This window comes from Tabrizicola sp. TH137 (assembly GCF_002855575.1).
Lineage (GTDB): Bacteria > Pseudomonadota > Alphaproteobacteria > Rhodobacterales > Rhodobacteraceae > Paragemmobacter.
Genome location: NZ_PKRQ01000005.1, coordinates 1 through 56,239, shown reverse-complemented (window position 1 = coordinate 56,239; position 56,239 = coordinate 1). Strand labels below are relative to the sequence as shown.

Below are 56,239 nucleotides of genomic sequence, written 5' to 3'. Positions count from 1 at the left end.
GAGGGCGAACCCGTCGGCCATGTGATGACCGGGGAATATGGCTCGGCCATGCTGTCGCTCGGCGGCGTGCTGCACCTGACCGGCGGCAGCAAGAAGGAAGGCCGCGTCACCTGCGATGCCCTGATGCGCCTGTGCAACCGCGAGGCGGTGGAGGTGACCATCGACGACGGCGCGACGGTGGTGATCCAGGCGGGCAAGGCCCCCGTCATCAACGGCGTGGCGGAAAAGCTGATGCGGGTAGGCTGCGGCTCGGCCACCATCGGCATGTTCGCCAAGCAATGGCTGGGTCAGGTGGATGAGGTGGTGGTGGTCGATGACCACATCACCGGCGTCCTGTCGGAACATCAGGCGGGCAAGCTCCTCGACATCCCCGCCACCGGCATCCGGCTGAATGGCCGCCGCTCCACGCCGGGCCGCTATTTCCAGGTCGCCCATCCCGGCCGCGGCTGGGGCGGGACGGATGTCGAAGACCCGCTCACCATCCTGAAACCCTTCGACCCCAAGGTCGCCTGGCCCGGCCTGCGGCTTCTGATGATCTCCACCACGGGCGAACAATGGGGCTATTACGAACTTGACGCGGACCTCGTCCCGCGCCCGGCCGAGGCCTTGCCCGGCCTCGCCGAAAGCGCCCGCCTGATCGGCGAGAATTGCGAACCCTCGGTCTGCTCGGTGGTCTTCATGGCCGGGGCGGGCGGCTCGCTCCGGGCGGGGGTCACCTCCAATCCCGTCCGGCTCACGCAATCGGTGAAGGCGGCGCTGACCCGCGTCACCTGCGGCGGGGCGCAGGCCTATGTCTGGCCCGGCGGCGGCATCACCGTCATGGCGGATGTGCTGGACATGCCCGTCAATTCCTTCGGCTATGTCCCGACCCCGGCCCTCGTCGCCCCCATCGAATTCACCCTGCGCCTGTCCGACTATGCCGCGCTGGGCGGCCATGTGGATCACGTCCGCCCGGTCAGCAGCGTGCTCAAGCCCGATATCCGGCTGGTCAGTTCCGAAGAGGAACCGCTCGCCCCCATCCATTTCCCCTGGGGCCGCTGATGGAGGCCCCCGTCGCGCAGCGCCTTGATGACCGGTTGCATCTGCGCCACGGGCCGATCGACCTGATCATCGGCGCGGAAGGCGACCGCGAGGCCGCCTTCCGCGCCGCCTGGGACCGGTTCCGCACCCTCCTGCCCGAACTCGTGGCGGAACTGCCCCTCCTGCGCCGCCCCGTCGGCGACCCCGCCACCGGCACCACGGCCCGCCGCATGGTCGCCGCCTGCCTGCCGCACCGGCCCGTCTTCGTCACGCCCATGGCGGCAGTGGCAGGGGCCGTGGCCGAAGAGGTTCTGGCCGCCATGACCGTCTGCCGCCTGACGCGGGCCTATGTGAACAATGGCGGCGATATCGCCCTGCACCTTGCCGAAGGCCACGGCTTCCGCCTCGCCATCGCCGCCCCGGACGGGCGCGATCTGGGCCGGGTGGACCTGTCCCATGACAGCCCCATCCGCGGCTGCGCGACCTCGGGCCTCGGCGGGCGCAGCCACTCGCTCGGCATCGCGGATGCCGTCACCGTGCTGGCCCCCTCTGCGGCCATGGCCGATGTCGCCGCCACGCTCATCGCCAATGATGTCGATCTTCCCGGCCATCCCGCCATCCGCCGCAGCCGGGCCGATGCGCTCCAGCCCGACAGCGATCTCGGCCCGCGCATGGTCACCACCGGGCGCGGCCCGCTTGCCATGGCCGAAGTGGCCCAAGCCCTGGACCGGGCCGCAGAAACGGCGCGGGCGATCTGTGCGCGCGGCCTTGCAACCTCGGTCGCCCTCTTCCTCGACGGCCAGACCCGGCTGGTCGGCGAGACACATCCCCTTCTCCTGCGGAGCCCCTGCCATGCCTGACGTCATCCTGCGCAAACTCGCCACGGCGGTGGAAGAGATCTTCCACGAAGGCGGCCCGGTCGCCGCCACCCCGCTGCGCCGCGGGGCGATCATGGCCGTCATCCGCAACCCCTTCGCCGGGGCCTATGTCGAAGAGATCCAGCCCTTCATGGAGGATCTGAAACCCCTCGGCCTCCAGATGGCGCAGCGCCTTCTGGCCGAACTCGGCGGCAATCCCGACGCCATCGAAGGCTATGGCAAGGGCGCGCTGATCGGCAGCGCGGGCGAGCTGGAACATGGCGCGCTCTGGCACGCCCCCGGCGGCTATGCCATGCGCGAGGTGCTGGGCGGTGCCAAGGCCATCGTCCCCTCGTCGAAAAAGGTCGGCGGGGTCGGCGCAAGGCTCGACGTGCCGATCACCCATGTCGATGCCTCCTATGTCCGCAGCCATTTCGATTCGATGGAGGTCGGCCTGAATGACAGCCCCCGCGCCGACGAGATGATGGTCGTCCTCGTGATGACCACCGGCGCGCGGGTCCATGCCCGTTCAGGCGGGCTCGCCGCCACCGACATCAAGGGAGAGGATGGTCTGAGATGAGTGCCGATATCCGCAAGCTCGCCGTCTGGGTCGAGGAAACGCATCACGAGGCCGGGCGCCCCATCGCGCCCCCCACCCGCAAGGCCGTCGCCGTGGCGGTGATCGCCAATCCCTTCGCCGGCCGCTATGTCGAGGATCTTACCCCGCTGACCGAGATCGGCGCCGAACTCGGCGCGCTTCTGGGGCGGCGCTGCGTGGCGGCGCTGGGCATCGCCCCCGAACAGGCCCAGAGCTATGGCAAGGCCGCCATGGTGGGCGAGGCGGGCGAGTTGGAACATGCCGCCGCGATCCTCCACCCCAAACTCGGCGCCCCCCTGCGCGAAGCCGTCGGCGGCGGCGCGGCACTGGTGCCCTCGTCCAAGAAGATGGGCGGTCCGGGGCAGGTGCTGGACGTGCCGCTCGGCCACAAGGATGCCGCCTATGTCCGCAGCCATTTCGACGGGATCGAGGTCCGCCTGAACGACAGCCCCCGCGCCGCCGAGATCATGGTCGCCGTCGCCGTCACCGATGGCGGCCGCCCGCTGCCCCGCGTCGGCGGCCTGACGCATGAGGCGGCCATCGGCAAGGACGGGCTGCGCTGACGCCGCTCGGGCGATGCTTGCTGTTTGCGATGATGGGAAGGGTGGCAGCCCGTAGGGGAGTCGAACCCCTCTTCCCAGGTTGAAAACCTGGTGTCCTAACCGATAGACGAACGGGCCACGCTGGCAGGTGGGGCGGATTTAACGAAGGCCAAATCCCGGCGCAAGGGGGATAATCGCCGGTTTCTCCTTTTGCCCCCTGCGCGCCTGCCGCAACGGGTTTCGCTTCCCGCAGGGGGCGGGCAGGATCGGCACCCGCAAGCCGGGCGAATCAGAAGGAGGGGCAATGCGCGAGATCGACCTGAATGCCGATCTGGGCGAAGGGTTCGGCCCCTGGACGATGGGCGACGATGCCGCCCTTCTGGACCTGGTCACCAGCGCCAACCTCGCCTGCGGCGGCCATGCCGGCGATGCCGAGGTGATGTTCGCCACCCTCCGCGCCGCCGCCGCGCGCGGCGTGGTCGTCGGCGCCCATCCCGGCTTTGCCGACCGCGAGGGGTTCGGCCGCCGCATCATCCCCATGACCCCCGCCGAGATCGGCCGCATGGTCGCGGCCCAGATCGGGGCGCTTCTGGGCGTGGCGGCGCTGGCCGGGGTGCCGGTCCGCTATGTCAAGGCGCATGGCGCTTTGGCCAATCTCGCCGCCGACCGGGCCGAAGTCGCCGCCGCCATCGCGGGCGCCGTCGCGGCGCAGCCGGGGCGGCTGGCCCTTCTCGCCATCTCCGGCACCGAACTGGAACGCGAAGGCCGCAAGGCCGGCCTGCCCGTGGTGGCCGAGGTTTTCGCCGACCGCGCCTATACCGCGCAAGGCCGCCTCGTTCCGCGCGGCCAGCCGGGGGCCGTGCTGCACGACGCAACCGAGGCCGCCGCGCGGATGCGGCACTTCGTGGAAACCGGCCGGATGCCGGTTCTGGGCGGGGGCGAGATCGCCCTTGATGCGGGCTCCATCTGCGTGCACGGCGACAGCCCCGATTCCGTCGCCATGGCGCGGGCCGTGCGGGCAGCGCTGGAAGGCGCGGGCCTCGCCCTGCGGCCCTTCGCGGGGCCATGACCATGCCGCCCCGCGCCGTGCCGGTGGCGGATCGCGCCCTCCTCGTGGAACTGGGCGATGCCGTCGCGCCCGAGGTGCAGGCGCAGGTCTGGGCGCTCGACCGCGCGCTGCGCGGCGATCCCGTGCCGGGGCAGGTGGAACTGGTGCCCGCCATGGTCAACCTGCTGGTGATCTTCGACCCGCTTGTGACCGATCATGCCGCCGTCGCGGCGGCGGTGCTGGCACGGCTGGCCAGCCTGCCCGAGGTGCCGCAGGACGCCACCCCGCGCGAGGTGCTGGTCTGCTACGATCCGCCCCATGCCCCCGATCTGGCGGCCGTCGCCGCGCAGACCGGGCTTACGGAAGAGGCCGTCATCGCCGCCCATCTGGCGGGCGAGTTCCGCGTCGCCATGTATGGCTTCGCGCCGGGCTATGCCTATCTGACCGGCCTCCCCGAGCCGATCCGCCTGCCGCGCAAGACCGCCCCCCTCCGCGCCGTTCCCGCCGGCAGCGTCATCATCGCGGGCGGGCAATGCCTCGTGACGACGCTCACCATGCCGACAGGATGGTGGATCATCGGCCGCTCCCCCACCCGTATCCTCACCGGGGCCGAGGCGCATCCCTTCCTCTTCGACGTGGGCGACAGGGTCCGCTTCCGCCGTATCCCGGCCTCGGAACTGGAGCAGGGGGCATGACCCGCGCGGTGCTGCGCGTGACGGCGGCGGGGCCGCTCTGTTCCGTCCAGGATGGCGGGCGCGCGGGCTTCCTGCGCTTCGGCGTTCCCGCTTCGGGCGCGATGGACCGGGCGGCGCTGGCTCTCGCCAACCACGGCCTCGGCAATCCGCCCGGCGCGGCAGCGGTGGAAGTGTCGCTCGGCGGCCTGACGCTGGAGGTGGAGGAAGGCGCGCTCTCCATCGCCATCGCGGGCGGTGGCTTTCTTCTGGACCGCGGGTCAACGCGCCTCGGCTCATGGCAGGTCGTCACCCTGCGCGAAGGCGACCGGCTGGCGGTGCGGCGCGGTCCCTGGGGGGCGTGGAGCGTGATGGCCTTCGCCGGGCGCCTGATCGCGCCCGATTGGCTGGGCAGCCGCGCCACCCATGCCCTGTCCGGTCTGGGCGGCGGCGCGGTGACCAAAGGACAGCGGCTTGTCGTCGAAGACTCGCGCCTCCTGCCCGAACGCCCGATCGCCTGCCCGGTCTGGGCCCGCCCGCGCGGCGAGGTGGCGGTGGTCATCGGCCCGCAGGACCGCTTCTTCGGTTCCGACCGGATCGACCTTCTGCTCGGCACGACCTTCCACCTGACCGATGCCTATGACCGGATGGGGGTGCGCCTGCGCGGCCCCTCGCTCGCCCCGCAATCGGCGCTGGCCATCCCCTCCGAACCCGTGCTGCGCGGGTCGATCCAGGTGGCGGGCGACGGCGTGCCCGTGGTCCTGCTGGCCGATCACCAGACCACGGGCGGATATCCCAAGATCGCCACGCTGGTCGGTTCTGAACTGGACGGCTTCGCCCAACTCAGGCCACATGCGGCGGTGGCCTTCCGGGCCGTCAGCCCGGAACAGGCGGTGGGGATGGCCCGGCTGCGCGCCGCCGCCTTGGCGCGGCTGCTGGAACGATAAAATACGTAAATTACGTAAACCGGGGGTGGGCATGGCTATCGACGAAACGGGCGCGGCAGGCTTTCTGCGCGGGCTTTTCGACCGGGCGGTCGAAGTGGCCGATCCGATGCGGATGATGCCCGCCCATCTGCCGCCGAAACCGCCCGGCCGCGTCCCCGGTCGCGTCCTCGTCATCGGCGCAGGCAAGGCCAGCGCCCGCATGGCCGAGGCGGTGGAAAGCGTCTGGGGCCCCTGCGAAGGGTTGGTCATCACCCGCTACGGCTATGCCCGCCCCTGCAAGGGGATCGAGATCGTGGAGGCCGCCCATCCCGTCCCCGATGCCGCAGGTGCGGCGGCAACGGCGCGGATGCTTGACCTCCTCTCGGGTCTGGGGGAAGAGGATTTCGTCCTCGCCCTGATCTCCGGCGGGGCCTCGGCCCTGCTGGTTTCCCCGGTCACGGGCGTGACGCTGGAGGAAAAGCGCGCCGTCAACGCGGCCCTCCTCGCCTCCGGCGCGCCGATCGACCGGATGAACACGGTCCGCAAGCATCTCAGCCGCGTGAAGGGCGGCCAGCTTGCCGCCGCCGCCCACCCCGCGCGGATGCTCGCGCTCATGATCTCCGACGTGCCGGGGGATGACCCCGCCTTCATCGGATCGGGGCCGACGGTGGGCGATCCTTCCACCCTTGCCGATGCCCGCGCCGTGCTTGACCGCTGGTCGATCCCGGTGCCTGCTTCCGTCACAGCGGCGCTGGCGCAAGGCTCGGGCGTGGTGCCCCCCGGCGATCCGCGTCTCACGCGCGTTGAAAACCGCGTCATCGCCGCCCCCGCCCAGTCGCTGGAGGCCGCCGCCACTCTGGCCCGCGCCGCAGGGATCGACGTCCGCCTTCTCGGCGACGCGCTGGAAGGCGAGGCGCGCGAGGTCGCCGCAGCCCAGGCCGCGCAGGCGCAGGCGATCCGCGCCGCACTGCGCCCGACCGACCCGCCCGTCCTCCTCCTCTCGGGCGGCGAATTGACCGTCACCCGCCGCGGCGACGGGATCGGCGGCCCCAATGCCGAATTCTGCCTCGCCCTTGCCCTCGCCCTGAACGGCACCCCGGGCATCCATGCGCTGGCCTGCGACACCGACGGTGTCGATGGCGCGGCCGAGGTGGCGGGCGCAGTCATCGCCCCCGATACACTCCCCCGCGCCACATCCGCCGGGATCGACGCCGCGCAATCCCTGGCCCGCAACGACGCCCATTCCTTCTTCGCCGCCCTGAAGGATCAGGTCATCACCGGCCCCACCCTGACCAATGTGAACGACTTCCGCGCCATTCTGATCCTGCCCCCGTCCGGCTGACGCGGCCCGCCACTCTGGCAGCCCACCGCCAGCCCGGCTATGGTCGCGGCCCGCTGACTCGGCCCCCCAGAAGACCCCCGCCACAGGACGAACATGACCCTCGACACCGCCCGCCGCATCCCCCAGATCATTGCCGCCGAAATCGGCGCGCAGCCCGCGCAGGTGGCCGCCGCCATCGGCCTTCTGGACGAAGGCGCGACCGTGCCCTTCGTCGCGCGCTATCGGAAAGAGGTTACGGGCGGGCTGGATGACACGCAGCTGCGCACCCTCTCCGACCGCCTCGCCTATCTGCGCGAGATGGAGGCGAGGCGCGCCGCGATCCTGTCCTCGATCACCGAACAGGGCAAGATGACCGACAGCCTGCAAGGCGCCATCCTCAAGGCCACGACCAAGGCCGAACTCGAAGACATCTACCTTCCCTACAAACCCAAACGCCGCACCCGCGCGATGATCGCCCGCGAGAACGGCCTCGGCCCGCTCCTCGACGCCATCCTCGCCGACCGCGCGGCAGACCCGGCCAAACTGGCCGAAACCTATATCACCGAAGCCGTCCCCGACACCAAATCCGCCCTCGAAGGCGCGCGCGACATCCTCGCCGAAAGCCTTGCCGAAAACGCCGATCTGCTGGGCCGCCTGCGCGGCCACATGAAACAGGTGGCGAAACTCACCGCCAAGGTGGTGGAAGGGAAGGAAACCGAAGGGGCCAAATTCTCCGACTATTTCGCCCATTCCGAAGTCTGGGCCACCGCCCCCTCGCACCGCGTCCTCGCCATGCTGCGCGGCCGCAACGAAGGCATCCTCGCCATCGACCTCGACATCGACGCCGACGCGCCCAAGGGCGAAAGCCCGGCCGAACGCGCCTGTGCCGCCGTCCTTCAGGCCGGCACGCGCGGGGCAGGCGACATCTGGCTGCGCGAAGCCGCCGCCTGGGCCTGGCGGGTGAAGATCCGCACTTCCCTCACCCTCGACCTGATGGCCGAGATGCGGGATCGGGCCGAGGAAGAGGCGATCCGCGTCTTCGCCCGCAACCTCAAGGACCTGCTCCTTGCCGCCCCCGCCGGGGGCAAGGCCACGATGGGCCTCGATCCCGGCATCCGTACCGGCGTCAAGGTCGCGGTGGTGGATGCCACCGGAAAACTCCTTGCCACCGACACCGTCTATCCCTTCCAGCCCAAGAACGACCTGCGCGGCGCGCAAGTGGCGCTGGCGCAACTGATCCAGAAGCACAAGGTCCAGCTCATCGCCATCGGCAACGGCACCGCCAGCCGCGAGACGGAAAAGATGGTGGCCGACCTCCTCGCCGTCCTGCCCGGCAGCGAAAAACTCGTGAAGGTGATTGTCAGCGAGGCCGGCGCCTCGGTCTATTCCGCTTCCGAACTCGCCGCCAAGGAATTCCCCGGTCTTGACGTCAGCCTGCGCGGCGCTGTCTCCATCGCGCGCCGCCTGCAAGACCCGCTGGCCGAACTGGTGAAGATCGAACCCAAATCCATCGGCGTCGGCCAGTATCAGCATGACGTCGATCAGCACCGCCTTGGCAAATCGCTGGAGGCGGTGGTGGAAGATGCCGTGAACGCGGTGGGCGTGGACCTCAACACCGCCTCTGCGCCGCTTCTCGCCCGCGTTTCGGGCGTGGGCCCGTCATTGGCCGAGGCCATCGTCACCCACCGCGACCAGAACGGCCCCTTCCGCACCCGCCGCGACCTTCTGAAGGTCGCGCGCCTCGGCCCCAAGGCCTTTGAACAGGCGGCGGGCTTCCTGCGCATCCCTGATGGGGCCGAACCGCTCGACGCCTCCTCCGTCCACCCCGAAGCCTATGATGTCGCCCGCCGCATCGTCGCGGCCTGCGGACGCGACATCCGCGCACTGATGGGCGATGCGGCGGCGCTGAAATCCGTTGACCCGAAGCGTTTCGTCGATGACCGCTTCGGTCTGCCCACGGTGAAGGACATTCTGGCCGAACTCGAAAAACCCGGCCGCGACCCGCGCCCGTCCTTCAAGACCGCCACCTTCACCGAAGGCGTCAACGAAATCTCCGACCTGAAACCGGGGATGCTCCTGGAAGGCACCGTCACCAATGTCGCCGCCTTCGGTGCCTTCGTCGATATCGGCGTGCATCAGGACGGGCTGGTCCATGTCAGCCAGCTTGCCGACCGTTTCGTGAAAGACCCGCATGAGGTGGTGAAGGCCGGCGATGTGGTGAAGGTCCGCGTGGTCGAGGTGGACGCGGCAAGGAAGCGCATCGGCCTGACGATGAAATCCCAGTCGGGCGAGGCGCGCGAGGCCGCACAGGACCGCCGCGCCGCCCCGCCCAAGGGTCAGCCCCCGCGCGGCCCCATGTCCTCTGCGCCGAAGGCAGGCAGTGGCGGCAATGCCTTCGCCGATGCGCTGAAAGGCAAATTCACCCGCTGAGGCGCGGGCTGGCGGGCGGGGCAGACAGCCCCCCGTCCAAGGGCAGGTCCGGGTGACCCGCCGTAGGGCGGGGTTCACCCCGCCATCCCCCGCGACCGTAGGGCGGGGTTCACCCCGCCATACCCCGCGACCGTAGGGCGGGGTTCACCCCGCCATACCCTGCAACCATAGGGCGGGGGTCTCCCCGCCCCACCGTCACGCCGCCGCGCCGCCCACCGTCAACCCGCCGATCAAAAGCGTGGGCTGGCCAACCCCCACCGGCACCCATTGCCCGGCCTTGCCGCAATTCCCGATACCGGGATCAAGTGCCAGATCATTCCCGATCGCCCGGATCTGCTTCAACGCCGTCGCCCCGTCGCCGATCAGCGTCGCGCCCTTGACCGGCGCGCCTACCTTGCCGTTCTGTACCCGATAGGCCTCGGTGCAGGAAAACACGAACTTCCCGTTCGTGATGTCCACCTGCCCGCCGCCAAAGCCCACGGCATAGATGCCGTCCTTCAGCCCGGCAAGGATCACCGCCGGATCCTCGGCCCCTGCCAGCATGTAGGTATTCGTCATCCGCGGCATCGGGATATGGGCGAAACTCTCGCGCCGCCCGTTCCCCGTCGGCGCCACCCCCATCAGCCGCGCATTCTGGCGATCCTGCATGTAGCCCACAAGGATGCCATCCTCGATCAGCACATTCTTCCCCGAGGGCGTCCCCTCGTCGTCGATGGAAATCGACCCCCGCCGATCCGGCAGCGTGCCGTCATCCAGCACCGTCACCCCCGGTGCCGCGATCCGCTGGCCCATCAGCCCGGCAAAGGCCGAGGTCTGCTTGCGGTTGAAATCCCCCTCCAGCCCATGCCCGATGGCCTCATGCAGCAGGATGCCCGGCCAGCCGGGGCCAAGCACCACATCCATCACCCCCGCCGGCGCAGGCACCGCGTCAAGGTTCACCACCGCGATCCGCAGCGCCTCCTGCACCATCGGCTTCCACCGGGCGGGCTCCATCAGCGCGGCAAGGCCAAAGCGCCCGCCGCTGCCCATGCCCCCCTGTTCGCGCCGCCCGCCCTGTTCCACGATGACCGACACGTTCAGCCGCGCCATCGGCCGCACATCGGCCAGCCGCAGCCCTTCGGGGCGCAGAATCTCCACCTCCTGCAACCCGGCGGACAGCGTCGCCGACACCTGCACCACGCGGGGATCAAGGCCCCGCGCATAGGCGTCGATCTCCTTCAGCATGTCGATCTTCACCGGGAACGTCGCATCCGCCATCGGATCGGCATCGCCGTAAAGCTTCACATTCGTCCCCTGCGGCGCCTCGGCCAGCGTCCCCCCGCCCGCGCCCACGGCCAGCCGCGCCGTATCCACCGCCCGCCGCAGCGCGCGTTCGGAAATCTCGGTCGAATGGGCATAGGCCGCGACCTCGCCCTTCACCGCCCGCAGCCCGAACCCTTCGGAGGCATCGTAAGAGGCGGTCTTGATCCGCCCGTCATCCAGGACGATCGCCTCGCTGCGCTTGCGTTCCAGGAACAGTTCCCCATCCTCGGCCTCCGCCGTGGCCTGCCGCAGCAGGGCCAGCGCGGCCCCTTCGTCCAGCGCCGTCTCGAAGGGGCGGAAGGGGGCGTCGGTCATGGCAATGTCCTTGATCTGGGTCAAACGGCGCGCTTTTGCCGCAACGGTTTGGCTTGCCGCGCAGCCCCTAATATGGTTTCAAGCGGTCGGGAAACAACGGGATTCTCGTCTGCTCGCTTGTTGCGGGCGGCAGGCGGGCAAAGAAGCAGCGGCGACAGGCCGCGCACTCGAACGGGAAAAGACCATGCGTCATTCGACCATTTTCAAAGCAGTGGCCGCATCCGGCCTCGGCGCACTTCTGTCCGGCGCGGCCTTCGCGCAGGGGCTGGAGGTGGTGGGGCAACCGCTGCCCAAGGAGATGGGCTTCCAGCCCGCCGCGACGGAACTCGCCCGCGACCTTCAGGGTCTGGACCACATGATCCTGATCATCATCACGGTGATCACGATCTTCGTCACCGCGCTGCTCGTCTGGGTGATGATCCGCTACAACACGAAGGCCAACAAGACGCCCGCCACCTTCACGCATAATTCGCCTCTGGAAGTGGCATGGACGGTGATCCCGATCCTCATCCTCGTCTTCATCGGGGCCTTCTCGCTGCCCGTCCTGTTCAAGCAGCAGGAAATCCCCACCGCCGACATCACCATCAAGGTGACCGGCGCGCAGTGGTACTGGTCCTATGAATACACCGACAACGGCGTGACCGAAGACCCCGAGGCCACCCCCATCGCCTTCGACAGCTTCATGCTCCAGAAGGACCAGCTTGCCGAATACGGCTATGACGAAAGCCACTACCTGCTCGCCACCGACACTGCCGTTGTCGTGCCCGTGGGCAAGACCGTGGTGATGAACGTCACCGGCGCCGATGTGATCCATTCCTGGAAGATCCCCGCCTTCGGCGTGATGCAGGATGCCGTGCCGGGCCGCCTCGCCCAGCTCTGGTTCAGCGCCGAGCGTGAGGGCATCTATTTCGGCCAGTGCTCGGAACTCTGCGGCAAGGACCACGCCTATATGCCCATCACCGTCAAGGTCGTGTCGGAAGAGGTCTATGCCGCCTGGGTCGCCCAGGCCGAGGCGGGCGATGTCCTCCTCTCGGCGGCCGACATGGCGCAGCCGGTCACCTTGGCGTCGAACTGATCGCCCGAGGGGGCGTGGCAGGGATGGCCCCGCTGCGGCGGGGCCGCATCCCCACCGGGAGGAAATGCAGCGCATGAGCGATATCCGCGCCTATGAACAGCCGGGAGAAGCGGGCTTCGGCGATTACGTGCAGCTTCTGAAGCCGCGCGTGATGTCGCTGGTCGTCTTCACCGCGCTGGTGGGGCTTCTGGTGGCCCCGGTCTCGGTGCATCCCGTGATCGCCTTCGCCTCCATCCTCTTCATCGCGCTGGGGGCAGGGGCCTCGGGCGCGCTGAACATGTGGTGGGATGCCGATATCGACGCGGTCATGCGCCGCACCAAATCCCGCCCCGTGCCCGCGGGCAAGGTCGCGGCGGGCGAGGCGCTGGCCGTCGGTCTGGCCCTGTCCGGCATCGCCGTGGTCATGCTCGGTCTGGCCGCAAACTGGCTGGCGGCGGGGCTTCTGGCCTTCACCATCTTCTTCTACGCCGTCGTCTATTCGATGTGGCTGAAACGCTCCACGCCGCAGAACATCGTGATCGGCGGCGCGGCGGGGGCCTTCCCGCCCATGATCGGCTGGGCCTGCGCCACGGGCGGCATCTCGGTCGAAAGCCTGCTCATGTTCGCGCTGATCTTCATGTGGACGCCGCCGCATTTCTGGGCGCTCGCGCTCTTCATGAAGGATGACTATTCCAATGCCGGCGTGCCGATGCTGACCGTGACCCACGGGCGCAAGGCGACGCGGACCCATATCCTCGTCTATACCATCCTGCTGGTTCCGGTCGCCGTCGGCGCGGCCTTCACCTCCATCGGCGGGCCGATCTATCTGGCGGCCTCCATCGCGCTGAACGGCTGGTTCCTGATCGGCGCATGGCGCATATGGCGGCGCGACGAGGCGATGGCCGAGGCGGATGGCTACGCCACCGAGAAATCGGTCTTCCGCTTCTCGCTCTCCTACCTCTTCCTGCATTTCGGGGCCTTCCTCGCGGAAGCCGCGCTGCGGCCCTATGGCATGGGGGGCTGGTGATGGCCTTTCCCCCGGAACATGAAATCCACAGACGCCGCTTCGGGCGCAATATCGGCGTGGCGGTGACGCTCGCCCTGTTCATCGTGCTGGTCTTCGCCCTGACGGTGGTCAAGGTCACGCGCGGCGATCCGATGCAGGCTTTCGATCATTCGGTCCGCCCCGAACTGGCGGCAGAGGAGGCAGAATGAAGGGTCACAACCGCACGGCGCTCTATCTGGTTGGGGTGGTGGCGACCATGGGCTCCCTCTCCTTCGCCGCCGTGCCTTTCTACGACTGGTTCTGCCGCGTCACCGGCTTCGGCGGCACCCCCGGCGTGGCCGAGGCCGCGCCCGACACGATCCTCGACCGGACCGTCGTCATCAAGTTCGACGCCACCACCGAACGCGGCATGCCCTGGGAATTCCGCCCCGTGAAGCGCGAGATGACGGTGCGCATCGGTGAAAATGCGCTGGCCTTCTACGAGGCCTACAACCCCACCGACCGCCCCGTCGCCGGCACCGCCAGCTTCAACGTCGCGCCCGAGGCGGCAGGCGGCTATTTCGACAAGATCGCCTGCTTCTGCTTCACCGAACAGGTCCTGCAACCGGGCGAAAGGGTGCAGATGCCCGTCTCCTTCTTCGTGGACCCCGAAATGGTGAAAGACCCGGAAGGCGCATTCGTGAAGGAGATCACGCTCTCCTACACCTTCTACCAAACACCCCTGCCCGAAGAGCAGGCGGCGCTTGCCGCCCCTGCGGATGGCGCGGTAAACTGATAAAAAACGCGAGGGAACCGGAATGGCACATGCCAAGAACCACGATTATCACATCCTTCCGCCGTCCATCTGGCCGTTCATGGCGGCAGTGTCGGCCTTCCTCATGCTCTTCGGCGCGGTGCTGTGGATGCACGGGCAGGGGCCGTGGCTGGGTCTGATCGGCTTCGTCGGCGTGCTCTACGTGATGTTCGGCTGGTGGGCCGATGTGGTGAAGGAAAGCCAGGTCGGCGATCACACCCCCGTCGTCCGCCTCGGCCTGCGCTATGGCTTCATCATGTTCATCATGTCCGAAGTCATGTTCTTCGCGGCCTGGTTCTGGTCCTTCTTCAAGCACGCACTCTATCCGATGGGGCCGCTCAGCCCCGCCGTCGATGGCGTCTGGCCGCCCGCGGGCATCGAAACCTTCGACCCCTGGCACCTGCCGCTCATCAACACGCTGATCCTGCTCTGCTCGGGCGCCGCCGCCACCTGGGCGCATCACGCCCTGGTGCATGAGAACAACCGCAAGGACCTCATCAACGGCCTCGCCCTCGCCATCGCGCTCGGCATCATCTTCACGGGCTTCCAGGCCTATGAATACAGCCACGCCGCCTTCGGCTTCGCCGGCAACATCTATGGCGCGAACTTCTTCATGGCGACGGGCTTCCACGGCTTCCACGTCATCATCGGCACCATCTTCCTCGGCGTCTGCCTGATCCGCGCGATGAAGGGCCATTTCACCCCCGAAAAGCATGTCGGGTTTGAGGCCGCCGCCTGGTACTGGCACTTCGTCGATGTGGTCTGGCTGTTCCTCTTCGCTTCGATCTACGTCTGGGGCCGCTGATCCCTGACGCCGGATCGAACCTGGGGGGCGGCGCCCCGCCCCCCACCCCTTGCGGGAAGGCGCGGACCCCACCGGGTGCGCGCCTTTCCTTTTGACCCGAGGTTGCCATGACCCGCCGCATGATCATCCCCCTTCTGATCGGCCTTCTGGGCGGGGCGATCCTCATTTCGCTCGGTGTCTGGCAGTTGAACCGCCTCGCCTGGAAAGAGGCGGTGCTTGCCGAAATCGACGCCCGCATCGCCGATGCCCCCGTCCCCCTTCCCGCCGCGCCCGACCCGCAGGCCGACCGCTATCTTCCCGTCACGGCGCAGGGCCGCTTCACCGGCGAACATCTCGACGTGCTGGTCAGCCGCAAGCAGATCGGCCCCGGCATCCGCGTGGTGGAGGTTTTCGAAACCGCCGATGGCCGCCGCATCCTCGTCGATCGCGGCTTCGTCCGGCAGGATGACCGCGACGCCCCGCGCGACTCGGGTCCCGCCACGGTCGAAGGCAACCTGCACTGGCCCGATGAGGTGGACGGTTTCACCCCGCCCCCCGATGCCGCCACGGGCCTCTGGTTCGCCCGCGACGTGGCGGCCATGGCGCAGGCCCTGAACACGGAGGCGACATTTATTGTCGCCCGCAGGCCAACGGGTGGCGAGATCGAACCGATGCCCGTGGATTCCTCGGGTATTCCCAATGACCACATGAACTACGCCATCACGTGGTTTTCGCTCGCCGCCGTCTGGCTGGGGATGACAGCGTATCTTCTGTGGCGTATCAGGCAGCGGACGGTTTGAAGGCATGACGATGAATTACATCTCCACCCGCGGTGCGGCCCCGATCCTGACCTTCGGCGAGGCGATGATGACCGGCCTCGCCCGCGACGGCGGGCTTTACGTCCCCGAAGCCGTGCCGCAGATGGCATCGGCCGATATCGCGGCGCTGGCGGGCCTGCCTTACGAAGAGATCGCCTTCCGCGTGATGCGCCCCTTCCTCGGCACCACCTTCGGCGATGACGAATTCCGCGGCCTCATCGCCAAGGCCTATGCGGGCTTCGGCCACGAGGCCCGCGCGCCTCTGGTGCAACTCGCCCCCAATCATTTCCTGCTGGAACTGTTCCACGGCCCCACGCTGGCCTTCAAGGACTTCGCCATGCAGCTCATCGGTCAGATGATGCAGGCGGCGCTGGCCAAGACGGGCGACCGCATCACCATCGTCGGCGCCACCTCCGGCGATACCGGATCGGCGGCGATGGAGGCCTTCCGTGGCCTCGCCAATGTCGATCTCTTCATCCTCTACCCGCATGGCCGCGTGTCGGAAGTGCAGCGCCGCCAGATGACGACGCCGGTCGAATCCAATGTCCACGCCCTCGCCATGGATGGCGATTTCGACGATTGCCAGGCCCGCGTGAAGGACATGTTCAACGATTTCGCCTTCCGCGATGGCGTGCGGCTCGCGGGCGTGAACTCCATCAACTGGGCGCGGGTTCTGGCGCAGGTCGTCTATTACTTCTCCTCCGCCGTCTCCCTCGGCGCGCCCCATCGTGCCGTCAGCTTCACCGTGCCCACCGGCAATTTCGGCGATATCTTCGCAGGCTACATCGCCCGCCAGATGGGCCTGCCCATCGAGAAACTGGTGATCGCCACCAACCAGAACGACATCCTCGACCGCGCCCTCCGCTCGGGTGCCTATGTGACGGACGGGGTCAAACCCTCGATCAGCCCGTCGATGGACATTCAGGTATCGTCGAATTTCGAACGCGCCCTCTTCGATGCCTATGGCCGCGACGGCAAGGCCGTGGCGCAGCTCATGGCGGAACTCAAGGCGGGCGGTTTCCACATCTCGCAAGGCGCGATGGAAACCCTGCGCGCCACCTTCGCCTCGGGCCGCTGCTCGGAAGAGGAAACCACCGCCACCATCCGCGCCGCCTTCGCCCGCACGGGCGAGGTGCTCTGTCCGCATTCCGCCGTAGGCGTGAAAGTGGCCGGGGATCATCTGGGCACCACCCCGATGATCACCCTCGCCACCGCCCATCCGGCGAAATTCCCCGATGCCGTCGAAGGCGCCATGGGCACCCGCCCCGCGCTGCCCCCGCGCATGGCCGACCTCTTCACGCGCCCCGAACGGTTGACGCGCGTGCCCAACGACCTTGCAGCCCTGCAAACCCTGATACGTGAAAGGATCGGCGGTTGAGCCTGAAGATCACCACGCTTTCCAACGGCTTCCGCATCGTGACGGAAGACATGCCCGGCCTCCTCTCGGCCTCGGCGGGCATCTGGGTCACGGCGGGCGGGCGGCACGAACGCGCCGAACAGAACGGCATCGCGCATTTCCTGGAACATATGGCCTTCAAAGGCACCGAGAAACGCTCCGCCCTCCGCATCGCCGAAGAAATCGAGGATGTGGGCGGCTATATCAACGCCTATACCAGCCGCGAGATGACGGCCTATTACGCCCGCATCCTGTCGCCCGATGTGGGCCTCGCGCTCGACGTCATCTCCGACATCGTGCTGAACCCGGTCTTCGACCCGAAAGAGATCGAAACCGAACGCCATGTCATCCTTCAGGAAATCGGGCAGGCGCTCGACACGCCCGATGACATCATCTTCGACTGGCTTCAGGAAGTCAGCTACCCCGACCAACCCTTCGGCCGCACCATCCTCGGCCCCGCCGAACGCGTCTCCGCCTTCGGCCAGCAGGACCTGCGCACCTTCGTCGGCGAACATTACGGCCCCGACCAGATGATCCTCGCCGCCGCCGGGGGGGTGGACCATGACGCCATCGTGGCGCAGGCCGAGGCGACCTTCGGCCATCTGAAACCCGTGGGCAATTCCAGCCTGCAACCCGCGCGCTTTGCCGGTGGCGAACGCCGCGAAATCAAGGATCTCGAACAGGTCCATGTCGCGCTCGCCTTCGAAGGCCCCGGCTACCGCGCCCCCGATGTCTATGCCGCGCAGGTCTATGCCACCGCGATGGGCGGCGGCATGTCCTCGCGCCTCTTCCAGAAGATCCGCGAAGAACGCGGCCTCTGCTATTCCATCTTCGCCCAGTCGGGCGCCTATGAGGATACCGGCCAGATCACCGTCTATGCCGGCACCTCCGAAGAAGAGATCGGCGATCTGATCGGCCTCACCATGGACGAACTCAAGCGCGCCGCCGATGACATGTCCGAGGCCGAGGTGAACCGCGCCCGCGCACAGCTCAAGGCAGGGCTCCTGATGGGGCTGGAAAGCCCCTCCAGCCGCGCCGAACGCAACGCCCGCCTCCTGGCCATCTGGGGCCGCGTGCCGGGGGTCGAGGAAACCGTCGCCAAGATCGACGCCGTCTCGGTTGCCGATGTCCGCCGCTATGCCGAAGGTCTGGTCGGCGCCAGGGCCGCCATGGCCCTCTACGGCCCGGTGGACGACGCCCCCGATCTGGAGGCGGTCAAGGCAAGGCTCGCCGCCTGATGCTGACCTTCCGCCGCAAGGTTCGGATCGAGACCGAGCGGATGACCCTGCGCCTGCCGCAGCATGCCGACTGGAGGCCATGGGCCGAGCTGCGCGCGGAAAGCGCCTTCTTCCTCACCCAGTGGGAACCGATCTGGGCGGGCGACCACCTCACCCGCCGCGCCTTCACCAACCGCGTCTACTGGGCGGCCCGCGCCGAAGGGCAGGGGACCGCACTGCCCCTCCTGCTCATCCGGCGCGAGGATCAGGCGCTTCTCGGCGCGATCACGCTCGACAACATCCGCCGCGGCCCCTCGCAATCCGGCACGCTGGGCTACTGGATCGGCGAACGCTTCTCCCGCCGCGGCTACATGCGCGAGGCGATTCTGGCCGTGGTGCATCACGCCTTCACCACGCTCGACCTCAGCCGGATCGAGGCCGCCTGCCTGCCCGAAAACGCGGCATCTCGCGGCGTGCTGGAAAAATGCGGCTTCAAATATGAAGGCGTGGCGCAAAGCTATCTTCAGATCGCGGGCCGCTGGCGAAATCACGTGCTTTATGCGGCGCTTAGGCCCGATCGGCGTGGCCGGACGGATGTCGGCTGACGCCGCCCCCGCCCCCGTTCTGACGAAAGCGTGAAGGCACGGGGGGCTGTCCCCATGGCAGGCTGACGCATCTTCTTGCCCATCGGATCGGGAGGACGCCACCATGCCGCACGCTTTGCCCAACCCTGTGCCGCAAACCCGGCCGATCCGCGCCACCGCGGCCGCCCTCCTTCTGGCCGCCCTCGCCTTCCCGGCCGCCGCGCAGGACCGCATCCCCTCCAACTGCTTCGCCCTGGCCCAGGCCCCGCTCGCCCCGGTCGAAACGCTCTGGCGCGCCTCCATCGGCCAGCCCATCGACCGCGCCCATGTCCGCATCCGCTATATCGACCACGCCTCCTTCGCGATCGAGGCCGAAGGCGGCATCCTCGCCGTGACCGATTACACCGGCTATATCGGCAACCCCGATGTCGTGCCGGATGTGGTGACGATGAACAACGCCCATTCCACCCACTGGACCTCAAACCCCGATCCGCGCATCCCCCATGTCCTTCCCGGCTGGCCGACCGATGGCCAGCCCGCCTTCCACGAACTCGACCTCGGCGCCATGCTCGTCCGCAACGTCACCACCGACACGCGCGGCCCCTTCGGCGAAGGCGCCCGCGCCGACGGCAATTCCATCTTCGTCTTCGAGGCGGGCGGTCTCTGCATCGGCCATCTCGGCCACCTCCACCAGATCCCGGACGATGCGCAATACGCCTCCATCGGGCGGCTCGATGTGGTCATGGTCCCCGTCGATGGCGGCTATACCATGAGCACCGAGGCCATGGCCGAAGTCGTCAGCCGCCTGCGCGCCTCGGTCGTGATCCCGATGCACTGGTTCTCCGGCGCCTCTCTCGTAACCTTCCTCGATGAGATGGAAGGCCAGTTCCAGGTGGTGGAGGTGGGCGGTCCCGATCTAGAACTGTCGCTCCAGGACCTGCCGGGAAGCCCGACGATCATGGTGCTGGAACCGGAATTCATCCCCTGATTTGGCTTTTCTGCAACCGCGCCATGCGGTTAGGGTGATGGCATACCCTCCTGTCCTGTGTTCCGGATGATCGCCCGCGTGCCGACCTGTCTCCCCCGCCTCACCCGTGCCCTCTCTGCCCTTGCGCTGCTCCTTGCGGCCCTCGCCGGGCCGACCCATGCCCAATCCACCTGTTCCGCCGTGGCGCAGACGGGGGCGGAACGGCTCTGGCAGGCGCAGCTTGTCGATCCTTTCGCACCCATCGCGCCGGGCAAGGTGCGGCTCTACTACACGGGGCATGGCAGCGTCGCCATCCATTCCTCGGATCGGGTGATGGCGGTGACGGATTACACCGGCATCGGCTTCGGCGAGGTGTGGCTGCCGGATGTCGTCACCATGAACGACACGATGCGACTGCAATCCACCGACAGTCCCCATCCGCGCATTCCCCATGTGCTGAAGGGCTGGCCCGACGCCGAAGGCCGACCGGCGGACCATCATCTCGATCTCGGCTCCCTGATGGTGCGCAACGTCACCACCGACACGCGCGGCACGGCAGGGCAGGGGATGCGGCCCGACGGCAATTCCATCTTCATCTTCGAGGTGGAAGGTCTCTGCATCGGTCATCTCGGCGCTCTTCAGGGCATGCCGGATGACAGTGCCTTCGCCGCGATCGGGCGGCTGGACGTGGTCATGGTCGCGGTGGAGGGGCCGAACCGGCCGAGCCGGGCCGAAATGCTTGCCATCCTCGACCGGCTGCAAGCGCGGGTGGTGATCCCGGTCCATTGGCTCTCGCTCGAACCGCTGATGCAATTCCTCCAGGAGATGGAAGGTCCGTTCCAGATCGTCCAGACCTTCGAACCGCAGCTCGACCTGTCGCTCGGCACTCTGCCCGCCAGCCCGACTGTGATCGTGCTTTTCCCGCAGCTCCATCCCTGACCCTTCCGTCCGGGGATGGCACAGGCTACGAAGCGCAAGGAAGGAGTCCGCCATGCTCAACCCCGCCGATGCCGCCTTCGCGGAACGCCTTGCCGCGCGCCTGCCCGACGGCAGGCTTCGCGCGCCCGAAGCGCGATACCTGGAAGAACCGCGCGGGCGCTGGATGGGGCAGGGGGGGTTTCTCGCCCTGCCGCGCAGCACGGCCGAGGTGCAGACCATCGTCCAGACCTGCGCCGAGGCGCGGGTGGGCATCCTGCCCTGGGGCGGCGGGACGGGGCTGGTGGGCGGCCAGATCATGCCCGGCGGCCCCGCCCCCGTCATCCTGTCGCTGGAACGGATGGAGGCGCTGCGCGGCCTCTGGCCCGAGGAGAATGTCCTGATCGCCGAGGCCGGCATGACCCTCGCGGCGGTGCAGACCGCCGCCGAAGGGGCGGGGCGCCTGTTCCCCCTCTCGCTCGCCAGCGAAGGCACGGCCCGGATCGGCGGCTGCCTCGCCACCAATGCGGGCGGCATCGGTGTCCTGCGCCATGGCAATGCCCGCGACCTCTGCCTGGGGGTGGAGGCGGTGCTGGCCGACGGCTCTGTCCTGTCGGGGCTGAAACGGCTGCGTAAGGACAATACCGGCTATGACCTCCGCCATCTTCTGATCGGCTCCGAAGGCACGCTGGGCATCATCACCGCCGCCGCCCTGCGCATGGTCCCGCGCCCGGCGGTCGAGGTGACGGCGCTGCTCGTCGTCCCCGATCCGGCCGCCGCCCTTCGGCTTCTGACCCTCTGCCAGTCGCGCGTGCCGGGTATGGTCTCGGCCTTCGAACTGATCGCGAAGATGGGCTTCGACTTCCTGGCCGAGACGATGCCCGATGTGGCCTGCCCCTTCCCCGCCGCGCCCGAATGGTGCGTGCTTCTGGACCTTGGCCTGCCCTCCGTCTTCGAGGCCGAGGCGGTGATGGCCGGGCTCTATGCCGAGGCGGAAGAGGCGGGGCTGGTGCTGGATGGCGTCATCGCGGCATCCGAGGCGCAGCGCGCCAGCCTTTGGCGCATCCGCGAGTCGATCCCCGAGGCGAACCGCCGCGTCGGGTCGATCTCCTCCCATGACATCTCGCTGCCCCTCTCGGCCGTGCCGGACTTCATCCCGCAGGCCGGGGCGGCACTGGCCCGGATCGGCGATTTCCGCATCAACTGCTTTGGCCATCTGGGCGATGGCAACCTGCATTACAACGTCTTCCCGCGTCCGGGCCGCACGCGGCGCGACCACGAGGCGCAGCGCGATGCGATCAAGACCTCTGTGCATGACCTCGTCCATGCCATGGGCGGATCGGTCAGCGCCGAGCACGGGATCGGACGGCTGAAGGTGGGCGATCTGGAACGCTATGGCGATCCCGCGAAACTCGCCGCGATGCGGGCGGTGAAGGCGGCGCTGGATCCCTCGGGCATCCTCAATCCCGGCGCGGTGCTCCGCGGCTGAAGGGCCGAAAAATCTTCGTCCGAAGATTTTTCGCATCCGAAGAGTTTTCGTACGAAAATTCTTCGCGCGCGATGCGCGCAGCCAGAGACGGGGGGCCAAACACGGGGGAAGGTGCAGGTTTCTGTTGCCAGGTACCTGCGAACCCCGCCTTACGCGGCTAAGCGCAAGGGCTTATGTTTGGTATTGCGAGCCGCTTACGCAGCCAGCGCCACCGGAGCACGGTTGTCATTGGCAACTGTGATCTTGGACCGATAACGGTGGTACCTCACCGAGCGAAAGCTGGCCTCTTTGAACGTTCGTCGATCCTGTTTCGGCCCCTTACCCCCGCAATGACCGGGTGAGTCTGGTGGAGCCGCCGGGTACCGCCCCCGGGTCCGAGCCGTCTATTACAGGTGCGTTTATCGCCATAGTCCGGGTTGCCCCGGACAGCCGCAATATAGGGGCCGTGGCAGGGGGGCGCAAGCGGCGCAATGGAAAAGGGCGCCCGCAAGGGCGCCCTTCCCGGGATCGTGGTCAGGGATCAGAACCCGGCTTTGATGTTCTCGAACTCCTGGATCTTCCGCTCGCGGGCTTCCGCCGTCACCGGGGTCTGTGCCAGCAGGGTCGTGGTCACCGGGTCGATGAAGGCGGCCTTCTGCGCATCCTCGGGAATGTTCGCCATCGCGGCATTGTTGGCATGGGCATAGCCCAGCTCATCGAGGAAGGTCTGCGCCGACCCATGCGCCAGCATGGAGTTGATGAAGTCATAGGCCTTGTCTTCCGACCCGGGCGCATCCTTCATGTTCACATAGCCGCAATACCAGGTCGAGGCGCCCTCGGCGGGCGACCGGTTGAACCCGACCGGGAACCCTTCATCCTGCAACAGCGCCACGCCGTCATTCCACGACCAGGCCACCAGCACCTCGCCCGTCGCCATCAGTTGCGACAGCTCGGCCGGGTCGGCCCAATAGGCGCGCACATTCGGATGCACCGACCGCAGCCAGTCCGCCGCCGCCTGGAACTGCTCATCCGTCACATTGTCCCAGCTTGTCAGACCGGTCGCCAGGAAGGCCAGCGCCCAGACATCGTCCGAATTGTCCGGGAGAGAGATGCGCCCCGCATACTTCGGATTGGTGAAGACCTGAAGCGAGGCCACATCCTCGGCCGGAACCTCGGTCGTGTTATAGGCAATGGCAGTATAGGCATAATCGGTGGGGATGAACCACACGCCGCCATCATCCGTCACGTAGGGCGATTCAAGGAAGGCGGGGTTCAGATTGGCGAATTCCGGGATCTTCGAGGTGTCCCAGGGTTCGATCAGATCCGCCTCGCGATAGCGCGGCAGGCTGGCAACGCAGGGATGCGTCACATCCGACTTGAAGCCGGAAGAGACTTTCTGGAAGGCCTCGTCGTCATCGGCAAAGAAGGAATAGGTCGGCTTCTGGCCATGCTTCGCGACATATTCGGTCAGCACCCCGTCCATCTCCCAACCGGCCCAGTCGAAGACCACCATCTCGGGGTCGGCGGCACGGGCGGCTCCGGTGAGGACGACAAGGGTTGCTGCGGTGGCAAGCAAACGACGGGTCAGGCTCATTCGGGTTCCTCTCTGTTTGGTCTCCGGCGCTTTTCCCCTTGCAGCCGGATGACGATGTGACGCTATTTCAGGCGGTAGTCGGCCTCAAGCCGCTATCGACATTGGAATTGCCGGACGTCGCGGCAAGGGGGCAGGGGCCGGATTGCCGATAAACTTGGCGCGTGTTGCACATTAATTGGGCGCGGACGCGGGATCAGGCCGGGAATCTGCCCCGAAAAAAGGAGAGGACGCAGGATGTTCAGGGCGCTGGTGGTGGAAAAGGATGCGGCGGGGGCGACCTCGGCCGGGGTGCAGATGCTGGAGGAGGCGCGGCTTCCCGCCGGCGATGTTACCGTCGCGGTGGACTGGTCCACGCTGAATTACAAGGACGGGCTCTGCCTCGGGTCCGGCGGCGGCATGGTGCGCGCCTGGCCCCATGTGCCGGGCATAGACTTCGCCGGGGTGGTCGAGGCCTCCGACGATCCTCGCTACCGCCCCGGCGACCGGGTCGTCCTCACCGGCTGGCGCGTCGGCGAAAGCTGGTGGGGCGGCTTTGCCGAAAAGGCGCGGGTCAAGGCCGATTGGCTGGTGCCGCTGCCCGACGGGCTGACCACCCGCCAGGCCATGGCGGTGGGCACGGCGGGCTTCACCGCGATGCTGTCGCTCATGGCGCTGGAGGCGCATGGCCTGACCCCCGACCTGGGCGAGGTGCTGGTCACCGGGGCCGCAGGCGGCGTGGGCTCGGTCGCCGTCGCCCTTCTGGCCGAACGCGGCTACAGCGTCGCCGCCGTGACGGGCCGCCCCGAGACGGAACCCTATCTGCGCGCCCTCGGCGCCACCCGCATCGTCCCGCGCGCGGACCTCGCCGAAACGGTGAAGAAACCCCTGGAATCCGAGGTTTGGGCCGGCTGCATCGACAATGTCGGCGGCCCGATGCTGGCCCGCGTGCTGGGCCAGATGAAATCCGATTGCTCCGTCGCCTCGGTGGGCCTTGCCGGGGGGGCCGACCTTCCGGCGAAGGTGACCCCCTTCATCCTGCGGGGGGTGAACCTTCTCGGCATCAACTCCGTCATGGTCCCCTATGCAAAGCGCGTGACGGCCTGGCAGCGCATCGCCGCCGAACTGCCCATGGCCAAGCTCGAGGCGATGGTCGAGGAATGTGCGCTCGGCGATCTGCCCGACCTTGGCCGCGCCATCCTGAACGGGGCGGTGAAGGGCCGGGTCGTCGTCAACGTCCGCCGCTAGGCGCGGGAGGCAACCGGTGCAGGGGGCGCGCGCGCCCCCTCTTGGCCTGCGGCCAATTCACCCCCTGCGGATATTTTCAGACAGAAAGTGACAGGTTCAGACAGAAAGTGACAGGGGGCAGGGCTGGCCGTCATCCGGGGGCTTGAGCCTGCGCCGGGGGCTTGCTACGCCTGTCGCCGATGGGCCGCCGCGCCCCTCTGCCTGCGGAAGCGACATGCCGCCAGGCTGGCTGGAAGACCTGCCACGGATCGGGACCACCCCGCCCGTGCGGGCGCGCCCCGGTTCGCTGGACACCGAACCTTGAAGGGATGCCCCCGATGCCTGCGCTCGACCTCGATTTCGTCCGTTCCCAGTTTCCGGCCTTCGCCTCGCCGGTTCTGTCCTCCCATGCCTTCTTCGAGAATGCGGGCGGCTCCTATCCCTGCGCGCAGGTCGTGGATCGCCTTCACCGCTTCTATACCGACCGCAAGGTGCAGCCCTATGCCCCCTATCCCGGCGCGCAGGCGGGCGGGGCCGAAATGGACGAGGCCCGCAGCCGCCTTGCCGCCATGATGGGCGTGGCGCGCGAAGAGGTCTCCTTCGGCCCCTCGACCAGCGCCAATACCTATGTTCTGGCGCAGGCGGTGCGCAAATGGCTGGCCGGAACCGGGCAGGCCATCGTCGTCACCGATCAGGACCACGAGGCGAATTCCGGCGTCTGGCGCCGTCTGGCGGATGAAGGGGTGGAGGTCCGCGAATGGAAGATCGACCCCGATACCGGGTCGCTCTCGACCGCCGCCCTCGCCCCGCTGCTGGACGATGGCAAGGTGCGGCTGGTCTGCTTCCCCCATTGCTCCAATGTGGTGGCCGAGATCAACGATGTCGCCGCCATCGCCGCCATGGCCCGCGCGGCAGGGGCGCGGACGGTGGTGGATGGCGTCAGCTATGCCCCCCACGGCTTTCCCGATATCCCGGCGCTCGGCTGCGATGTCTATCTCTTCTCGGCCTACAAGACCTATGGCCCGCATCAGGGCATCATGGTGATCCGGCAGGAGTTCGGGATGGACCTGCCGGGGCAGGCGCATTTCTTCAACAACGCGACGCTTTACAAGCGCTTCACCCCCGCCGGGCCGGACCATGCCCAAATCGCCGCCTGCGCGGGCATGGCCGATTATGTCGATGCGCTGGCCGCCCGCCACGGGATCACGGGCGATGCGGCGGCGCGCAATCGCGGCGTGCATGATCTGATGCGGGCGCAGGAAGTGGCGGTCATCGCCCCGCTTCTCGACTATCTCGCCGCGCGGAATGACGTCCGGCTGATCGGCCCGCGCGATGCCGCCCGCCGCGCCCCCACCGTGGCCGTCGATCTGGGCCGCCCCGCCGAACCCCTGTCCGAAGAACTGGGCCGTCGCGGCATCGCCTGCTGGGCGGGCGATTTCTACGCCGTCCGCCCGCTGACCGCGATGGGGGTGGACCTTGAGAAGGGCGTCCTCAGGATGAGCGCGGTGCATTACACCGGGCCCGATGACGTGGCCCGCCTGATCGCCGCGCTGGACGCGCTGCTGTGAAAGATGATCCGGGGGCGGGCGTCCTGCGTATCACGGTAAAGAAAGACCGAAGACACGCATGACACCCCCCCTCATCCTGTGGTTCCGCCGCGATCTGCGGCTGGACGACCTGCCGATGCTCTCTGCCGCGCTGGACAGCGGGCAGCCCGTGATCCCGGTCTTCATTCTCGACCCGGAAACCGAGGCACTGGGGGCCGCCCCGAAATGGCGGCTCGGGCTGGGACTCCAGACCTTTGCCGCCCGGCTGGAGGCGATGGGGGCGCGTATCATCCTGCGGCGCGGCCCGGCGCTTGCGGTGCTGGAGTCGCTGCTGGCCGAAACCGGGGCGACGGGCGTGCTCTGGTCGCGGCTCTACGATCCCGCCGCCAAGGCGCGCGACAGCGCGGTGAAGGCGGCGCTCAAGGCGCGCGGCCTGCGCGCCGAAAGCTTCGCCGGCCATCTGATGCACGAACCCTGGACGGTGCAGACAGGGCAGGGCGGCTTCTACCGCGTCTATACCCCCTATTGGCGGGCCGTCCGCGGCCTTCCCGTCGCCGCCCCCGATCCCGCCCCCGCCCGCCTGCCGGTGCCGGAGGTCTGGCCCGCCTCCGACCGGCTGGAGGACTGGCACCTCGGCGCCGCCATGCGGCGCGGCGCCCCCGTCGTCGCCGCCCATGTCCGGGTGGGCGAGGCGGCGGCGCTGGCCCGGATGGAAGCCTTCCTCTCCGGCCCCGTCCACCGCTACGCCGAGGCCCGCGACCTGCCCGCCGAACCCGGCACCTCGCGCCTGTCGGAGAACCTCACCTATGGCGAGATCGGCATCCGCCGCCTCTGGCATGCCGCCCTCACCGCCTTCGAACAGGGCAGCCCGGGGGCCGAGACCTTCCTCAAGGAACTGGTCTGGCGCGAATTCTCCTACCACCTCCTGCACCACACCCCCCATATCGCCACCGCGAACTGGAAGGCCGACTGGGACAGCTTCCCCTGGGCCAGCCAGGGCCCGCAGCTCACCGCCTGGCAGCGCGGCATGACCGGCGAGCCCTTTGTCGATGCCGCCCTGCGCGAACTTTACGTCACCGGCACCATGCACAACCGGGGCCGGATGATCGTCGCCTCCTACCTCACCAAACATCTGATGACGCATTGGAAGGCCGGCCTCGACTGGTTCGCCGATTGCCTCGTGGACTGGGACCCCGCCGCCAATGCCATGGGCTGGCAATGGGCCGCAGGCTCCGGCCCCGACGCCGCCCCCTATTTCCGCATCTTCAACCCCGCCACGCAGGTCGAGAAGTTCGATCCCAGCGGCCTCTACCGCCGCCGCTTCCTCGCCGAACTCAGCCGCAATCCCGGCCCCGAGGCGCTGGCCTTCTTCGACGCCGCGCCGCGATCCTGGAACCTCGATCCGGCCCGCCCCTATCCCCGCCCCATCGTCGATCTCGCGACAGGCCGGGCGCGGGCGCTGGCCGCCTATGCGGCGCGCGGAGGGCAGGAACCCGATTGACGCAAGGGAAGGCTGCAACCGGGGCGGGAATGGCGGGCAAGGCAACCCCTCACCCCTTGCCATTCCCCGGCAAAGCTCTGCATGAAACCCTTGAGTGCGGCCTTCGTATCTGGAACTGTGACGCATAAAAAAGAAGAAACGTGGGGAGTTCATGGACGTACTGACCAGCATCAAGGGCCAATCCGGCCTGCCGCGCTATTTCGCCTCGGCCTTCCAGGTCTTGCAGGGCATGGGGCGGGGGCGGCTGGATTTCATCCTGCCCGATGGCCGCCGCTTCCGCGTCGATGCGCCCAAGCCCGGCCCTGTGGGCGAGGTGGTGGTGCACAATCCCGACACGTTTTCCCGCCTGATCCGCGAAGGCGATCTGGGCTTCTGCGATGCCTATCTCGAAGGCTGGTGGTCCAGCCCCGACCTTCAGGCGCTGATGGACCTCGTGCAACTGCCCGAGAATGACCGCATCAATGACGGCTTCCCCGGCATGGGCCTCCTGCGCTTCTACGAACGCCTGCGCTTCTGGCTGCAATCCAACAGCAAGGGGCAGGCCCGGAAGAACATCAGCTACCACTACGATCTGGGGAACGATTTCTATCGCCTCTGGCTCGATGACACGATGACCTATTCCAGCGCCATCTTCCACACCGGGCAGGAAAGCCTCGAAGCCGCGCAGATCGAGAAATACAAGTCCATGGTCGATCAGATGGGCGCCAGCCCCGGCGACCATGTGCTTGAAATCGGCTGCGGCTGGGGCGGCTTTGCCGAATATGCCGCCAGGGAACGCGGGCTGCGCGTCACCGGCCTGACCATCAGCAAGGCGCAATACGACTACGCGGTGGAACGCATGGCCCGCGCGGGCCTTTCCGACCGGGTAGAGATCAAGCTTCAGGATTACCGCGACGAGCGCGGCCTTTACGACGGCATCGCCTCCATCGAGATGTTCGAAGCCGTGGGCGAACGCTACTGGCCGGTCTATTTCGATGCGCTGCGCGAAAGGCTGAAACCCGGCAAGAACGCCACGCTCCAGATCATCACCATCGCCGACCGGCGCTGGGAGGTCTATCGCAAGGGCGTCGATTTCATCCAGAAATACATCTTCCCGGGCGGGATGCTGCCCTCTCCCGCCGCCCTGCGCGCCGAAGTGGAACGCGCCGGCCTGCGGGTGAAGCATTCCATCGAATTCGGCGACAGCTACAGCCAGACGCTCCGCCGCTGGCATGACACTTTCAACACCCGCTGGGACGAGGTGGCGAAGATGGGCTTCGACGATCGCTTCCGCCGGATGTGGAACTTTTACCTCACCTCTTGCGCCGGGGCTTTCGAGGGCGGAAATTGTGACGTAACACAGATCACAGTCACCCGCCCCCACTGAGGCCCCCGATGCCCACTGCCGCCAAACTCGTCGCCGCACTGAGTTTCGCCTTCGCGGCATGGGTCGTCTGCATCGTGCTGGAGGGGCTGCTGCCCGAAGCGCAAAGGGTCGGGCGGCTCTATCCCGTATCCATCGCCATCGGGGCGCTGGGCGGCTGGTTCATCTCCGGGGCGGCGCCGCGCTCCAGCTATGCCGAAGCGGCGGCAACGGGGCTGCGGACGGCGACCACGGTCACGCTCTGCGCGCTTTTCGCCTTCGCCCTCGGCACCATGATCCAGATTTCCCTGCGCGGCCTCTATCGCGGGCCGATGGACGCCGTCCTCGACGTCTTCAACGAATTCATGGATTTCGGCGCGATGATCCTGAATGCGCCGACCCTCGCCGCCATCGCCCTCGGCGGAATCTTCGCCGGGATGCTGACGGAATCCGCCGGTCGGCGCTGGCGCTGACAGGGGGCGGGCCGGTGCGGTTTTTCTTCTACGGCACGCTGTGCCACCTCCCGCTCTTGGCGCGCGTCCTGGGGCGCGAGGCCGTCGCCCGTCCCGCGCAGCTTGCCGGCCATGCCGTCTTCTGGGCAAAGGGCGGGGCTTTCCCCCTCATCACCCCGGCGGCAAGGGACAAGGCCGAAGGCCTGCTGCTCGATGCGGTGACCGAGGCCGAGGCGGCGCGGCTGGATTTCTACGAAGGCGGCTTCGGCTATGGCCGCAGCGAAACCCGCATCGACACCGCCGAAGGGCCGGTGATGGCGCAGGTCTATCTGCCGCAGCCGGGCCGCTGGTTGCCCGGTGCGCGCTGGTCGCTCGCCGATTGGGTGGCCCGCTACGGCGCCGCCGCCCTGGCCACGGCGGGGGATTTCATGGCGCTGATGGGCCAATGGCCCGCCGATGCCGTCGCCGCCCGCTATGGCCCGATGCTCACGCGCGGGGCGTCCCGCGTCCGTGCCGCCGCCCCGCAACCGGCCAGCCTGCGCCGGCCCGGCGGGGCAGGGGAGGTGGCGGTGGACCGCATCCGCACCCCCTATGCCCATTTCTTCGCCGTCGAGGAATGGCGTCTGGGCTGGCGGCAGTTCGGCGGCGCGATGGGGGCGCCACAGGACCGCGCCGTCTTCGTCATGACCGATGCGGTGACCGTCCTGCCCTATGATCCGCGCCGCGACCGCGTGCTCCTGATCGAACAGTTCCGCGTCGGCGCTCTGGCCCGTGGCGATCAGGCCGCCTGGCAGCTCGAAGCCATCGCAGGCCGCATCGACCCCGGCGAAACGCCGGAAGAGGCCGCCCGGCGCGAGGCGCTGGAAGAGGCGGGTCTGACCCTCGGCCCGCTTCTCCCCGTGGCGGGCTATTACCCCAGCCCCGGCGCCATCTCGGAATATCTCTATTCCTATGTCGCGCTGACCGATCTTCCCGATGGCACGGCGGGCGTTTTCGGCGCCGCCGAAGAGGCCGAGGATATCCGCGGCCACCTCATCTCCTTCGACCGGATGATGGACCTTGCCGCGACGGGCGAACTGACCAACGGCCCGATGCTTCTCACCGCGCTCTGGCTGCAACGCGAACGCCCCCGCCTGCGCGCCGAGGCCGCCGCAAGCTGACCGCCCGCACCCCGGACCCCGCCCCCTCCCGACACCCTGTCGCGATCCATCGGCGCGGGGGCCGCGCCCCCATGGCCGACCATCGTTAACCTTAACGCCGCCCTTCCGCGCCGCCCGCAGCGTGGCCACAGTTTGCGGCACAGAAGACGGCACAAGATGCGGCACAGCCGTTTCCGGCCAAGTCCCTGATGTCGAAGGGCATTAACACCCTACAGCGCCAGCGGCACCCAGGCCCCGTTGCGCTTCGACGACCGCACGCAGGCATCGACGAAGGCCACCCCCTCCAGCCCCTCCTTCAGGCCGGGGAAGGTCACCGCCGGATCGACCGCCCCCCCCTCCCGCCGCGCCAGGATCGCCCGCGCCGCCTCGGCGTAAATATTTGCAAAACCTTCCAGATATCCCTCCGGATGCCCCGGCGGCACGCGCGTCACGCGCCCCGCCTCCGGCCCCGATCCGGCCCCGCCCCGCGTGATGCGGTATTTCGGCTGGTTCAGCGGCCCGACCCAGAGGTAATTCGGGTCCTCCTGCGCCCATTCGATCCCGGCCTTCGTCCCGTAAACCCTCAGCCGCAAACCGTTTTCACAGCCCGAGGCGACCTGCGAACACCACAGCATCCCCCGCGCCCCCCCCTTGTAGCGCAGCATCACATGCCCGTTGTCATCCACCCGCCGCCCGGGAACAAAGCTTTGCAGATCGGCGGCAAGGCTCTCCAACTCCAGCCCCGTGACAAAGCCCGCAAGGTTGAAGGCATGGGTCCCGATATCCCCCGTCGATCCGCCCGCGCCCGTCCGCGCCGGGTCCGTCCGCCAGTCGGCCTGCTTTTGTCCCGTCTGTTCAATGGGTTCCGCCAGCCAGTCCTGCGCATATTCCACCTGCACGACCCGGATTTCCCCCAGATCGCCCTTCCTGACCATCGCCGCCGCCTGCCGGATCATCGGGTATCCGGTGTAGTTATGCGTCAGCGCAAAGACCACGCCCGACGCCTCCGCCGCCTTGGCCAGACGCTTCGCCTCCGGCAGGGTGGCGGTCAGCGGCTTGTCGCAGATCACATGGATGCCCCGCCGCAGGAACTGCATCGCCACCGGGGCATGCATGTGGTTGGGCGTCACGATGGCCACCGCCTCGATCCCATCCTTGCGCCGCGCCTCCCGCGCCGCCATCTCGGCAAAGCTCGCATAGGTCCGCCTGGGGTCCACCCCCAGATCGGCGCCCGAGGCCGCGCTCTTTTCCGCATTGGATGAAAAACACCCCGCAACCAGTTCATACTGGTCATCAATCCGCGCCGCGATGCGGTGGACGGCGCCGATAAAGGCATCGCGCCCGCCCCCCACCATGCCCAGCCGGATGCGCGGCGCCCGCGCCACATGTGCCCCTGTGATCGCCATGATGGCCTCCCTTATTCCAGTCCCAGCATCCGCCGGTTCGCCGCCCTGTCCGTTCCCGCATCCGCGAAATCGTCAAAGGCCTTCTCGGTCACCCGGATGATGTGATTGCGCACGAATTCCGCCCCCTCCCGCGCCCCGTCCTCGGGGTGCTTCAGGCAGCATTCCCATTCCACCACCGCCCAGCCGTCAAAGCCGTATTGCGTCAGCTTGGAGAAGATCCCCACGAAATCCGCCTGCCCGTCACCGGGGCTGCGGAATCGTCCCGCGCGGTTCACCCAGGACTGATAGCCGCCATAGACGCCCTGCCGCCCCGTCGGGTTCAACTCGGCATCCTTGACATGGAACATCCGGATACGGTCGTGGTAGATGTCGATATGGTCAAGATAATCAAGATGTTGCAGCACATAGTGGCTGGGATCATACAACATGCAGGCCCGCGCATGGCCCCCCACCCGGTCCAGGAACATCTCATAGGAAACCCCGTCATGCAGGTCTTCGCCGGGGTGGATCTCATAGCAGACATCGACCCCCATCTCTTCGGCATGGTTCAGGATCGGCAGCCAGCGGCGGGCGAGTTCGTCAAACGCTTCCTCGATCAACCCCGCCGGGCGCTGCGGCCAGGGATAGACATAGGGCCAGGCCAAGGCCCCCGAAAACGTCGCATGGGCCGACAGGCCCAGATTGCGGCTGGCGGTCAGCGCCTTCTTCACCTGATCCACCGCCCATTCCGCCCGCGCCCTGGGATTGCCGCGCACCGCAGGGGCGGCAAAACCGTCAAAGGCCGCGTCATAGGCCGGATGCACGGCCACCAACTGCCCCTGAAGATGGGTGGACAGCTCGGTCACCGCGATCCCCGCCTCGGCGGCCTCGCCCTTGAACGTGTCGCAGTAATCCTTTGATGCCGCAGCCTTTTCCAGATCGAACAGCCGCCCGTCCCAGCTTGGTACCTGCACGCCGACATAGCCGCAGTCGGCGGCCCAGCGGGTGATCGACTTCCACGAATTGAACGGCGCGGCATCGCCCGCGAATTGCGCCAGAAACAGCGCGGGGCCCTTGATCGTCTTCATCGCTCCTCCTCCTTGCGGCTGCGACAGGCGGGGGCGGGTCGGCGGCGCGCCCGTTCTCTTGCGGTGCTGCGCTCCGGTCCGGGTCTGGTCCCCGTCCTGCCGCATCTGACCGCGAGAGGCAGAGTTCGGCAAGGAAAATGACGGTGCGCGCAGGGCAGGGCGGTCGCTTTGCAACTTGATCAAATCCGTCCGGGCGCGTTACCTGTCGCCGGAATGCCGGGGCAGAGGGGGCCGCAGGACCGATGGACGATCAGACGCGCAAGATCCCGTCGCATGAGGTGACCTATGCGCGTCTTCGCGACATGATCCTGTTCGGCCATCTCTTGCCCGGCCAGCCCGTCACCATCCAGGGCCTGATCCGCGATCTCGAGGCCGGGATGACCCCGGTGCGCGAGGCGATCCGCCGCCTGACCGCCGAAGGTGCGCTGCTGCCGCAGGGCAACCGCCGCGTCGCGGTGCCGCAACTCACCCCCGCGCTGCTGGACCAGCTCGCCTTCGTCCGCCTCACGGTGGAACCGAAACTGGCCGAACTCGCCGGCGCGCATCTGACGCCCAGCCTGATCGACCGGCTCGAGGCGATCGACGATGGCGTGGACCGCGCGATCCGGGGCGGATCGGTGCCGGATTACCTCGCTTCCAACCACGCCTTCCATTTCGCGCTCTATGAGGCCTCCGAAGCCCCGATCCTCGTCGATATCGCCCGCGGTCTCTGGCTGCGCTTCGGTCCCTCGCTGCGGGTGGTCTGCGCCCGCTATGGCGCGGCGGCGCTGCCCGACCGGCATGAAGAGGCGCTGGCCGCGATGCGGGCGGGCGACCGTGCGGCGCTGGCACGAGCCATCGAGAACGACATCCAGCAGGGGATCGACCAGATCCGTCAGGCCCAGGCCGAAGGCGGCGTCTGACCGCACGGGGGCGTTGCGACCGCCCGCTGCGTGACCACAGTTTGCGGCACAGAACACGGCACAGGATGCGGCACATCCGATTCCGGCCAGAGGCCCGGAAAACCAGCCATTTTTCGCGCCGCCCGCGCTGGCTGGCATAATTTGATCAAATTCCTTGAAGGGCGGTCCGTTTGACCCTATGCTGAGGCCTGAACCTGCCATCCGGGCGGGCGATGATTCCGCGAGGGCCGTTTCCATGAACATGATCACCAACCACCTGCCGACGGCAGAGCTTCAGGCGCTGGACGCGGCGCATCACATGCACCCCTTCACCGACTCGAACGGTCTGGCCGCCAAGGGCGCGCGGGTGATCACGCGCGGCAAGGGCGTTTGGCTGACCGACAGCGAAGGCAACCAGATCATCGACGGCATGGCGGGCCTCTGGTGCGTCAACATCGGCTATGGCCGCAAGGAACTGGCCGAGGTCGCCGCGCGCCAGATGGAAGAACTGGCCTATTACAACACCTTCTTCCAGACAACGCATGTGCCCGCCATCGCGCTGGCCGCGAAACTGGCCGAACTCGCGCCGGGCGATCTGAACCATGTCTTCTTCGCGGGCTCCGGCTCCGAGGCGAATGACACCAACATCCGCCTTGTCCGCCGCTACTGGCAGGTCAAGGGCCAGCCCGACAAGCGCATCATCATCGCGCGCAAGAACGGCTATCACGGCTCCACCATGGGCGGCGGCAGCCTGGGCGGCATGGCCCCGATCCATGCCCATGGCGGCAAGATCGACGGCATCGTCCATATCGACCAGCCCTATTGGTGGGGCGAGGGCGGCGCCATGACCGAAGCCGAATTCGGCATCGAACGCGCCAAGCAGCTTGAAGACAAGATCCTCGAACTCGGCGTCGAAAACGTCGCGGCCTTCATCGGCGAACCGATCCAGGGCGCCGGCGGCGTGATCGTCCCGCCCGCCACCTACTGGCCTGAAATCCAAAGGATTTGCGACAAATACGGCATCCTTCTGATCGCCGATGAGGTCATCACCGGCTTCGGCCGCACCGGCAACTGGTTCGGTTCGCAGACCTTCGGGATCAAGCCGCATATCATGACCATCGCCAAGGGCCTCTCCTCGGGCTATCAGCCCATCGGCGGTTCCATCGTCTGCGACGACGTTGCGGCAGTTGTGGCCGAAGGCGGCGAATTCTTCCACGGCTACACCTATTCCGGCCACCCGGTCGCCGCCGCCGTCGCGCTGGAAAACCTGCGGATCATTCAGGAAGAAGGGATCGTCGATCACGTCCGTAACGTGGCGCATCCCTACCTCAAGGAACGCTGGGACGCCCTGACCGACCACCCGCTGGTGGGCGAGGCAAAGCTGGTGGGTCTCATGGGCTCCATCGCGCTGACGCCCGACAAGGCCAAGCGCGCGAAATTCGCCTCCGAGGCCGGCACCGTCGGCCTGCGCACCCGTGAACGCTGCTTTGCCAACAACCTCATCATGCGCCATGTCGGGGACCGCATGATCATCGCCCCGCCGCTGGTCATCACGCCTTCCGAGATCGACCAGCTCATCGAGCGGGCGAAGAAATCGCTCGACGAAAGCTATGCCGGGCTGAAGGCGGATGGCCTGCTTGTCGCCAAGGCCGAATGATCCAACCCCTTGATGCAAAAGGGCGGCGGTCCAACCGGACCGCCGCCCTTTTCCTTTGCCCGCGCCTCAGTGATCGGCGGCGGCGGCGGCGGCCTTGATCTCGTCCTCGTTCACCGTCGCGCCGTTGAAGAAGGCGTTCAGCACCACTGCCGCGACCGAGGCCAGCAGGATGCCGCTCTCGATCAGCGGATGGATCGCATGCGGCATCCACATCTTGAAGTTCGGCGCAATCAACGGGATCATCCCGAAGCCGAGGCTGACCGCCACTACGAACAGGTTGTTGCGGTTCTTCGCGAAATCGACGCCCGCAAGGATGCGGATGCCCGTCGCCGCGACCATCCCGAACATCACCAGCCCCGCGCCACCCAGCACCATGGTCGGCACGCTTTCCACCAGCGCGCCCATCTTCGGCACAAGGCCCAGCACGATCAGGATGATGCCCCCCGCCACGCAGACAAAGCGCGACCGCACCCCCGTCACCCCGACCAGCCCCACATTCTGCGAGAAGGAGGTATAGGGGAAGGTGTTGAAGATCCCCCCGATCAGTGTGCCAAGCCCATCCGTCCGCAGCCCCGCCGACAGCATCGGCTGGTCCACCTTGCGGCCCGTCATGTCCCCCAAAGCCAGGAACATGCCGGTGGATTCGATCATCACCACGATCATCACGAGGGTCATCGTCAGGATCATCACCGGGTCAAAGACCGGCGCGCCAAAGTGGAAGGGCGTGATCAGCCCGAACCACGCCGCCTCGCCAACCTTGGCAAAGGTCATGGCCCCGGTCGCCACTGCAATGGCAGCCCCGATGATGATGCCCAAGAGGACCGAGATATTGGCCACGAACCCCTTCCCGAACCGCGCGATCAGCAGGATCGACAGCAGCACCACGGCCGAGACGGCGATGTTGCCCAGCGGCGCATAGGCCGGGTTGTTCATCTTCGCAGCCAGTGCCATCCCCTCCGGCGGCGGCGCGACACCCGTCACGCTGCCCGCTGCAAGCCCCTCGGTCACGGTTTTCAACCAATCCGCATGGGCCGGGTCCACGATCTGCGGCGCGGTCGGGCCGACCGGGTTGCCGAAGATCCAGTTGATCCCGATCCGCATCAGACTGACGCCGATCACAAGGATGATCGTCCCCGTTACCACCGGCGGGAAAAAGCGCAGCATCCGGCTGATGAAAGGCGCGATCAGGATGGAGATCACCCCCGCCGCCATGATCGCGCCAAAGATGGCCCGCGCGCCCTCGGACCCGCCATTGGCATTGGCCATCGCGACCATCGGCCCCACGGCGGCAAAGGTCACGCCCATCATCACGGGCAACCGGATGCCGAACCACTGCGTTGCACCAAGCGATTGAATAAGCGTGACAATCCCGCAGACAAACAGATCTGCCGAAATCAGGAAGGCCACATCGGCCGGGTCCAGCTTCAGCGCCCGCCCGACGATGAGCGGAACCGCCACCGCGCCGGCATACATCACCAGCACATGCTGAAGGCCGAGGGTGAAGAGTTTCGGGGTCGGCAGAACTTCGTCCACCGGGTGAACTTGTGACATGCGTCGTTTCCTTTCCCTGAGGGGGATTATCTTCGCGCCGTCTCCGCGGCCCCCCTCGGGCTTGCGGTCCGGTTAGGTGGCCCGGTCTTTCCGCCGGGTGTGCAGGGCCGCGGCACGGGTGTCCGAGTCGATGCCGTGGCGGTCCGGCAGCATAGGGTCAGGCCGCAGGATGCTTCGTCTTGAAATATTTGAAACTGTTTGTGCGTGGCCCGAGGGGTGAAACCGCCGGTCCCGCCTGCATGGCTTGAGATTTCCGCCGCCCGCGCCTACACGTTGGGCAAAGCGAAAAAAGGAACGCACCCCATGCGGATTCACAGCGATCTGGCCGACACGATCGGCAACACGCCCCTCATCAAGCTGAAGCGGGCCAGCGAGATGACGGGCTGCACGATCCTTGGCAAGTGCGAGTTCCTCAATCCCGGCCAGTCGGTCAAGGACCGGGCCGCGCTCTACATCATCCGCGACGCCGTGGCGCGCGACGCGCTGAAGCCCGGCGGGACCATCGTCGAAGGCACGGCAGGCAATACCGGCATCGGTCTCGCGCTGGTCGGGGCCTCGATGGGCTTCCGCACCGTGATCGTCATCCCCGAGACGCAAAGCCAGGAAAAGAAGGACATGCTGCGTCTGGCCGGGGCGGAACTGGTGCAAGTTCCCGCGGCACCCTATCGCAACCCCAACAACTATGTGCGCTATTCCGGCCGTCTGGCCGAGGCGCTGGCGCGGACCGAACCCAATGGTGCTGTCTGGGCGAACCAGTTCGACAATGTTGCCAACCGTCAGGCCCATATCGAAACCACGGGCCCGGAAATCTGGGAACAGACCGGCGGCAAGGTGGATGGCTTCATCTGCGCGGTGGGATCGGGCGGCACGCTGGCCGGTGTCGGCATGGCGCTTCAGCCCAAAGGGGTGAAGATCGGTCTGGCCGATCCCGAAGGCGCGGCGCTGCATTCCTTCTACACCGAAGGCAAGCTCGATGCCCCCGGCACCTCCATCACCGAAGGGATCGGGCAGGGTCGCATCACGGCAAATCTCGAAGGCTTCCGCCCGGATTACAGCTATCGCATCCCGGATGCCGAGGCGCTGCCGCTGGTCTTCGACATGCTCCAGGAAGAAGGCATCTGCCTCGGCGGATCGTCGGGCATCAACATCGCCGGCGCCATCCGCATGGCGCGGGACATGGGGCCGGGCCATACGATCGTGACGATCCTCTGCGATTACGGCAATCGCTATCAGTCCAAGCTCTATAACCCGACCTTCCTGAAGGAAAAGGGCCTGCCCGTGCCGGATTGGCTGGACCGCGCGCCGCGCGCCATTCCCACCGTCTTCGAAGACGCATGACAGGGGCAGGCGGCACGGCCCTGCGCCGCTGTCTGGAACTGGCGGCCTCTGCCCTGCTTGCGCTGACGCTCGGCCTCGGGCCGGGTCGCGCGCAGGACAGCCAGACCCCCGTCCAGACCCCGGCAGCACCGGCAGAAGCCCCCGCCTCCCCGGCTGCGGAAGGGGCCACCACGCCGCCCGCCCCGACACCCCCGACGACACCCCCGACGACACCCCCGACAACACCCCCGGCGGCATCCCCGACACCGGCCCCGGCGCAGGGCGTGACGCGCCCGACCTCCACCACTGTCGTCGTGTCCAAGGGATCCGGTCAAACCGCCGGTCCCGATTACGTTGCCTGGGAACGCCTAGCCGCGCGGGCCGAGGCGCTGCTGGCCAATCCTGATACCGAGGCACGGGGGCTGGAGCTTCTGCGCAGCCAGCTTGCGGCGGAACGGGCAAAGTTCCTCTCCGCCCAGAACACCAATTCCACCCGCATCGCTACGGTGCGCGAACAGATCGCGGCCCTCGGTCCCACCCCGCCCGAGGGCGAGACCGAAGCCGCCGAGATTGCCCAGCGGCGCCAGCAACTGGCCGATCAGCTTGTCCGCCTGCAAGCCCCCGGCCTGACCGCGGAAGAGGCCTTCCGTCGCGCCGACGGCCTGATCGGCGAGGTGGACCGCGCCTTGCGCGAACGGCAGGCGAGCCAGCTTCTGCAACTCTGGCCCTCGCCGCTGAACCCGGCGAACTGGCCCGAGGCGCTGGTCGCGCTGCGCGACGTGACCGTGCGCCTCTGGACCGAATCCTCCACGCGCTGGACGCGCGGCGACGGACGGCAGGCGCTCTTCGACAACCTGCCGCTGATCCTCTTGCTGGGGGTTCTGGGCCTTGGCCTGATCACCCAGACCCGCCGCATGACGGCGATGGTCCAGACCCGGCTTCCGCGCCCGCGAACGGCGCGGGGGCGGCGTGTCGTGGCGCTGCTTCTTTCCCTGGCGCAGATCATCCTGCCCGTGATCGGTGCGGTCGCGCTGTCCAGCGCGGCGACGGCGACCGGGCTTCTCGGCCCTGTCGGCGTGGCCCTGGCCGATCTTGTTCCCGGTCTCGTCTTCGCGCTGGTTGCGGCGAACTGGCTGGGCCATGCCGTCTTTCCGCTTGAAGACGGCGACGAGGTCTCCACCCTCCTCGTCGCCGAACGGCGGGCCGAGGGCCGGTTCCTCGCGCGCAGCATCGGTCTCGTCCTGGCGGTCGAGGCGGTGCGCCACCTCCTGCTGGTCGAGGTTGGCGGCAGCGACACGGCAAATGCCGTTCTGGCCTTCCCGGTTCTGGCGACCACCGCCGTCCTTGTCTTCCGCATGGGCCAGCTTCTGCGCCGCCACGTGCGCAGCGTCCAGCAGGGGGAGGAGGGCTTGTCCTACGGGCTGCGCGTGCTGGGGCTTCTGGCGCGGGCCGTGATGCTCACAAGCGTCGCGGGGCTCCTGCTCGGGGCTGTGGGCTATCTCGCGGCGGCGACGGCGCTGGTCTATCCGTCGATCCTGTCGCTCGGCCTGGTCGCGGTGCTCTTCGTGCTGCAACGGCTGGTGGCCGATCTCTACGGCCTCGCCACCCGTTCGGACGCGGCCGATCAGGAAGGGCTCATCCCGGTGCTGATCGGCTTTGCCATGAGCGTCGGGTCTCTGCCCCTCTTCGCGGTGATCTGGGGCGCGCGCTGGGCCGATATCACCGAACTCTGGCAGCGCTTCCTCCAGGGGTTCCAGATCGGGGCGACCCGCGTCTCGCCGACGGATTTCCTGATCTTCGCCATCATCTTCGGCGCGGGCTATGCGGTGACGCGGCTTCTGCAAGGCGCGCTCAAGGGCACCATCCTGCCGCGCACCTCGCTTGATCAGGGCGGGCAGAATGCCATCGTCTCGGGTACCGGCTATCTCGGCGTCTTCTTCGCCGCGCTGATCGCCATCAACTCTGCCGGGATCGACCTTTCGGGTCTGGCCATCGTCGCCGGTGCGCTGTCCGTCGGTATCGGTTTCGGCCTGCAAAACATCGTCTCGAACTTCGTCTCGGGCATCATCCTGCTGATCGAACGCCCGGTGAGCGAGGGCGACTGGATCGAGGTCGGCAATGTGCAGGGGACGGTCAAGGCGATCTCGGTCCGGTCCACCCGCATCCAGACCTTCGACCGGTCCGATGTGATCGTCCCGAATGCCGATCTGGTGACTCAGCGCGTGACGAACTGGACCCGCTTCAACCTGACCGGGCGGCTGGTCGTGCCGGTTTCCGTCGTGCTGGGCAGCGAGACGCGCAAGGTTGAAAAGGTGCTGCGCGAGATTGCCGAAGCGCAGCCCCTCGCCATCCTGAACCCGCCGCCCGTCATCGCCTTCATGGGTTTCGGACCGGAAAGCATGAATTTCGAGATGCGGATCATCCTGCGCGATGTGAACTTCTCGCTTCAGGTCCGCAGCGAGATCAACCACCGGATCGTGGAGCGTTTTGCCGAAGCCGGGATCGACATGCCGGGCGCCAAGAAGGCCGAGGCCGTGGCCGAAGTCGCCGCAGCGCTTGCCGCCGAAGTGTCCCTCGCCGCTCCGCCCAACCCCACACCGGCGAGCCCCACACCGGCCAGCTCCGGGCCGCCCCGTGCCCCCGACCGGCGCGGCAACAGGCCACGGGGCGCAGCCTCGGCCGAAACCCGCGACCCGACTGAAAGACAGGATGAGCCATGACCGATCTTCTCTTCCGCAGCGACGCCTATCTGCGCGAGGCCGAGGCGATCGTGACGGGCCATACCGCCGAGGGGGGCATCCTCTGTGACCGGACGGTCTTCTACGCCACCGGGGGCGGCCAGCCCGGCGATTCAGGCCTGCTTGTCTGGGAAGGCGGGCGTCTTGCCATCGCCACGGCGGTAAAGGCCGAAGGCGGCCAGGTTGCCCTTGTCCCGGCCGAGCCCGCAGCCATGCCACCGCTCGGAACGCGGGTCCTCCAGCGCCTCGACTGGGATCGCCGCCATCGCCACATGCGGGTTCACACGGCGCTGCATCTGCTGTCGGTTGTGATCCCTCTGCCGGTTACCGGCGGCCAGATCGGGGCCGAGAGGGGCCGGCTGGACTTCGACATGCCCGACCCGCCCGAAGATGTGCAGATGCTGGAGGATCGGCTGAACGCGCTGATCGGACTGGATCTTCCGGTCACCGAAAGCTGGATCACCGATGCCGAGCTGGAGGCCAATCCGGGGCTGGTGAAGACCATGTCGGTGATGCCGCCGATGGGGCAGGGCAGGGTGCGGCTGGTGCGGATCGGCACGGGCGGCACGCAGGTGGATCTGCAACCCTGCGGCGGCACCCATGTAGCCCGCACCGCCGAGATCGGCCGCGTGACGATCGGCAAGATCGAGAAGAAAGGTCGCCAGAACCGCCGCGTGTCGATCACCCTCCTCGACTGACCGCCGCCCGGAGCCACTCATGCATAAGCCGCCTCCGGCCACCCTTCCGGCCGCCCGACACCGGCCTCCCCCCGCTCCGAAGACCCCACAGCCGCCCCCTTGCGCCCTCCGCCCGCAAGCCTTAAGGAGTGCGCCACGGACAGTTGGCCGAGTGGTCGAAGGCGCACGCCTGGAAAGTGTGTAGGCGGGGAACCGTCTCGAGGGTTCGAATCCCTCACTGTCCGCCATTTTTTCAAAAATTGTTTATATAATTCAAGATGTTATTGGTTTTCTGACTAATTGTGTGTGCCGATTGGTATACCGCTGTGGTGTTGCTCATGTTATTTCGAGGAAAAACGATAGGCACCCCTAAGCAGCAAATGACCCGGACAACTTTTGTCCTTGGAATGAGTGCTTTCGGCCCAAAGCTGCCTGTTGCCGCACATGTGCCGACCGGCAGGTTTGTTCCGGCGGCTCTTCCGAGCCGCCGGATTTACTCCCTTCATGGAGCCTTCATCTCGGTATAGTCGCCTGCGGTCCGGAGCGTCACCGTCACCGGCGCGTCGGTTCGGTTGCGCCAGAACCAGCCGTGGTTGCCGGTGAAGGCGGCGGTGAGTTCGCCTTCCTGTTCTGGCACGCCGCGGCCTTGTTCGTAGCTGACCTTCTGGCCACTGCCGTCACCGTGGGTGTCGTAATTCACCACCGCGCCGTTGGCCGTCCAGTAGAAACGGGCGGTCTGGCCTTCCTGCATGGCGAGCTTCACCTCGATCCCTTCGCCCGGGGCGAGGGTGTAGCTGACCTCGTCACGCCAGCCGGCTGTTGCCGCGGCAACTGCCGCTTCGACGGCGGCTGCGGTTTCGGCGGGGGCGGCCTCCGGTGCGGGTTCGGTCACGACCTCCGGTGCTGGTTCGGCCACGACCTCCGGTGCGGGTTCCGGTGCCGGTTCGGGGGCGGGGGTTGCCGCCGACACTGCTTCAGCGGCTTCCGTCGGTGCCTCGGTCACCGCGGGTGGCGCGCCAATCACCGCGCCGATGGTGGCAAGCTGCGCCTCGATCCGGTCGAGCCGGGCCAGAGTGTCGGAGTCCAGGGTGACGGGCGCGTTGGCTGCAGCGGCGTCCTCCGCCTCGGCCTCTGCATAAAGCTGCTGCTTGATCTGGCCCATTTCGGTCAGGCCGAGGACCGCACCGAAGCCGGTCGGGTCGATCCCGTATTCGGCGGGCAAATAGACGATGGTCAGCATGGCCGCCGCCGCCCCCGAAGCAATCAGGGTGGAGCGGATCAGGCCGCCGGACGTCGCCTCCACCCCGCGGATATGGCCTGCGCCATCACGTCGGGGGTTGCGCTCGGCACGGAGCGGGGTTTGCGGGGCGTGGGTGATGTCGAACTTGTTGTTCATGGGATGCTCCCTCAGGCCAGGGCCAGACCGATGAGCTGGAAGCCCATCAGGTAGGCACCAAGGCCGATCATGATGACGTTGGCGGTATAGGCCTGACGGCCAAAGGACGGTGACGCGCGCCATCGCTGCATGAAGAGCAGGATGAGCGCGAGGGCGGTGAGTTGGCCGAGTTCAACGCCAAGGTTGAACGCGATCAGGTTCACCAGAAGCCCGTCGGGTGCGATGTTGTATTCGATGATCTTCGAAGCGAGGCCAAAGCCGTGCAGGAAGCCGAAGACCAGCGTCGCCACCCGCGTATCGGGTTGCACCCCGAACCACAGGCGGAACGCCCCGAGATTGTCGAGCGCCTTGTAGACCACCGAGAAGCCGATGATCGCGTCGATGATGTAAGCGTTGATGCCGAAGTTGAACCAGACGCCGAGGATCATCGTCGTCGAATGGCCGATGGCGAAGAGGGTTACGTAAAGACCGATCTCCTTCATTCCGTAGAGGAAGAAGATCACGCCGAAAAGGAAGAGGATGTGGTCATAGCCCGTGACCATGTGCTTCGCGCCCAGATAGAGGAAGGGGAGGAAGTGCGGTCCGGTGATTTCCTGGATATAGCCCTTGTCGCCAAGGGTGACGGCATGTGCCAGCGCCGCGCCCGCCCAGAGGATCGTGACGCAGAGGATGGCAAGCACCGTCCAGACGCGGCCTTGCGTCGGAAGGTAGGGTGTCATTTGGTTTTCCCGTTTGATGACTGACGGCGCATGGCGAGGACAAGCTGCCCCGCCGCGAAGGATCGGTCAGGTCAGACGTGGAGGGCGGTGCGGGCCGTCGCGGGTGATGCCGGAAAGCTGGCTTGACTGGGCGACCCAAAGCTCGGTTGCCGGGTGGTGCTCCATTGCACCTGCTGTCGGCAGGATCACACTTGGCGTGTGGTCATGGTCGGCTGAACTGTGATGGCCGTGATCTGTCGCATCCCAATGCTCGCCCTGTTCGGCGTGCCATGCGGCGTGATCCGCTTCCACGGCCAACTGTCCGGGGCCGTGCGTGACCGCTGAGAAAATCGGCGCGAAGGCAAGCGACAGCGTCAGCACAAGTGCTGTAATCCACGCGAATATGCCACGCTTTCCGCTCATCTGCCCCTTAGGCGTGATTTCCACGCCTCGCCTTGCTCTATCCCCCCCGGGGGGTTAGGCTGGCTATATGACAGAACCGCACCGCCATGCAAGCCACCCCGCCATCGCCACCCGGCTGAAACGTGCCGAAGGGCATCTGCGCCGTGTCGTCACGATGATCGAGGAGGGCCAGCCCTGCCTCGACATCGCCACCCAACTCCACGCGGTGGAGCGGGCGATGGCCGAGGCGAAGCGGGCTCTTATCCACGATCACATCGACCACTGCCTATCGGACGGACATGGGCATGACATGGCCGAGATCAAGGCCCTGACAAAGTTGCTCTGATGCTTCTCACCCTTAAGAACCCGACATTCCGCCATCTCTTTGCCGCGCAGATCGTGGCGCTGCTGGGCACGGGCCTTGCCACGGTCGCCCTCGGCTTGCTCGCATGGCAACTGGCGGGCGAGGAAGCGGGGGCGGTCCTCGGCACCGCGCTTGCAATCAAGATGGTGGCCTATGTGACGCTCGCCCCCGTTGCGGCGGCTGTGGCGGAGCGCCTGCCGCGCCGAGCCTTTCTGGTGGCGTTGGACCTCATCCGAGCTGGGGTGATCGCCTTCCTGCCCTTTGTGGATCAAGTCTGGCAGGTCTATGTGCTGATCTTCGCGCTTCAAGCCGCATCGGCGGGCTTCACGCCCGCGTTTCAGGCGGTGATCCCCGATGTGCTGAAGGACGAGGACGATTACACCAACGCGCTTTCTCTGCTGCGTCTGGCCGAGGATCTGGAACAGGTCGCCTCGCCCATCCTCGCGGCAGCCCTACTGACTGTCGTCAGTTTCCCGGTGCTGTTTGCCGGCACGGTTGCGGGGTTCCTCGGGTCGGCGTTACTGGTCATTACCGCGAGGCTTCCGGCAAGAGCGGTTGGCGAGCCGGGGCATTTCTGGGCGGATGTGACCAAGGGCGTCCGCATCTATGTCCGCACGCCGCGCCTGCGCGGACTGATGGTGATGGAGGCGGCGGTCGCGGCTGCGGGGGCGATGGTTTATGTGAACACGGTCGTTCTGGTGCAGGCTAGGCTGCGTCTGGGTGAGGAAACGGTGGCGCTGGCCTTCGCAGCCTTCGGCGCGGGATCGATGCTGGCGGCGTTCATTCTGCCGCGCATCCTGGCCCGAGTGCCTGATCGCCCTGTGATGATCGGCGGCGCGGTGCTGATGGTTGCGGGCGTCGCGGGCGTGCCACTAGTCGGCAGTTTGCCCATCTTGCTGGTCCTTTGGGCGGTGATCGGCTTCGGCTTCTCGCTCACGCAGACACCCATCGGACGGATCATCAACCGCTCGGCTCGAGAGGTGGATCGCGGCGCGGTTTTTGCCGCGCAATTCGCCCTGTCGCATGCCTGCTGGCTGGTGACCTACCCGCTGGCCGGATGGATCGGGGCGGGGGGGGGCCTCTCCGCGGCAGCCCTCTCGCTGGCCGTAATCGGGGCGCTGGCTCTGGCGGCGGTCCTGCGCCTCTGGCCCGCGAATGATCCAGAGACCCTTGCGCATGACCATCCCGACCTGCCGCCGGACCATCCGCATCTGCACGAACATGGATCCGTGCACGCACATGCTCTGGTGATAGACGAGCTCCACAGAAGGTGGCCGCGCAGCGCCTGATGCAGGCCCCGGCTGGGCCCGATCAGACCAGTCCGGCGAGGTGCAGCGCCAGTCCGAGCGCCGCCGATCCGGCGAGAACGGTCGCCATGCCGAGTTTCACGCGGAACACGGCGACGATGGCAAGGATCGACACGACCGCGGCCACAGGGTCGAAGACCAAACGGGTATGTCCATCTGCACGGGTCCTGCTCCGCCACGCTCCACCTCCCGCCAGACCACGTGCATGGCGAACCAGACCGCAAGGTTCAGGATCACCCCGACGACTGCCGCCGTCACCGCGGACAGGGCTGCCGACAGTGCTTCGTTCTTACGCAACCCCTCCATGAAGGGAGCACCGAGAAAAATCCACGCAAAGCAGGGGGCAAAGGTCACCCATGTGGTGAGCAATCCGCCCAGTGTTCCGGCAATGAAGGGATAATCCCAACCCGCCTCGCGCAGTGCGCCCATGAAGCCCACGAATTGTAGCACCATGATCAGCGGGCCGGGCGTGGTCTCCGCCATGCCGAGGCCATCGAGCATTTCACCGGGTTGAAGCCAGCCATAGGTGCCGACAGCCGCTTGGGCGACCCATGCCAGAACGGCATACGCTCCGCCGAAGGTCAGCACGGCTAGCTTGGAGAAATAAGTCGCGATGTCGGCGAAGACGGTTCCGGGGGCCAAAAGGACGATGGCCGCGACGGGCAGAAGCCAGAGCGCGACAGCCGCGAACCCCGCTCGCATCGCATCGCGGCGGGCGTTCGGGGGGAGGGCAGCCTCTTCGCCCAGGAGGGTCTCTGCGTCATCGACATGCGCCTTGCCCACCGCTCCATGACCGCCACCCGCACGAAAGGCACGCAGCCCCGCCTTCGCACCCGCCAAGCCGATCATGGCGGCGGCGGCCACGATCAGGGGGAACGGGGTCTGGAAAGCGAAGATGGCAAGGAACGAGATCGCCGCGATGACGCGCATCGCGCTGTTCTTAAGCGCGCGCTTTCCGACCCGAACCACGGCCTGCAAGACGATGGCCAGCACTGCCGCCTTCAACCCAAAGAATAGGGCCGAGACGAAGCCCACCTCGCCATAGGCGGCATACAGCCAACTCAGCCCCATGATCGCCAGCACGCCGGGCAGAATGAAGAGGCCACCTGCCACCAGCGCTCCGCGCACGCCGTGCATCAACCAACCGATATAGGTGGCCAGTTGCTGCGCCTCGGGACCCGGAAGAAGCATGCAGAAGTTCAGAGCATGCAGGAAACGCCCATCTCCCAGCCAACGCTTTTCCTCGACCAGCACACGATGCATCACCGCGATCTGGCCCGCTGGACCACCAAAGGACAGGGCCGCGATACGCGCCCAGACGACGGTTGCTTCCCGCAGGGTCGGGCGTTCGGGGCGGCTCATCATTTCGCCTTTGCGCTGTTGGGCCAGTTGTGGGTTTCCTCGGTCGCGTCGCGCGCCCAGCGGTAGAACGCGTCGTAAAGTGCCATTCCGGCTTCGAGCTGCGTGTGGTCGTCCGTGTGCATCCGCGACAGCCCAAGCGAAGCCGCTAGCAGGCCCGCACATTCCGGCGCGAGATCAGGCCGTGCCGTATCCGCACCGCGAACGATGGTGGCGAGCCGGTCAAGCGCGGGAATTGCCAAACCGAACTCCGCGATCAGCGTGTCGAACGTGCAGGTCTCGCCCCGATGGCTCCAAAACACATCCTCGATGTCGAAAGGAGCGGCACCCATCGCCTCGCCAACCGCGCGCACTTCCTGCGGTGAGACGAAGAGGAAGATGGCGCGGGGATCGATGAACCGCCGGATGAGCCACGGGCACGCAATGCGGTCGATCTTGGGACGCGCCCGCGTGACCCATAGGGTGCGGCCATCGCCATCGCGCCCGCCGATCTTGCGGGGATCATAGGTGGGCAGACCGGCGGCAACCCAAGCAGCATGGCCCCCATCCAGATATTCTGCCGCCACCCCAGCAGCACGGAGCAGGGCCGCGAGCCCCTGGCTTCGCCCATGACCCGCAGCGCAGGCCACGACGACTGGCTGTCCCCCAAGTGAAGGACGCAAGCCAGAAACAGCAGAGGGCGTCATGTCATCGTCGGACAGCAGGCGCGCCGTTGGGATTGCGCGTGGGTCTTCCTCGCGCATTGCAGCCCGTCGCACGTCGAGGACGATCGGAGCCTTCGGCGTGCCGATCAGTTTGGCAAGTTTTTCGCAGGAAATGGCGTCAGGCGCAGGCATCCGCGTCCCTCCGAGGGTCATGTTTCAGGTGATTTGAAACGCGGTCTTCAGCTGACGCCTCGTGGGGAGCGCGCAATCCCCATGAACCATGCATCCCAGATAAGGGATTGGTCTGTCAAGATGCGCGAAAGAGCGGTCGGTCGAGGTGGAGAGGTGAGCGTCGGCTTTCCGCCCGTTGCTGCCTGTCTGCCGCGACCAGTGGTCGCGCCGACAAGGCATGACGGCTCAATTGGATTGGGCGGAAAGCAGCCCTTGGCTTGTGCTTGAACGACGTCCGCTTTCCGGTTCGATTCAGAGCTGAGATTCGATTCCCACTTATGACCGAGGAGACCAAAACTGCGTAGCCAACGTTAGGCAGTTCTGTACATCCGGAGGGGACGATGCGGCTGGTGGCATATTAGCGGGACTCTGCCGCAAGGCAGGGGCAATCAGGGCTGGGGCTGGAAGCTCAGGGGAGGCAGATCGCGGACATCCGGTCGGCAAGGCACACGTCACTCCAGACGATCGCTTCAGAACTGGCTGCCCTCGGGATCCGGACCCGGCGGGGTGGGCAATAGGGCGTGGGGAATGTGAGGGGAGTGCAGGAAAGGACTCGAGCGGTGCGGGCAGCAGTGCAATAGTGCGAATGTGGCACGAGGGCGGCAAGGTCCCAGCTCACTTACTCGTTTTGTAGAGAGGCACTCGGTTGATTGATGGATCTGGTTACTCCTCAGAAGAATGTTGTCGTTTTCGGATTTGACTCGGCTTGGACGGATAATCCAAAGGCTCCCGGCGCGATATGCGCAATCACATTCAATACAAGGGGTCATGCAGGATTTCTGGCGCCTCGTTTGACATCCTTTTCAGACGCACTGCACTTCATCGAAGCAGTGCGCACAGATTACGATCTGAGCCTCGTGGCTCTTGACCAACCAACCGTTGTTCCGAACCTCACAGGAAGCCGGCCGGTCGATAAGGTCGCTGCATCTCTTGTGTCCTTTGTCGGTGGAGGTGTGCAGCCCGCCAATCGTAGCAAGATCGGAATGTTTTGTGACGATGCTCCAATCTGGACATTCATTGCATCACTTGGTGCTGTCCAGTCTCCGCTTGAGGCTCGGGCCGCTTCGCATGGTCATTTCTTGATTGAGGTGTTTCCAGCGTTGTCGCTGCCGTCTTTAGACGACCGGTTTGCCCTGCGCATGGGAGCGCCCAAGTACAACCCGGCAAATCGAAGCAGGTTCCGAATGCATGACTGGTACGCCGTTGTTCAAGTCGTTGGAAAGGTTGCCGATGCTCTTGGTCTGGCAGAAGTGGTTGCTTGGGTAGAAACCCTTCGCGACTTGGATACGCCACGAAAGGCGGATCAAGACATGCTTGACGCTTTGGTCTGCGCCCTTATTGGCCTCCTTTGGCGTTCCGGACATCCTGACGCCACAACGATGCTGGGAGACCTGAAGTCGGGTTACATGGTTGCCACGATCTCCGCTGCGACGCGATCGCGTCTGCAAGACGCATCGCAGCGACGTTCCGTGGCAATGACTTAGGCTTCTGTCCGTTGCTATTTCAAAGGGTGATGCATGTTCACGTTGAACGAGTTTCTGGATCGAATTGGGGTTGTGCCAAAAGAGTCGCGGTTACTGCGGCATGACCTAAGGGGTGTGCAAGCATGGAGGCGTGGGGGGCATCTGGCCTTTGGATGCTTTGCCAGCTTCCAGAAAAAGGCCAGCTCCCCTTATGCCGACGTTAGCTTTGCCTGCCATTTCATCCCGGGTCCGGCTTTGTCCGACGGAACAGCGACTGCTTGGTTCTTGGGGGTAACCGAGATCCTTGACCGTTGGGTTTGGGACGAACAGCGCCTTCCGGTACTTCTAGATGATGCAGTGCTGCAAACCGAGTATGGGCGCCCGGGATTGGAAGCGTTTGATCTGCGCTGGTTGCCGGCCACTACTGCATTTGCTGAGCGCCTTTTGGTTCGCTGGGGTACAGGCACACGTGCATGGTCCCAGTGGGCAAGCAGAAACGAGAAGGAAATCCTGGAGATACGGCAGCAGCCTTACGAGCCACCATTCCCTGGGTTTTCAACCTTCGGAGCCCAGATCAGCGAAATCCCAACCTTTCCTCAGTCATGGATTGGTGCTTTGGAAAGTGTCCGAGGGGTCTATCTTCTTGTGACGGCTGCGGGCGAACAGTACGTTGGGTCTGCGGCAGGGGCGGATGGCTTCATTGGGCGATGGCGGTCATATCTCGCGAATGGCCACGGTGGAAACGCGTTGTTGCGCGCTAGAGGGCATCGAGATTACACGGTATCGATCCTCGAGATCGCGTCGCCCGACATGGCGCTTTCTGACATTGTGGCTCGAGAAGCGTTCTGGAAGGAAAAACTCGGTGCACGGGCGCACGGGCTGAACGCCAACTAGGTTCTCATGCGGCTCGTGACCGCATTGATCTGATCACGAAAGCAAATTTTCCATGCGCGGAAAGCAGTCAAGAGATCAATGGCACGCAGACAAGGAAGATCGAGACCAATCATGATCCGGATCATCTTTACTGCGCTACTCACCCTCACATTCTTGGCTGGCTGCGTGGGAGGGACAGGTGACCGGGTTGTGGTCGACCGCGCCGGGCCCGACGAACTACTAAAGCTCAGGGCCGGACCCGGGCTCGGTTTCAAGGTAATTGCTGGCTTACCCGACGGGACAGAACTGATCCGTCGCGACTGTGTGACAGAGGTTGGCCAGCTGTGGTGCAGGGTCTCCCTCGCAGACGCTCCAAGCCTGACCGGATACGTATCTGCGGATTACCTGTCTGCACGTTAGGCGTCGTTCTCAGAAAGGCAGCAACGCTGCTCTTGACCTGCCCCCCGGAAGTTCCCTCGCCGTGATGTAGAGTCTGCCCAATCTGAAAAGGAGCAGACGACATGAGGAAAAGCCGTTTCACCGAAGCCCAAATCATCGGGATGATCAAAGAGCAGGAGGCAGGTTTGCCGACCTCCGAGTTGTGCCGGAAGCACGGGCTGAGCCCGGCGACCTTCTACAAGCTGAAGGCCAAGTATGGCGGGATGGACCTGTCCGACGCGAAACGGCTGAAGCAGCTTGAGGACGAGAACGCGAAGCTGAAGCGCCTGCTGGCGGATGCTATGCTCGACAATGTGGTTCTGAAGGATCTCCTGGGAAAGCCCTGACGACGCCGGTGCAACGGCGGGACGCGGTGCTGCGGGCGCTGAAGGATCATCCGATCTCTCAGCGTCGGGCCTGTGTGCTGATCGGTGTCGATCCGAAGACGGTGCGGCGTGAGAGGCCGCCCGATAACCCGGAAATCCGTGAGGAGATGCACAGGATCGCCGAGAAGCGCCGGCGCTTCGGGTATCGGCGCGTGGGCATCCTGCTGGAGCGCAAAGGCATGATCATGAACGAGAAGAAGCTTTACCGCATCTACCGGGAAGAGGGCCTGTCGGTGCGTCGCAGGCGTGGTCGCAAGAGGGCACGTGGCAGCCGGACGCCAATGCCAGCGCCGTTGAGGCCAAACCAGCGCTGGTCCTTGGACTTCCTGTCCGACACGTTCGGGGCCTGCCGGAAGTTCCGTATCCTGGCTGTCAACGACGACTGCTGCCGCGAGAACCTGGCGCTGATCGCCGACACGAGCATCTCGGGGGCCAGAGTGGCGCGGGAACTGGATGCGCTGGTCAGAATTTACGGCAAACCTGGCTGCATCGTCAGTGACAACGTCCTATGTCGGGAACGATTTGCCGTTTGAGGCATCAGATCACTGTGCATCCGAGCGACCGGATGCCTGTTGAATGGTTGCCCAGGCGGGCTCCGCCGTCAAGAAGTGGTCTCTTCCATAGCAAATACAGGGTCGGCCCAGATGCCGCCCTCACCGTCCTCAAGACGAGATCCTAAATCCCAAGCGGAAGGCCCGAACATTATCTACGAGGTCAGGAAGCTGCCTCCACGGCTCTACAGAGAGGGGTCCTTCCGCCTGGGCTCACCCCTTCGAAGAAGGGGCGATAGGGTTCGCCGGATTTGATCACGGCGTGAATGGTGCGGGCCATCTTCGCGGCGATGGCCGTATAGGCCTTGCGGCGCAGATCGGGGTTGTGGCGATCCTGTGCAATATAGCGCTCGAACTTGTCGCGGAAGCTGTTGGCGGGCTTCAGTACAGCGGCCTGACTGGCCAACCAGAGCGTGCGGCGCAGTCGGGCATTGCCATACTTCGAGATCTTGCTTCGTCCGCGGAACACGCCGGATTGCACAGTGGCCAAGTCCATGCCGCAAAACTTCAGAAACTGACGGTGATGACGAAAGCGGCGCAGATCACCGGCTTCGGCCAGAACGGCCAGCGCATTGACAGGCCCGATCCCGGGTATCGTGCGCAGCAGCTGATAATCTGGATGGTCGGCCAGCAGCTCTGCCGCACGATCTTCAATGGCATTGCGCTGCTGGACAAGGCTGCGTCCCTGCGCCAGAACGAGGCGGAACATCCGTATTGCATCGGAGTCTGGCGCGACGGGCAAGCCCACGGAAGTCTTTGATGTCTCGTAGATATCCGCCAACAACGTCGCCTTGCCGACGCGGCGACCAATCACCGGCCAAGCAGCCTCGATAAAGGCGTCCTTGTCCATGGCGGTGATCATGTGAGGAGACGGAAAGGCCTCAAGGAACGCCAAGAACCAGTCTCCACGAGAGCTACGATGGAACCGGTCCGCCTCGGGAAAATACAGTGGCAGGTAATGGGTCAAGATACGATGCCACAGTTCCGTCTTTGACCGCGCGACCATCTCGTAGGTCTTCGACAGTTCCTGAATGTCGCAAGTGCCGGCGACCAGCGGATCGTGAAAGACTTGGACAGCCCCGATCTCCAGCATCCGCAGAATGACCTGCGCATCCTTGGGATCGTTCTTGTCCCAGCTGTTGTGCAGCGCCTCCCGCGTGCGGGCGAGAGCGACGGACGACACGAGCTTCAGATCGAATCCCGCGGCCCCGAGGGCGAACATCAGCGCCCGGTGATAGTTGCCCGTCGCCTCGAAGCCGATAGTGACCGGTAGGCCATACTCAAGCAAAGCAGCGATCAGACGGCGATAATCCTCGGCAGTGTTCAGCACCGTCGTCCGGCGCCTCCGCGACTTGCCGGGCACGGCGATCAGCACCTCGTGCCGGTGTTTGGAAATGTCGATGCCTACCAGAACGCGGGCATCCGAAGTTTGCTCAACCTTGGCCATAGCCGGTCTCCTCTGTGGTGTGGTTCGCTAAACCACCATAGAGACCTGAGACCCGGTTATGGCCGCCTGCTGCGCAGTCTTGGAGGCTGCGCAGGCGGCCATAACCCTTAACGGCGCGTCATTCCATTCCCAACATGCTACGGGACCGAGTTCACCAGCAAGGCGATCCTGAAATGGGCAAACGAGAACGGTGTAGAATGGCACTACATCGACCCCGGAAAGCCGCAGCAGAATGGCTACATCGAGTCCTTCAACGGCAGCCTGCGCGACGAATGTCTGAACGAGGAAATCTTCGACAGCCTGGCAGAAGCTCGCCGCAAACTGGCCCTCTGGCGCTACGACTACAACCACGTCAGGCCGCATTCCTCGCTCGCCAACAAGACTCCGGCAGAAGCCCGCCGGGCGCTTGAGCAATCTGAGGGCGCCGCACCCGGCGCGCTTGCCCAACCCGAAACCGACCACTATCAACCCAAAGGACTCTCGTTATGAACGAGGGACGACCGGGGGGCAGGTCACTCTGAATGAACGATGCGTGCGTCAACGAAAACATGGGTAGGAAACCAGCCCGTCACCCGGAGCGAAGCCGGACAACTCTGCCTCCGCGCGGTTAAACGCTGGGGGTCGGATCATTTATCGCGTGAAACGGGTCGGGTTATTGCGGGTCAAGAGATGAACTGGATGGTGCAATCACAAACCGCGAGACGCAGCAATTGCCGCTCCAGCGGCTAATGCGACCGTCGCCAAGGCCAATCCAGCGGCGACCGCTGGTGCCGCCACAACTCCTGCTGCAGGAGCACCGATCGTTCCGGCGAGATACAGACCAGCCTTCGTCGCGATCCACTTCCCACCGACATGCCTTACAGCAGAAATTCCTGCCGCCTTCAGAGCAGCACTGCCTCCGACTGCAGCGACCGCAGCAGCGCCAGTTCTCTTTGCTGTCTGGAACAAAGTCTTCGAAACAACGCCCATGGTTCACCCTCCTCACGATCCTGTGAAAGATCTGGGAGCTGCTGCAGTCAGCTTCAAGGGTTCAAAAGTCGAAATCCAAGTGTTGGCACAGCAGTGCGCGATCTTGCGTCGGAAGCGCGGCAACGTGCGGCATGATACACACTGGCGTCTTACCTCGGCGGCGGTGGCGGATTCGGCGGCCGAGCAGCGATCCGCAGGCTTGGCCTTCCGCAGGCTGGGCGTGCTAGCAAGGCAACGCGGTAGGTCTCGGCGGCTGAAGCTTGGTGACGCTGATTTCGCAGACGACGCTGCAAGCGACCGGGATGAGATGCTTCGGCCTCTATGGATCAACGGCGGCGCTGGCCACCACGCTGACACTGCCCGCCGTGGAGAATTGTATCGGCATCGGGTACCAGCGTAGCACGCAAACCCGGTGTCAACTGGTCGCAAACGACGGCACTGGTGTGTATCGACCCAGCGGAATCTGCACAGATTAAGCCGCTAATGCGAATGCCTCAGCGGGGGTTTTCATGTCCAGCGCCTGATGGGGGCGGCGGTAGTTGTAGAAGCTGATCCAGTCGCCGATGGCGCGTGTCGCGTGCTGGATGCTGTCGAAGCGCTGGCGGTGGATGCACTGTTCTTTCAGTGTCCGGATCACACGCTCGACCATGCCGTTCTGCTGCGGGCAATGCGGCGTGATGAACTCTTGCTTCAGGCCATAGCTTCGGACCAGCGCGGTGTAGCGGCGGCTGGTGAAGACGAGGCCGTTGTCGGACCTCAGAAGGAACTCACGCGTGACCTTTCCCAAGGTGCCGAACCGGCTGATTAGCGCATGCTCCAATGCGCTGGCGGCAGTGGTTGCCTTGCCGGATCGCGACAGATGCCAGCCCAGAAGCTCACGGGTATGACAGTCGATGACGAGGGCCAAAGTGGTCCAGCCGTCGCGCCCCGCCCAGACCCGGCACAGGTCGGTGGACCAGCGCTCGTTCGGAGCCGTGGCGACAGAGGGCACCGCTTCGATGCGGGGCCGCATTCCGATTGGGCGCTTGCGAACCTGCCAGCCCTTGATCTGGAAGATGCGCTGCACCGTGTTCTTGTTGAAGCCCAGCAGCCAAGCCACCGTTCGATAACCGAAGGACGGCTCCCGCTCGATCATGGCCTTGATAGGATCAGCAAAGCGGGGATCGACCTTCGGCGCAGCCTTGGTCGGCTTGTAATAGACAGTCCGCCGCGGCACGCCGAACCAGGCGCACAGCTTGGTAAGCGGCACCGCGATCCCATCAGCCAGAAGGCCCTCATGGAGCGTCCGGATCATTTGTCGTCCTCCCGCTCCATGAGGGCCGCCAACTTTTTTCTGGCGCGCAACTCCAGCATGGCCTCGCCATAGGCCTCCTGCAGGTCCTTCAGCTGCTTCTCGTATTGCTCACGGATCTCCAGCGGGTTCGCACGCAAGGCGTTCTCCATGCCCCGCTTGGCATCATCGACCCAGCCCTCGATCTCGGACGGTGACAGGTCATAGGCACGACTGGCCTGTCAATCGGCACGCAAAACTGACCCCCTATCGGCGTCCAAAATTGACCCCTCTTTGCGTCGTCGAGATCAGGGCCTGAGCCGACGGAACTGATCAC

The 56,239-nt window shown here is 66.2% G+C and carries 49 protein-coding genes, 2 tRNA genes, 1 other RNA gene and 3 pseudogenes (1 of these 55 cut by a window edge); 40 read left to right on the top strand and 15 right to left on the bottom strand.

Annotation, left to right across the window (positions count from 1 at the left end; all coding sequences use genetic code 11):
- The 4 genes in view from C0V75_RS15295 to C0V75_RS15280 are tightly spaced (each overlapping or abutting the next) and all read left to right on the top strand, a layout consistent with a single transcriptional unit that may run on beyond the window.
- A protein-coding gene (locus tag C0V75_RS15295) for a 6-hydroxynicotinate reductase (protein WP_101921839.1) crosses the window boundary here: on the top strand, positions 1-1,041 show its 3' portion. It extends 408 nt beyond the left edge of the window; the window shows 1,041 of its 1,449 coding nt (coding positions 409-1,449); its start codon lies off the left edge, out of view; it ends in the stop codon at positions 1,039-1,041.
- Positions 1,041-1,880: a UPF0280 family protein gene (locus C0V75_RS15290; protein WP_101921838.1), complete on the top strand. Its 840-nt coding sequence runs from the start codon at positions 1,041-1,043 to the stop codon at positions 1,878-1,880. The genes C0V75_RS15295 and C0V75_RS15290 overlap by 1 nt, the downstream gene beginning before the upstream one ends.
- Positions 1,873-2,457: an amino acid synthesis family protein gene (locus C0V75_RS15285; protein WP_101921837.1), complete on the top strand. Its 585-nt coding sequence runs from the start codon at positions 1,873-1,875 to the stop codon at positions 2,455-2,457. Before C0V75_RS15290 ends, C0V75_RS15285 begins: the two co-directional genes overlap by 8 nt.
- The gene (locus tag C0V75_RS15280; RefSeq protein WP_101921836.1) at positions 2,454-3,038 is read left to right on the top strand and encodes an amino acid synthesis family protein; all 585 of its coding nucleotides are present in this window, start codon (positions 2,454-2,456) and stop codon (positions 3,036-3,038) included. The genes C0V75_RS15285 and C0V75_RS15280 overlap by 4 nt, the downstream gene beginning before the upstream one ends.
- A 42-nt stretch (positions 3,039-3,080) precedes the next feature.
- On the opposite strand, the gene C0V75_RS15275 is transcribed toward C0V75_RS15280, so the two are convergent.
- A tRNA-Glu gene (locus C0V75_RS15275) sits at positions 3,081-3,155 on the bottom strand.
- A gap of 166 nt (positions 3,156-3,321) precedes the next feature.
- Here C0V75_RS15275 and C0V75_RS15270 point away from each other — a divergent pair.
- The 5 genes from C0V75_RS15270 (at position 3,322) to C0V75_RS15250 (ending at position 9,413) form a co-directional block, all read left to right on the top strand.
- A complete protein-coding gene (locus C0V75_RS15270) occupies positions 3,322-4,086 on the top strand; it encodes a LamB/YcsF family protein (RefSeq protein ID WP_101921835.1) in 765 nt (254 codons plus the stop codon).
- Positions 4,083-4,760 (top strand): allophanate hydrolase subunit 1, encoded by a 678-nt coding sequence (locus C0V75_RS15265; RefSeq protein WP_216821468.1) that lies wholly within the window; start codon positions 4,083-4,085, stop codon positions 4,758-4,760. Before C0V75_RS15270 ends, C0V75_RS15265 begins: the two co-directional genes overlap by 4 nt.
- On the top strand, positions 4,757-5,683 hold the full coding sequence (locus tag C0V75_RS15260) for a biotin-dependent carboxyltransferase family protein (protein ID WP_101921834.1): 927 nt from the start codon (positions 4,757-4,759) through the stop codon (positions 5,681-5,683). Before C0V75_RS15265 ends, C0V75_RS15260 begins: the two co-directional genes overlap by 4 nt.
- Before the next feature lie 31 nt (positions 5,684-5,714).
- Positions 5,715-7,004, top strand: a complete 1,290-nt coding sequence (locus C0V75_RS15255) for a glycerate kinase (protein WP_101921833.1) — start codon at positions 5,715-5,717, stop codon at positions 7,002-7,004.
- Positions 7,005-7,097: 93 nt separating this feature from the next.
- Complete coding sequence (locus C0V75_RS15250) at positions 7,098-9,413, top strand: Tex family protein (protein ID WP_101921832.1); 2,316 nt, start codon at positions 7,098-7,100, stop codon at positions 9,411-9,413.
- Between the two features lie 195 nt (positions 9,414-9,608).
- Here C0V75_RS15250 and tldD read toward each other — a convergent pair whose 3' ends face one another.
- A complete protein-coding gene (tldD, locus tag C0V75_RS15245) occupies positions 9,609-11,030 on the bottom strand; it encodes a metalloprotease TldD (protein ID WP_101922110.1) in 1,422 nt (473 codons plus the stop codon).
- A gap of 184 nt (positions 11,031-11,214) precedes the next feature.
- Between tldD and coxB the strand changes: the two genes are divergently transcribed.
- The 12 genes from coxB to C0V75_RS15185 all read left to right on the top strand — a co-directional run bounded on the left by coxB (position 11,215) and on the right by C0V75_RS15185 (position 22,053).
- Positions 11,215-12,105, top strand: coding sequence for a cytochrome c oxidase subunit II (gene coxB, locus C0V75_RS15240; RefSeq protein WP_101921831.1), 891 nt, complete (start codon positions 11,215-11,217; stop codon positions 12,103-12,105).
- 73 nt (positions 12,106-12,178) lie between these two features.
- The gene (gene cyoE / locus C0V75_RS15235) at positions 12,179-13,111 is read left to right on the top strand and encodes a heme o synthase (protein ID WP_101921830.1); all 933 of its coding nucleotides are present in this window, start codon (positions 12,179-12,181) and stop codon (positions 13,109-13,111) included.
- Positions 13,111-13,299, top strand: coding sequence for a hypothetical protein (locus C0V75_RS15230; protein ID WP_101921829.1), 189 nt, complete (start codon positions 13,111-13,113; stop codon positions 13,297-13,299). The genes cyoE and C0V75_RS15230 overlap by 1 nt, the downstream gene beginning before the upstream one ends.
- Positions 13,296-13,865 (top strand): cytochrome c oxidase assembly protein, encoded by a 570-nt coding sequence (locus C0V75_RS15225; RefSeq protein WP_101921828.1) that lies wholly within the window; start codon positions 13,296-13,298, stop codon positions 13,863-13,865. Before C0V75_RS15230 ends, C0V75_RS15225 begins: the two co-directional genes overlap by 4 nt.
- Positions 13,866-13,887: 22 nt before the next feature.
- Positions 13,888-14,688: a cytochrome c oxidase subunit 3 gene (locus C0V75_RS15220; protein ID WP_101921827.1), complete on the top strand. Its 801-nt coding sequence runs from the start codon at positions 13,888-13,890 to the stop codon at positions 14,686-14,688.
- Positions 14,689-14,795: 107 nt separating this feature from the next.
- Positions 14,796-15,467 (top strand): SURF1 family protein, encoded by a 672-nt coding sequence (locus tag C0V75_RS15215; protein WP_101921826.1) that lies wholly within the window; start codon positions 14,796-14,798, stop codon positions 15,465-15,467.
- A gap of 10 nt (positions 15,468-15,477) precedes the next feature.
- Positions 15,478-16,863, top strand: coding sequence for a threonine synthase (gene thrC / locus C0V75_RS15210; RefSeq protein ID WP_101922109.1), 1,386 nt, complete (start codon positions 15,478-15,480; stop codon positions 16,861-16,863).
- Entirely contained in the window at positions 16,860-18,119 is a 1,260-nt protein-coding gene (locus C0V75_RS15205; protein ID WP_101921825.1) for a pitrilysin family protein, read from the top strand. Before thrC ends, C0V75_RS15205 begins: the two co-directional genes overlap by 4 nt.
- Positions 18,119-18,703, top strand: coding sequence for a GNAT family N-acetyltransferase (locus tag C0V75_RS15200; RefSeq protein WP_101921824.1), 585 nt, complete (start codon positions 18,119-18,121; stop codon positions 18,701-18,703). The genes C0V75_RS15205 and C0V75_RS15200 overlap by 1 nt, the downstream gene beginning before the upstream one ends.
- A 103-nt stretch (positions 18,704-18,806) precedes the next feature.
- Positions 18,807-19,670: an MBL fold metallo-hydrolase gene (locus C0V75_RS15195; RefSeq protein ID WP_101921823.1), complete on the top strand. Its 864-nt coding sequence runs from the start codon at positions 18,807-18,809 to the stop codon at positions 19,668-19,670.
- Between the two features lie 66 nt (positions 19,671-19,736).
- Positions 19,737-20,588, top strand: coding sequence for an MBL fold metallo-hydrolase (locus C0V75_RS15190; protein ID WP_101921822.1), 852 nt, complete (start codon positions 19,737-19,739; stop codon positions 20,586-20,588).
- Between the two features lie 52 nt (positions 20,589-20,640).
- Positions 20,641-22,053, top strand: a complete 1,413-nt coding sequence (locus C0V75_RS15185; protein WP_101921821.1) for an FAD-binding oxidoreductase — start codon at positions 20,641-20,643, stop codon at positions 22,051-22,053.
- Between the two features lie 110 nt (positions 22,054-22,163).
- Here the strand turns inward: C0V75_RS15185 and ssrA are convergent.
- Positions 22,164-22,519: a transfer-messenger RNA gene (gene ssrA, locus C0V75_RS15180) on the bottom strand.
- 54 nt (positions 22,520-22,573) lie between these two features.
- Positions 22,574-23,620, bottom strand: a complete 1,047-nt coding sequence (locus C0V75_RS15175; protein WP_101922108.1) for an extracellular solute-binding protein — start codon at positions 23,618-23,620, stop codon at positions 22,574-22,576.
- Positions 23,621-23,860: 240 nt separating this feature from the next.
- On the opposite strand from C0V75_RS15175, the gene C0V75_RS15170 reads away from it, so the two are divergent.
- From C0V75_RS15170 to C0V75_RS15145, 6 genes are all read left to right on the top strand, one after another.
- The gene (locus tag C0V75_RS15170; RefSeq protein WP_101921820.1) at positions 23,861-24,850 is read left to right on the top strand and encodes an oxidoreductase; all 990 of its coding nucleotides are present in this window, start codon (positions 23,861-23,863) and stop codon (positions 24,848-24,850) included.
- A 317-nt stretch (positions 24,851-25,167) separates the two neighbouring features.
- Complete coding sequence (locus tag C0V75_RS15165) at positions 25,168-26,397, top strand: aminotransferase class V-fold PLP-dependent enzyme (RefSeq protein WP_101921819.1); 1,230 nt, start codon at positions 25,168-25,170, stop codon at positions 26,395-26,397.
- 58 nt (positions 26,398-26,455) lie between these two features.
- Positions 26,456-27,877, top strand: coding sequence for a deoxyribodipyrimidine photo-lyase (locus C0V75_RS15160; protein ID WP_101921818.1), 1,422 nt, complete (start codon positions 26,456-26,458; stop codon positions 27,875-27,877).
- 151 nt (positions 27,878-28,028) lie between these two features.
- Positions 28,029-29,243 (top strand): cyclopropane-fatty-acyl-phospholipid synthase family protein, encoded by a 1,215-nt coding sequence (locus C0V75_RS15155; protein WP_101921817.1) that lies wholly within the window; start codon positions 28,029-28,031, stop codon positions 29,241-29,243.
- Positions 29,244-29,251: 8 nt separating this feature from the next.
- On the top strand, positions 29,252-29,692 hold the full coding sequence (locus C0V75_RS15150; RefSeq protein WP_101921816.1) for a TrgA family protein: 441 nt from the start codon (positions 29,252-29,254) through the stop codon (positions 29,690-29,692).
- 14 nt (positions 29,693-29,706) lie between these two features.
- Positions 29,707-30,831, top strand: a complete 1,125-nt coding sequence (locus C0V75_RS15145; protein ID WP_101921815.1) for an NUDIX domain-containing protein — start codon at positions 29,707-29,709, stop codon at positions 30,829-30,831.
- A 209-nt stretch (positions 30,832-31,040) separates the two neighbouring features.
- Here C0V75_RS15145 and C0V75_RS15140 read toward each other — a convergent pair whose 3' ends face one another.
- Positions 31,041-32,216 (bottom strand): Gfo/Idh/MocA family protein, encoded by a 1,176-nt coding sequence (locus C0V75_RS15140; RefSeq protein WP_101921814.1) that lies wholly within the window; start codon positions 32,214-32,216, stop codon positions 31,041-31,043.
- Between the two features lie 11 nt (positions 32,217-32,227).
- Positions 32,228-33,283, bottom strand: a complete 1,056-nt coding sequence (locus C0V75_RS15135) for a sugar phosphate isomerase/epimerase (protein ID WP_101921813.1) — start codon at positions 33,281-33,283, stop codon at positions 32,228-32,230.
- Between the two features lie 242 nt (positions 33,284-33,525).
- On the opposite strand from C0V75_RS15135, the gene C0V75_RS15130 reads away from it, so the two are divergent.
- Positions 33,526-34,185, top strand: a complete 660-nt coding sequence (locus C0V75_RS15130) for a GntR family transcriptional regulator (RefSeq protein ID WP_101921812.1) — start codon at positions 33,526-33,528, stop codon at positions 34,183-34,185.
- A 235-nt stretch (positions 34,186-34,420) separates the two neighbouring features.
- Complete coding sequence (locus C0V75_RS15125; protein WP_101922107.1) at positions 34,421-35,821, top strand: aspartate aminotransferase family protein; 1,401 nt, start codon at positions 34,421-34,423, stop codon at positions 35,819-35,821.
- Between the two features lie 66 nt (positions 35,822-35,887).
- Here the strand turns inward: C0V75_RS15125 and C0V75_RS15120 are convergent, their stop codons facing one another.
- A complete protein-coding gene (locus C0V75_RS15120; protein WP_101921811.1) occupies positions 35,888-37,372 on the bottom strand; it encodes a nucleobase:cation symporter-2 family protein in 1,485 nt (494 codons plus the stop codon).
- Positions 37,373-37,675: 303 nt separating this feature from the next.
- Here C0V75_RS15120 and C0V75_RS15115 point away from each other — a divergent pair, with 303 nt between their 5' ends.
- From C0V75_RS15115 to C0V75_RS15100, 4 genes are all read left to right on the top strand, one after another.
- Complete coding sequence (locus C0V75_RS15115) at positions 37,676-38,710, top strand: cysteine synthase A (protein WP_101921810.1); 1,035 nt, start codon at positions 37,676-37,678, stop codon at positions 38,708-38,710.
- Positions 38,707-41,409 carry a DUF3772 domain-containing protein gene (locus C0V75_RS15110; protein WP_143710436.1) on the top strand — a complete coding sequence of 901 codons (2,703 nt, stop codon included), beginning with the start codon at positions 38,707-38,709 and terminating at the stop codon, positions 41,407-41,409. Before C0V75_RS15115 ends, C0V75_RS15110 begins: the two co-directional genes overlap by 4 nt.
- A complete protein-coding gene (locus tag C0V75_RS15105; RefSeq protein ID WP_101921808.1) occupies positions 41,406-42,125 on the top strand; it encodes an alanyl-tRNA editing protein in 720 nt (239 codons plus the stop codon). Before C0V75_RS15110 ends, C0V75_RS15105 begins: the two co-directional genes overlap by 4 nt.
- 137 nt (positions 42,126-42,262) lie before the next feature.
- Positions 42,263-42,352: transfer RNA gene (locus tag C0V75_RS15100), tRNA-Ser, on the top strand.
- 254 nt (positions 42,353-42,606) lie between these two features.
- Here the strand turns inward: C0V75_RS15100 and C0V75_RS15095 are convergent.
- The 3 genes from C0V75_RS15095 to C0V75_RS15085 all read right to left on the bottom strand — a co-directional run bounded on the left by C0V75_RS15095 (position 42,607) and on the right by C0V75_RS15085 (position 44,621).
- Positions 42,607-43,500, bottom strand: a complete 894-nt coding sequence (locus C0V75_RS15095; protein ID WP_101921807.1) for a hypothetical protein — start codon at positions 43,498-43,500, stop codon at positions 42,607-42,609.
- An 11-nt stretch (positions 43,501-43,511) separates the two neighbouring features.
- A complete protein-coding gene (locus C0V75_RS15090; protein ID WP_101921806.1) occupies positions 43,512-44,219 on the bottom strand; it encodes a HupE/UreJ family protein in 708 nt (235 codons plus the stop codon).
- Between the two features lie 66 nt (positions 44,220-44,285).
- The gene (locus C0V75_RS15085) at positions 44,286-44,621 is read right to left on the bottom strand and encodes a hypothetical protein (RefSeq protein ID WP_143710435.1); all 336 of its coding nucleotides are present in this window, start codon (positions 44,619-44,621) and stop codon (positions 44,286-44,288) included.
- Between the two features lie 67 nt (positions 44,622-44,688).
- On the opposite strand from C0V75_RS15085, the gene C0V75_RS15080 reads away from it, so the two are divergent.
- Together C0V75_RS15080 and C0V75_RS15075 are read left to right on the top strand one after the other, a co-directional pair.
- Positions 44,689-44,946, top strand: coding sequence for a metal-sensing transcriptional repressor (locus C0V75_RS15080; protein WP_101921804.1), 258 nt, complete (start codon positions 44,689-44,691; stop codon positions 44,944-44,946).
- On the top strand, positions 44,946-46,253 hold the full coding sequence (locus tag C0V75_RS15075) for an MFS transporter (protein ID WP_101921803.1): 1,308 nt from the start codon (positions 44,946-44,948) through the stop codon (positions 46,251-46,253). The genes C0V75_RS15080 and C0V75_RS15075 overlap by 1 nt, the downstream gene beginning before the upstream one ends.
- Positions 46,254-46,275: 22 nt before the next feature.
- Here C0V75_RS15075 and chrA read toward each other — a convergent pair.
- Both chrA and C0V75_RS15065 read right to left on the bottom strand, forming a co-directional pair.
- Positions 46,276-47,636: pseudogene (gene chrA / locus C0V75_RS15070) on the bottom strand (chromate efflux transporter).
- Positions 47,633-48,466, bottom strand: coding sequence for a sulfurtransferase/chromate resistance protein (locus C0V75_RS15065; RefSeq protein WP_101921802.1), 834 nt, complete (start codon positions 48,464-48,466; stop codon positions 47,633-47,635). The pseudogene chrA and the gene C0V75_RS15065 overlap by 4 nt, the downstream one beginning before the upstream one ends.
- A gap of 692 nt (positions 48,467-49,158) precedes the next feature.
- Here C0V75_RS15065 and C0V75_RS15060 point away from each other — a divergent pair.
- The 4 genes and pseudogenes from C0V75_RS15060 to C0V75_RS15050 form a co-directional block, all read left to right on the top strand.
- A complete protein-coding gene (locus tag C0V75_RS15060) occupies positions 49,159-49,989 on the top strand; it encodes a DUF429 domain-containing protein (RefSeq protein WP_101921801.1) in 831 nt (276 codons plus the stop codon).
- A gap of 33 nt (positions 49,990-50,022) precedes the next feature.
- Positions 50,023-50,862 carry a GIY-YIG nuclease family protein gene (locus C0V75_RS22760; RefSeq protein WP_143710434.1) on the top strand — a complete coding sequence of 280 codons (840 nt, stop codon included), beginning with the start codon at positions 50,023-50,025 and terminating at the stop codon, positions 50,860-50,862.
- Positions 50,863-50,973: 111 nt separating this feature from the next.
- The gene (locus C0V75_RS15055; protein WP_101921800.1) at positions 50,974-51,261 is read left to right on the top strand and encodes an SH3 domain-containing protein; all 288 of its coding nucleotides are present in this window, start codon (positions 50,974-50,976) and stop codon (positions 51,259-51,261) included.
- 101 nt (positions 51,262-51,362) lie between these two features.
- Positions 51,363-52,168 (top strand): annotated as a pseudogene (locus C0V75_RS15050) (IS3 family transposase); the annotation flags it as partial.
- A gap of 211 nt (positions 52,169-52,379) precedes the next feature.
- On the opposite strand, the gene C0V75_RS15045 reads toward C0V75_RS15050, so the two are convergent.
- Positions 52,380-53,663: an IS110 family transposase gene (locus C0V75_RS15045; protein ID WP_101921799.1), complete on the bottom strand. Its 1,284-nt coding sequence runs from the start codon at positions 53,661-53,663 to the stop codon at positions 52,380-52,382.
- 141 nt (positions 53,664-53,804) lie between these two features.
- Between C0V75_RS15045 and C0V75_RS15040 the strand changes: the two are divergent.
- Positions 53,805-54,152 (top strand): annotated as a pseudogene (locus C0V75_RS15040) (integrase core domain-containing protein); the annotation flags it as partial.
- Between the two features lie 952 nt (positions 54,153-55,104).
- Here C0V75_RS15040 and C0V75_RS15030 read toward each other — a convergent pair.
- The gene (locus C0V75_RS15030; protein WP_101921798.1) at positions 55,105-55,926 is read right to left on the bottom strand and encodes an IS3 family transposase; all 822 of its coding nucleotides are present in this window, start codon (positions 55,924-55,926) and stop codon (positions 55,105-55,107) included.
- Complete coding sequence (locus C0V75_RS15025) at positions 55,923-56,075, bottom strand: hypothetical protein (RefSeq protein WP_254216498.1); 153 nt, start codon at positions 56,073-56,075, stop codon at positions 55,923-55,925. The genes C0V75_RS15030 and C0V75_RS15025 overlap by 4 nt, the downstream gene beginning before the upstream one ends.
- Between the last annotated feature and the right edge of the window lie 164 nt (positions 56,076-56,239).

What these genes read in the sequence shown, in the direction of transcription:
- coxB (WP_101921831.1), top strand. Translation starts at nt 11,215, where the DNA reads ATGCGTCATTCGACCATTTTCAAAGCAGTGGCCGCATCCGGCCTCGGC.
- C0V75_RS15255 (WP_101921833.1), top strand. Translation starts at nt 5,715, where the DNA reads ATGGCTATCGACGAAACGGGCGCGGCAGGCTTTCTGCGCGGGCTTTTC.
- C0V75_RS22760 (WP_143710434.1), top strand. Translation starts at nt 50,023, where the DNA reads ATGTTCACGTTGAACGAGTTTCTGGATCGAATTGGGGTTGTGCCAAAA.
- C0V75_RS15170 (WP_101921820.1), top strand. Translation starts at nt 23,861, where the DNA reads ATGTTCAGGGCGCTGGTGGTGGAAAAGGATGCGGCGGGGGCGACCTCG.
- C0V75_RS15150 (WP_101921816.1), top strand. Translation starts at nt 29,252, where the DNA reads ATGCCCACTGCCGCCAAACTCGTCGCCGCACTGAGTTTCGCCTTCGCG.
- C0V75_RS15265 (WP_216821468.1), top strand. Translation starts at nt 4,083, where the DNA reads ATGACCATGCCGCCCCGCGCCGTGCCGGTGGCGGATCGCGCCCTCCTC.
- C0V75_RS15225 (WP_101921828.1), top strand. Translation starts at nt 13,296, where the DNA reads ATGAAGGGTCACAACCGCACGGCGCTCTATCTGGTTGGGGTGGTGGCG.
- C0V75_RS15260 (WP_101921834.1), top strand. Translation starts at nt 4,757, where the DNA reads ATGACCCGCGCGGTGCTGCGCGTGACGGCGGCGGGGCCGCTCTGTTCC.
- C0V75_RS15085 (WP_143710435.1), bottom strand. Translation starts at nt 44,621, where the DNA reads ATGAGCGGAAAGCGTGGCATATTCGCGTGGATTACAGCACTTGTGCTG.
- C0V75_RS15095 (WP_101921807.1), bottom strand. Translation starts at nt 43,500, where the DNA reads ATGAACAACAAGTTCGACATCACCCACGCCCCGCAAACCCCGCTCCGT.
- C0V75_RS15065 (WP_101921802.1), bottom strand. Translation starts at nt 48,466, where the DNA reads ATGCCTGCGCCTGACGCCATTTCCTGCGAAAAACTTGCCAAACTGATC.
- C0V75_RS15270 (WP_101921835.1), top strand. Translation starts at nt 3,322, where the DNA reads ATGCGCGAGATCGACCTGAATGCCGATCTGGGCGAAGGGTTCGGCCCC.
- C0V75_RS15290 (WP_101921838.1), top strand. Translation starts at nt 1,041, where the DNA reads ATGGAGGCCCCCGTCGCGCAGCGCCTTGATGACCGGTTGCATCTGCGC.
- C0V75_RS15165 (WP_101921819.1), top strand. Translation starts at nt 25,168, where the DNA reads ATGCCTGCGCTCGACCTCGATTTCGTCCGTTCCCAGTTTCCGGCCTTC.
- C0V75_RS15220 (WP_101921827.1), top strand. Translation starts at nt 13,888, where the DNA reads ATGGCACATGCCAAGAACCACGATTATCACATCCTTCCGCCGTCCATC.
- C0V75_RS15125 (WP_101922107.1), top strand. Translation starts at nt 34,421, where the DNA reads ATGAACATGATCACCAACCACCTGCCGACGGCAGAGCTTCAGGCGCTG.
- tldD (WP_101922110.1), bottom strand. Translation starts at nt 11,030, where the DNA reads ATGACCGACGCCCCCTTCCGCCCCTTCGAGACGGCGCTGGACGAAGGG.
- C0V75_RS15130 (WP_101921812.1), top strand. Translation starts at nt 33,526, where the DNA reads ATGGACGATCAGACGCGCAAGATCCCGTCGCATGAGGTGACCTATGCG.
- C0V75_RS15115 (WP_101921810.1), top strand. Translation starts at nt 37,676, where the DNA reads ATGCGGATTCACAGCGATCTGGCCGACACGATCGGCAACACGCCCCTC.
- C0V75_RS15285 (WP_101921837.1), top strand. Translation starts at nt 1,873, where the DNA reads ATGCCTGACGTCATCCTGCGCAAACTCGCCACGGCGGTGGAAGAGATC.
- C0V75_RS15230 (WP_101921829.1), top strand. Translation starts at nt 13,111, where the DNA reads ATGGCCTTTCCCCCGGAACATGAAATCCACAGACGCCGCTTCGGGCGC.
- C0V75_RS15045 (WP_101921799.1), bottom strand. Translation starts at nt 53,663, where the DNA reads ATGGCCAAGGTTGAGCAAACTTCGGATGCCCGCGTTCTGGTAGGCATC.
- C0V75_RS15105 (WP_101921808.1), top strand. Translation starts at nt 41,406, where the DNA reads ATGACCGATCTTCTCTTCCGCAGCGACGCCTATCTGCGCGAGGCCGAG.
- C0V75_RS15135 (WP_101921813.1), bottom strand. Translation starts at nt 33,283, where the DNA reads ATGAAGACGATCAAGGGCCCCGCGCTGTTTCTGGCGCAATTCGCGGGC.
- C0V75_RS15080 (WP_101921804.1), top strand. Translation starts at nt 44,689, where the DNA reads ATGACAGAACCGCACCGCCATGCAAGCCACCCCGCCATCGCCACCCGG.
- C0V75_RS15075 (WP_101921803.1), top strand. Translation starts at nt 44,946, where the DNA reads ATGCTTCTCACCCTTAAGAACCCGACATTCCGCCATCTCTTTGCCGCG.
- C0V75_RS15030 (WP_101921798.1), bottom strand. Translation starts at nt 55,926, where the DNA reads ATGATCCGGACGCTCCATGAGGGCCTTCTGGCTGATGGGATCGCGGTG.
- C0V75_RS15090 (WP_101921806.1), bottom strand. Translation starts at nt 44,219, where the DNA reads ATGACACCCTACCTTCCGACGCAAGGCCGCGTCTGGACGGTGCTTGCC.
- C0V75_RS15200 (WP_101921824.1), top strand. Translation starts at nt 18,119, where the DNA reads ATGCTGACCTTCCGCCGCAAGGTTCGGATCGAGACCGAGCGGATGACC.
- cyoE (WP_101921830.1), top strand. Translation starts at nt 12,179, where the DNA reads ATGAGCGATATCCGCGCCTATGAACAGCCGGGAGAAGCGGGCTTCGGC.
- C0V75_RS15120 (WP_101921811.1), bottom strand. Translation starts at nt 37,372, where the DNA reads ATGTCACAAGTTCACCCGGTGGACGAAGTTCTGCCGACCCCGAAACTC.
- C0V75_RS15185 (WP_101921821.1), top strand. Translation starts at nt 20,641, where the DNA reads ATGCTCAACCCCGCCGATGCCGCCTTCGCGGAACGCCTTGCCGCGCGC.
- C0V75_RS15140 (WP_101921814.1), bottom strand. Translation starts at nt 32,216, where the DNA reads ATGGCGATCACAGGGGCACATGTGGCGCGGGCGCCGCGCATCCGGCTG.
- C0V75_RS15215 (WP_101921826.1), top strand. Translation starts at nt 14,796, where the DNA reads ATGACCCGCCGCATGATCATCCCCCTTCTGATCGGCCTTCTGGGCGGG.
- C0V75_RS15155 (WP_101921817.1), top strand. Translation starts at nt 28,029, where the DNA reads ATGGACGTACTGACCAGCATCAAGGGCCAATCCGGCCTGCCGCGCTAT.
- C0V75_RS15250 (WP_101921832.1), top strand. Translation starts at nt 7,098, where the DNA reads ATGACCCTCGACACCGCCCGCCGCATCCCCCAGATCATTGCCGCCGAA.
- C0V75_RS15025 (WP_254216498.1), bottom strand. Translation starts at nt 56,075, where the DNA reads ATGGAGAACGCCTTGCGTGCGAACCCGCTGGAGATCCGTGAGCAATAC.
- thrC (WP_101922109.1), top strand. Translation starts at nt 15,478, where the DNA reads ATGAATTACATCTCCACCCGCGGTGCGGCCCCGATCCTGACCTTCGGC.
- C0V75_RS15280 (WP_101921836.1), top strand. Translation starts at nt 2,454, where the DNA reads ATGAGTGCCGATATCCGCAAGCTCGCCGTCTGGGTCGAGGAAACGCAT.
- C0V75_RS15060 (WP_101921801.1), top strand. Translation starts at nt 49,159, where the DNA reads ATGGATCTGGTTACTCCTCAGAAGAATGTTGTCGTTTTCGGATTTGAC.
- C0V75_RS15160 (WP_101921818.1), top strand. Translation starts at nt 26,456, where the DNA reads ATGACACCCCCCCTCATCCTGTGGTTCCGCCGCGATCTGCGGCTGGAC.
- C0V75_RS15110 (WP_143710436.1), top strand. Translation starts at nt 38,707, where the DNA reads ATGACAGGGGCAGGCGGCACGGCCCTGCGCCGCTGTCTGGAACTGGCG.
- C0V75_RS15055 (WP_101921800.1), top strand. Translation starts at nt 50,974, where the DNA reads ATGATCCGGATCATCTTTACTGCGCTACTCACCCTCACATTCTTGGCT.
- C0V75_RS15195 (WP_101921823.1), top strand. Translation starts at nt 18,807, where the DNA reads ATGCCGCACGCTTTGCCCAACCCTGTGCCGCAAACCCGGCCGATCCGC.
- C0V75_RS15190 (WP_101921822.1), top strand. Translation starts at nt 19,737, where the DNA reads ATGATCGCCCGCGTGCCGACCTGTCTCCCCCGCCTCACCCGTGCCCTC.